General features: G+C 62.9%; 44 protein-coding genes and 16 pseudogenes (1 of these 60 cut by a window edge). 35 read left to right on the plus strand and 25 right to left on the minus strand.

Annotated elements, in window-relative coordinates; translation table 11 throughout:
* The 3 genes from SCLO_RS21370 (at position 1) to SCLO_RS21380 (ending at position 2,679) form a co-directional block, all read left to right on the plus strand.
* The gene (locus tag SCLO_RS21370; protein ID WP_007688084.1) at positions 1-1,203 is read left to right on the plus strand and encodes an AAA family ATPase; all 1,203 of its coding nucleotides are present in this window, start codon (positions 1-3) and stop codon (positions 1,201-1,203) included.
* Positions 1,204-1,250: 47 nt separating this feature from the next.
* Entirely contained in the window at positions 1,251-2,264 is a 1,014-nt protein-coding gene (locus SCLO_RS21375; protein ID WP_013849890.1) for a ParB/RepB/Spo0J family partition protein, read from the plus strand.
* A 64-nt stretch (positions 2,265-2,328) separates the two neighbouring features.
* Positions 2,329-2,679, plus strand: coding sequence for a hypothetical protein (locus SCLO_RS21380; protein WP_007688086.1), 351 nt, complete (start codon positions 2,329-2,331; stop codon positions 2,677-2,679).
* Positions 2,680-2,723: 44 nt separating this feature from the next.
* Here SCLO_RS21380 and SCLO_RS21385 read toward each other — a convergent pair whose 3' ends face one another.
* The 3 genes from SCLO_RS21385 to SCLO_RS21395 form a co-directional block, all read right to left on the minus strand.
* Positions 2,724-3,407, minus strand: coding sequence for an RES family NAD+ phosphorylase (locus SCLO_RS21385; RefSeq protein WP_013041559.1), 684 nt, complete (start codon positions 3,405-3,407; stop codon positions 2,724-2,726).
* On the minus strand, positions 3,407-3,805 hold the full coding sequence (locus tag SCLO_RS21390) for an MbcA/ParS/Xre antitoxin family protein (RefSeq protein WP_007686501.1): 399 nt from the start codon (positions 3,803-3,805) through the stop codon (positions 3,407-3,409). The genes SCLO_RS21385 and SCLO_RS21390 overlap by 1 nt, the downstream gene beginning before the upstream one ends.
* Positions 3,806-3,901: 96 nt before the next feature.
* Complete coding sequence (locus tag SCLO_RS21395) at positions 3,902-5,068, minus strand: hypothetical protein (protein WP_007686500.1); 1,167 nt, start codon at positions 5,066-5,068, stop codon at positions 3,902-3,904.
* A gap of 212 nt (positions 5,069-5,280) precedes the next feature.
* Here SCLO_RS21395 and SCLO_RS21400 point away from each other — a divergent pair, with 212 nt between their 5' ends.
* The 3 genes and pseudogenes from SCLO_RS21400 to SCLO_RS21415 all read left to right on the plus strand — a co-directional run.
* The gene (locus SCLO_RS21400) at positions 5,281-6,045 is read left to right on the plus strand and encodes an IS6-like element IS6100 family transposase (protein ID WP_001389365.1); all 765 of its coding nucleotides are present in this window, start codon (positions 5,281-5,283) and stop codon (positions 6,043-6,045) included.
* Positions 6,046-6,102: 57 nt separating this feature from the next.
* Positions 6,103-6,615: pseudogene (locus SCLO_RS21410) on the plus strand (hypothetical protein); the annotation flags it as partial.
* 60 nt (positions 6,616-6,675) lie between these two features.
* Positions 6,676-7,568: pseudogene (locus tag SCLO_RS21415) on the plus strand (type IV secretory system conjugative DNA transfer family protein); the annotation flags it as partial.
* A 571-nt stretch (positions 7,569-8,139) separates the two neighbouring features.
* Here the strand turns inward: SCLO_RS21415 and SCLO_RS21420 are convergent.
* The 5 genes from SCLO_RS21420 to SCLO_RS21440 all read right to left on the minus strand — a co-directional run bounded on the left by SCLO_RS21420 (position 8,140) and on the right by SCLO_RS21440 (position 14,132).
* Positions 8,140-9,093 (minus strand): replication initiator protein A, encoded by a 954-nt coding sequence (locus tag SCLO_RS21420; protein ID WP_061939919.1) that lies wholly within the window; start codon positions 9,091-9,093, stop codon positions 8,140-8,142.
* Positions 9,090-9,416 (minus strand): hypothetical protein, encoded by a 327-nt coding sequence (locus SCLO_RS21425; RefSeq protein ID WP_231923468.1) that lies wholly within the window; start codon positions 9,414-9,416, stop codon positions 9,090-9,092. The genes SCLO_RS21420 and SCLO_RS21425 overlap by 4 nt, the downstream gene beginning before the upstream one ends.
* The gene (locus SCLO_RS21430; protein ID WP_061939917.1) at positions 9,413-10,066 is read right to left on the minus strand and encodes a ParA family protein; all 654 of its coding nucleotides are present in this window, start codon (positions 10,064-10,066) and stop codon (positions 9,413-9,415) included. Before SCLO_RS21430 ends, SCLO_RS21425 begins: the two co-directional genes overlap by 4 nt.
* A 72-nt stretch (positions 10,067-10,138) precedes the next feature.
* The gene (locus SCLO_RS21435; RefSeq protein ID WP_066522052.1) at positions 10,139-10,771 is read right to left on the minus strand and encodes a SprT family zinc-dependent metalloprotease; all 633 of its coding nucleotides are present in this window, start codon (positions 10,769-10,771) and stop codon (positions 10,139-10,141) included.
* A 403-nt stretch (positions 10,772-11,174) separates the two neighbouring features.
* A complete protein-coding gene (locus SCLO_RS21440) occupies positions 11,175-14,132 on the minus strand; it encodes a Tn3 family transposase (protein WP_066522050.1) in 2,958 nt (985 codons plus the stop codon).
* Between the two features lie 138 nt (positions 14,133-14,270).
* Between SCLO_RS21440 and SCLO_RS21445 the strand changes: the two genes are divergently transcribed.
* The 4 genes and pseudogenes from SCLO_RS21445 to SCLO_RS21465 form a co-directional block, all read left to right on the plus strand.
* The gene (locus SCLO_RS21445) at positions 14,271-14,864 is read left to right on the plus strand and encodes a recombinase family protein (protein ID WP_066522055.1); all 594 of its coding nucleotides are present in this window, start codon (positions 14,271-14,273) and stop codon (positions 14,862-14,864) included.
* A 35-nt stretch (positions 14,865-14,899) separates the two neighbouring features.
* A pseudogene (locus SCLO_RS21450) lies at positions 14,900-15,517 on the plus strand (type IV secretion system protein); the annotation flags it as partial.
* A gap of 336 nt (positions 15,518-15,853) precedes the next feature.
* Positions 15,854-16,552, plus strand: coding sequence for a virB8 family protein (locus tag SCLO_RS21460; RefSeq protein WP_007683408.1), 699 nt, complete (start codon positions 15,854-15,856; stop codon positions 16,550-16,552).
* Positions 16,549-17,313: pseudogene (locus tag SCLO_RS21465) on the plus strand (TrbG/VirB9 family P-type conjugative transfer protein); the annotation flags it as partial. The gene SCLO_RS21460 and the pseudogene SCLO_RS21465, both read left to right, overlap by 4 nt.
* 53 nt (positions 17,314-17,366) lie before the next feature.
* Here the strand turns inward: SCLO_RS21465 and SCLO_RS21470 are convergent.
* Complete coding sequence (locus tag SCLO_RS21470) at positions 17,367-18,131, minus strand: IS6-like element IS6100 family transposase (protein ID WP_001389365.1); 765 nt, start codon at positions 18,129-18,131, stop codon at positions 17,367-17,369.
* A 62-nt stretch (positions 18,132-18,193) separates the two neighbouring features.
* On the opposite strand from SCLO_RS21470, the pseudogene SCLO_RS21475 reads away from it, so the two are divergent.
* Positions 18,194-18,625 (plus strand): annotated as a pseudogene (locus tag SCLO_RS21475) (transposase); the annotation flags it as partial.
* Positions 18,626-18,780: 155 nt separating this feature from the next.
* On the opposite strand, the pseudogene SCLO_RS24085 reads toward SCLO_RS21475, so the two are convergent.
* Together SCLO_RS24085 and SCLO_RS21485 are read right to left on the minus strand one after the other, a co-directional pair.
* A pseudogene (locus SCLO_RS24085) lies at positions 18,781-19,074 on the minus strand (hypothetical protein); the annotation flags it as partial.
* Positions 19,075-19,090: 16 nt separating this feature from the next.
* Positions 19,091-19,477, minus strand: a pseudogene (locus SCLO_RS21485) (transposase); the annotation flags it as partial.
* A 436-nt stretch (positions 19,478-19,913) separates the two neighbouring features.
* Between SCLO_RS21485 and SCLO_RS21490 the strand changes: the two are divergent.
* The 11 genes and pseudogenes from SCLO_RS21490 to SCLO_RS21540 form a co-directional block, all read left to right on the plus strand.
* Entirely contained in the window at positions 19,914-21,446 is a 1,533-nt protein-coding gene (locus SCLO_RS21490) for a zinc-binding dehydrogenase (protein WP_096362260.1), read from the plus strand.
* A gap of 536 nt (positions 21,447-21,982) precedes the next feature.
* Complete coding sequence (locus SCLO_RS21495; protein WP_096362261.1) at positions 21,983-23,578, plus strand: FAD-dependent monooxygenase; 1,596 nt, start codon at positions 21,983-21,985, stop codon at positions 23,576-23,578.
* A 376-nt stretch (positions 23,579-23,954) separates the two neighbouring features.
* Positions 23,955-24,215, plus strand: a pseudogene (locus tag SCLO_RS21500) (helix-turn-helix domain-containing protein); the annotation flags it as partial.
* 81 nt (positions 24,216-24,296) lie between these two features.
* The gene (locus SCLO_RS21505) at positions 24,297-24,716 is read left to right on the plus strand and encodes a transposase (RefSeq protein WP_082734689.1); all 420 of its coding nucleotides are present in this window, start codon (positions 24,297-24,299) and stop codon (positions 24,714-24,716) included.
* Positions 24,713-25,084, plus strand: coding sequence for an IS66 family insertion sequence element accessory protein TnpB (tnpB, locus tag SCLO_RS21510; RefSeq protein WP_062346440.1), 372 nt, complete (start codon positions 24,713-24,715; stop codon positions 25,082-25,084). Before SCLO_RS21505 ends, tnpB (SCLO_RS21510) begins: the two co-directional genes overlap by 4 nt.
* Positions 25,085-25,378: 294 nt before the next feature.
* The gene (gene tnpC / locus SCLO_RS21515; protein ID WP_066522435.1) at positions 25,379-26,872 is read left to right on the plus strand and encodes an IS66 family transposase; all 1,494 of its coding nucleotides are present in this window, start codon (positions 25,379-25,381) and stop codon (positions 26,870-26,872) included.
* Between the two features lie 47 nt (positions 26,873-26,919).
* Positions 26,920-27,120, plus strand: a pseudogene (locus SCLO_RS21520) (DDE-type integrase/transposase/recombinase); the annotation flags it as partial.
* Between the two features lie 80 nt (positions 27,121-27,200).
* Positions 27,201-27,620 (plus strand): transposase, encoded by a 420-nt coding sequence (locus SCLO_RS21525; protein ID WP_082734689.1) that lies wholly within the window; start codon positions 27,201-27,203, stop codon positions 27,618-27,620.
* Positions 27,617-27,988: an IS66 family insertion sequence element accessory protein TnpB gene (gene tnpB / locus SCLO_RS21530; RefSeq protein ID WP_062346440.1), complete on the plus strand. Its 372-nt coding sequence runs from the start codon at positions 27,617-27,619 to the stop codon at positions 27,986-27,988. The genes SCLO_RS21525 and tnpB (SCLO_RS21530) overlap by 4 nt, the downstream gene beginning before the upstream one ends.
* Before the next feature lie 294 nt (positions 27,989-28,282).
* On the plus strand, positions 28,283-29,776 hold the full coding sequence (gene tnpC / locus SCLO_RS21535) for an IS66 family transposase (RefSeq protein WP_066522435.1): 1,494 nt from the start codon (positions 28,283-28,285) through the stop codon (positions 29,774-29,776).
* A 48-nt stretch (positions 29,777-29,824) separates the two neighbouring features.
* A pseudogene (locus SCLO_RS21540) lies at positions 29,825-30,104 on the plus strand (DDE-type integrase/transposase/recombinase); the annotation flags it as partial.
* Here the strand turns inward: SCLO_RS21540 and SCLO_RS23105 are convergent.
* A pseudogene (locus SCLO_RS23105) lies at positions 30,100-30,336 on the minus strand (hypothetical protein); the annotation flags it as partial. The pseudogenes SCLO_RS21540 and SCLO_RS23105 sit on opposite strands and share 5 nt — an antisense overlap.
* A gap of 121 nt (positions 30,337-30,457) precedes the next feature.
* Here SCLO_RS23105 and SCLO_RS21545 point away from each other — a divergent pair.
* Together SCLO_RS21545 and SCLO_RS21550 are read left to right on the plus strand one after the other, a co-directional pair.
* Entirely contained in the window at positions 30,458-33,367 is a 2,910-nt protein-coding gene (locus SCLO_RS21545; RefSeq protein ID WP_006961814.1) for a Tn3 family transposase, read from the plus strand.
* A gap of 142 nt (positions 33,368-33,509) precedes the next feature.
* Positions 33,510-34,376: a recombinase family protein gene (locus SCLO_RS21550; RefSeq protein WP_006961816.1), complete on the plus strand. Its 867-nt coding sequence runs from the start codon at positions 33,510-33,512 to the stop codon at positions 34,374-34,376.
* Positions 34,377-34,437: 61 nt separating this feature from the next.
* Here SCLO_RS21550 and SCLO_RS21555 read toward each other — a convergent pair.
* Positions 34,438-34,632, minus strand: a pseudogene (locus SCLO_RS21555) (replication initiation protein); the annotation flags it as partial.
* A gap of 1,003 nt (positions 34,633-35,635) precedes the next feature.
* Here SCLO_RS21555 and SCLO_RS21560 point away from each other — a divergent pair.
* Positions 35,636-35,782, plus strand: a pseudogene (locus SCLO_RS21560) (GrpB family protein); the annotation flags it as partial.
* Here SCLO_RS21560 and SCLO_RS21565 read toward each other — a convergent pair.
* Positions 35,767-36,564: pseudogene (locus SCLO_RS21565) on the minus strand (type IV secretory system conjugative DNA transfer family protein); the annotation flags it as partial. The pseudogenes SCLO_RS21560 and SCLO_RS21565 overlap by 16 nt on opposite strands.
* Positions 36,565-36,585: 21 nt before the next feature.
* A complete protein-coding gene (locus SCLO_RS21570; RefSeq protein ID WP_011950653.1) occupies positions 36,586-37,146 on the minus strand; it encodes a recombinase family protein in 561 nt (186 codons plus the stop codon).
* Between the two features lie 67 nt (positions 37,147-37,213).
* Here SCLO_RS21570 and SCLO_RS21575 point away from each other — a divergent pair, with 67 nt between their 5' ends.
* The gene (locus SCLO_RS21575; RefSeq protein ID WP_066522521.1) at positions 37,214-37,978 is read left to right on the plus strand and encodes an IS6 family transposase; all 765 of its coding nucleotides are present in this window, start codon (positions 37,214-37,216) and stop codon (positions 37,976-37,978) included.
* A gap of 188 nt (positions 37,979-38,166) precedes the next feature.
* Here the strand turns inward: SCLO_RS21575 and SCLO_RS21580 are convergent, their stop codons facing one another.
* A complete protein-coding gene (locus SCLO_RS21580; protein ID WP_123905556.1) occupies positions 38,167-39,159 on the minus strand; it encodes a metallophosphoesterase family protein in 993 nt (330 codons plus the stop codon).
* 295 nt (positions 39,160-39,454) lie between these two features.
* On the opposite strand from SCLO_RS21580, the gene SCLO_RS21585 reads away from it, so the two are divergent.
* The gene (locus SCLO_RS21585; RefSeq protein WP_066522521.1) at positions 39,455-40,219 is read left to right on the plus strand and encodes an IS6 family transposase; all 765 of its coding nucleotides are present in this window, start codon (positions 39,455-39,457) and stop codon (positions 40,217-40,219) included.
* 45 nt (positions 40,220-40,264) lie between these two features.
* Positions 40,265-42,709, plus strand: a pseudogene (locus SCLO_RS21590) (Tn3 family transposase); the annotation flags it as partial.
* Here the strand turns inward: SCLO_RS21590 and SCLO_RS21595 are convergent.
* From SCLO_RS21595 to SCLO_RS21610, 4 genes are all read right to left on the minus strand, one after another.
* Positions 42,706-42,972 (minus strand): XRE family transcriptional regulator, encoded by a 267-nt coding sequence (locus SCLO_RS21595; protein WP_083949265.1) that lies wholly within the window; start codon positions 42,970-42,972, stop codon positions 42,706-42,708. The pseudogene SCLO_RS21590 and the gene SCLO_RS21595 overlap by 4 nt on opposite strands.
* A 47-nt stretch (positions 42,973-43,019) precedes the next feature.
* Complete coding sequence (locus tag SCLO_RS21600) at positions 43,020-43,313, minus strand: type II toxin-antitoxin system RelE/ParE family toxin (RefSeq protein ID WP_066522399.1); 294 nt, start codon at positions 43,311-43,313, stop codon at positions 43,020-43,022.
* Positions 43,301-43,579 carry a CopG family ribbon-helix-helix protein gene (locus tag SCLO_RS21605; protein WP_066522401.1) on the minus strand — a complete coding sequence of 93 codons (279 nt, stop codon included), beginning with the start codon at positions 43,577-43,579 and terminating at the stop codon, positions 43,301-43,303. The genes SCLO_RS21600 and SCLO_RS21605 overlap by 13 nt, the downstream gene beginning before the upstream one ends.
* 164 nt (positions 43,580-43,743) lie before the next feature.
* Positions 43,744-46,635 (minus strand): Tn3 family transposase, encoded by a 2,892-nt coding sequence (locus SCLO_RS21610; RefSeq protein ID WP_016746447.1) that lies wholly within the window; start codon positions 46,633-46,635, stop codon positions 43,744-43,746.
* A 125-nt stretch (positions 46,636-46,760) separates the two neighbouring features.
* On the opposite strand from SCLO_RS21610, the gene SCLO_RS21615 reads away from it, so the two are divergent.
* Together SCLO_RS21615 and SCLO_RS21620 are read left to right on the plus strand one after the other, a co-directional pair.
* Positions 46,761-47,381, plus strand: a complete 621-nt coding sequence (locus SCLO_RS21615) for a recombinase family protein (RefSeq protein ID WP_008832583.1) — start codon at positions 46,761-46,763, stop codon at positions 47,379-47,381.
* Positions 47,378-47,908, plus strand: coding sequence for a GNAT family N-acetyltransferase (locus SCLO_RS21620; RefSeq protein ID WP_007686150.1), 531 nt, complete (start codon positions 47,378-47,380; stop codon positions 47,906-47,908). Before SCLO_RS21615 ends, SCLO_RS21620 begins: the two co-directional genes overlap by 4 nt.
* 240 nt (positions 47,909-48,148) lie before the next feature.
* Here the strand turns inward: SCLO_RS21620 and dnaE2 are convergent.
* Positions 48,149-48,490, minus strand: a pseudogene (gene dnaE2 / locus SCLO_RS21625) (error-prone DNA polymerase); the annotation flags it as partial.
* On the opposite strand from dnaE2, the gene SCLO_RS23520 reads away from it, so the two are divergent.
* From SCLO_RS23520 to SCLO_RS21645, 4 genes are all read left to right on the plus strand, one after another.
* Entirely contained in the window at positions 48,456-48,899 is a 444-nt protein-coding gene (locus SCLO_RS23520; protein WP_061939936.1) for a hypothetical protein, read from the plus strand. The pseudogene dnaE2 and the gene SCLO_RS23520 overlap by 35 nt on opposite strands.
* 213 nt (positions 48,900-49,112) lie before the next feature.
* A complete protein-coding gene (locus SCLO_RS21635) occupies positions 49,113-49,592 on the plus strand; it encodes a hypothetical protein (protein ID WP_076605816.1) in 480 nt (159 codons plus the stop codon).
* Between the two features lie 107 nt (positions 49,593-49,699).
* Positions 49,700-49,978 (plus strand): type II toxin-antitoxin system RelE/ParE family toxin, encoded by a 279-nt coding sequence (locus SCLO_RS21640; protein ID WP_061939934.1) that lies wholly within the window; start codon positions 49,700-49,702, stop codon positions 49,976-49,978.
* 10 nt (positions 49,979-49,988) lie between these two features.
* Positions 49,989-50,273 carry a HigA family addiction module antitoxin gene (locus tag SCLO_RS21645; protein WP_061939959.1) on the plus strand — a complete coding sequence of 95 codons (285 nt, stop codon included), beginning with the start codon at positions 49,989-49,991 and terminating at the stop codon, positions 50,271-50,273.
* 311 nt (positions 50,274-50,584) lie between these two features.
* Here the strand turns inward: SCLO_RS21645 and SCLO_RS21650 are convergent, their stop codons facing one another.
* Both SCLO_RS21650 and SCLO_RS21655 read right to left on the minus strand, forming a co-directional pair.
* Entirely contained in the window at positions 50,585-51,958 is a 1,374-nt protein-coding gene (locus SCLO_RS21650; RefSeq protein WP_061939932.1) for a hypothetical protein, read from the minus strand.
* The gene (locus SCLO_RS21655) at positions 51,959-52,528 is read right to left on the minus strand and encodes a recombinase family protein (protein ID WP_061939957.1); all 570 of its coding nucleotides are present in this window, start codon (positions 52,526-52,528) and stop codon (positions 51,959-51,961) included.
* A gap of 140 nt (positions 52,529-52,668) precedes the next feature.
* Here SCLO_RS21655 and SCLO_RS21660 point away from each other — a divergent pair, with 140 nt between their 5' ends.
* The gene (locus tag SCLO_RS21660) at positions 52,669-55,638 is read left to right on the plus strand and encodes a Tn3 family transposase (protein WP_048575129.1); all 2,970 of its coding nucleotides are present in this window, start codon (positions 52,669-52,671) and stop codon (positions 55,636-55,638) included.
* Between the two features lie 57 nt (positions 55,639-55,695).
* Here the strand turns inward: SCLO_RS21660 and SCLO_RS24235 are convergent, their stop codons facing one another.
* The gene (locus SCLO_RS24235; protein ID WP_255210279.1) at positions 55,696-55,830 is read right to left on the minus strand and encodes a hypothetical protein; all 135 of its coding nucleotides are present in this window, start codon (positions 55,828-55,830) and stop codon (positions 55,696-55,698) included.
* Positions 55,831-55,863: 33 nt separating this feature from the next.
* Positions 55,864-57,526, minus strand: partial view of a Ti-type conjugative transfer relaxase TraA gene (traA, locus tag SCLO_RS21665; protein WP_061939930.1) — the 3' portion only. Its footprint extends 1,253 nt past the window's final position; 1,663 of the gene's 2,916 nt are visible here — the last part of the coding sequence; its start codon lies beyond the right edge, outside the window — the gene reads right to left on this strand; its stop codon occupies positions 55,864-55,866.

Below are 57,526 nucleotides of genomic sequence, written 5' to 3' on the forward strand. Positions count from 1 at the left end.
TTGGCTGCATCACTCGACATTGAGGGCACGCAGGACCTGCTGTCCGTCTCGACGCTCGCACAACGGACCAGCTCTGTCCTCGAGCGGCTCCGCGACTCCGCGCGGAGTGCCCGGGCGGACGAGCGGCGCGAGCCGACGTTCCCGATTGGCAAGGCCGCGGAACTGGTCGGCCGAACCGCGGCGGCCATTCGCGAGGCCGAGAAGGACGGCCGCTTGCCGCCGCCTCCGCGAACCGAGAATAATCGGCGTGTCGGCTATACCCTGGCGCAGCTCAACGACATGCGCGGACTGTTCGGCACCCGGCCCTGGCGGGCCGCAACCGATCCCTGCTGCGTTATCGCGGTGCAGAACTTCAAGGGCGGGGTGGGGAAATCGACTCTTTCGGTGCACCTGGCCCAATATCTCGCGATCAAGGGCTACCGGGTGGCTCTCATCGATTGCGACAGCCAAGCGTCGGCAACCACGCTATTCGGCTATGTGCCCGACCTCGACCTGACCGAGGAGGACACGCTCTATCCATTCCTGCGGCACGACGACATGGAGTCGCTCGACTATGCCCTGCGCAAGACCCACTTCGACGGCCTCGAGCTTGTTCCGGCCAATCTGCGGCTGTTCCAGTCGGAATATGAAATCGCAGCGCGCATGGCGCGGGGGCAGGGGAACCTGATCGACCGCATGGCGCAAGGCATCGCGAGCATTGCCGATCGGTTCGATGTGGTGGTTCTCGATCCGCCTCCGGCGCTCGGCGCGATCTCGCTTTCGGTGCTGCGCGCGGCCAATGCGCTGGTGGTGCCGGTTCCGCCGACGGTGATGGACTTCTCGTCGACGGCGGCCTTCCTCGCCATGCTCGATGAGACCATAGAGACGCTGGCCGATCGCGGCTTGGCGCCGTCGCTTCAGTTCCTGCGCTTTGTGGCGTCCAAGGTCGATGAGAATAAGTCGATGCAGAAGGAACTGCTGAACCTGATGCGGACCCTTTTCGGTCACGCGATCGTCCGTACGCCGCTCAAGGATTCGGCCGAAATCGACAATGCAACGGCGCGGCTGATGACCGTCTACGAGCTGGACGGCCCGGTCACCAGTTCGACGGTGCGCAACCGCTGCCTTGCCTATCTTGATGGCGTGAACAGTGAAATTGAGGTCGACATTCGGTCGATGTGGCCGAGCCATTTGACGCGGCTTCGCAAGGAGGGACTCGCCTGATGCGAGCAAAATTGCACCGGTGCAATTCCGGGTAGAAGGGGTGGATGATGAGCAAGAAGAACGCCAACTTCGCGGCTGATCTGGTCGCCGGAATCGACCCGGGGGCGCAAGCCCCAGCGGCGCGGCGCCCTGGCATCGGTGCGAGCGTGCTGGCGGGCCGGGAAAGCCGGCTTGCCGAATTGGCGACGGGCAGCGTCGTCTCGCGCACCCATGAGCTTGTCGATCCCGCGCGCTGCCGAATGTGGGCGGGGCATAACCGCGAATATGCGCTCCTCAATGAGGAGCGGTGCGCCGACCTCATCGAGAGCATCAAGGCGCAGGGCAAGCAAGAAATGCCCGCCATCGTTCGCCGCGTGAAGGACGATCCTGCCTTCGATTTCGAGGTGATTTGCGGCGCGCGCCGGCATTGGACGATCAGTTGGCTGCGCGCCCACAACTATCCGGATTTCCGCTTTCTCGTCGATATCCGTAGCCTTACCGACGAGGAGGCCTTCCGTCTCGCTGACCTCGAGAATCGGGCGCGCGACGATCTCACCGATCTGGAGCGCGCGCGCGACTATCTGCGCGCGCTCGACGCCTATTATGAGGGGCGCCAGAAGGTGATGGCCGAGCGGATCAATGTCACGGAAAGCTGGCTCAGCCGCTATCTCGACCTTGCCCGGCTGCCGGCGGAACTGATGGCGGCCTTCGCCCTTCCGCAGGATCTCAGGATCAAGCATGTCACCGCGATCAAGCCTCTCTTGAAACCGGAGGATCGGCGGCAGCGTGTGTTCGCCGAGGCGGGACGTCTCGCTCAGGTGCAGTCCGATCGCGCAGCACCGATGCCGGTCCCCGATATCATACGCGCGCTCGCTCTGGCCGCCGATCCCCCCAAGAGGTCAGGATCCCCCAAGAAGTCAGGAAAGCCGGAAACGATCGTGTCCGAAGGGGGGAAACCATTGCTGAAAGTGGAGGCGGTGGATCGTAAGGGTCTCAAACTTACCTTGCTCCCGCATGCCGGTGGTACGCGGGCTGAAGCGGAGGCCGCGTTGAAAGCGCTGCTCGATCAGCATTGGAGCTAGGACAATCTTCAGCGGTTCTGAGACGTGAGAGTTTTGTCTTCACATGTTGAATATGGACTGCCCTATGACTGCAGCCTTCCAGGATGACATTCGCGAGAATGAGATCATCTCGCCCCGTCGTCTGGCGGAGCGCCTGCGCTTCTCCATGGCGCATTTGGCTCGCGTTGCTCGCCTGGATCCTAAGGCCATGACTCTGTATCCCTCCGCCCCGACCGTGCAGATTAAACTGGAGGAAATAGCCCGAGTTATAACGCGAGCGGCAGAACTTGCAGGCGAAGAAGGCAAGGCGGTTATCTGGTTCAAGCATCAACCCATTTCTGGAGTTGGGAAAACGGCCGCGGAATTGGTTGCGAATGGCGATATCGATATCGTCATGGAAGATCTCGATCGTATGGCTGCCGGGGTCTATTCCTGACAGGCGTCACTCAAGGCCGAAAGGTTAGCTTGTCCGCAGGACCTTTAGGCGAATGTCTTCTTCTCGTAGACGGTGACAATCGCCCGGCCATCCCAAACGTAGCACAGGTGCCGCTCCTGTCGGCTGTTGGCGAGTAGGCGAGGGCGGAACACCGCGGCGCACTCGCCGTCGGCGTCGCGCACGCTTTGGTACACGATGCCATCCGAACCTTGCTCACGCAGGTGCCGGCCAAGCGCCTGGCCGGCGGCATAGCTGTCCGGGGCGTAGAGGGCAGGGCGTTCATCGCGCAGGCCGCGAATATCGTGGAGCATGGCGTCCAGGTCGACCGCGTAGACGCGCATGTCGAGTTCCTGCGCCGGTTCGTGGGTGTACGCCATGAAGCGGGTTCGGTGATGGCGCGTCTCGGCAACCGCAGTCTCGATGGTGCTGGCAGCGTAGAACAGCCCGAAACTGCCGTCACAGAACCGGCTGCCATCGGGATTTAGGTGGGTGAACGCTGCCATGATCGCCGATGTTCCGGGTCCCGATACGCGGTCCTCCGGTGGGACGAGGGCGAGGTCCCCGACCTCGTCGCGAAGCCGGTCGTTGGTCATCGCCTCGATCGCATAGACCGCTTCCAGGTCGGCCGGATCCGCGACATCCTCAAACAGCGATATGGGCGGGAACCGGCTTGCGACGATCCGGTAGCACGGTTGCCACCGCACTTGCGTCGTCGCAATGGCATCCATCAGCCGCGCTGCGCGTCGATATATTGACGCACCACGTAGAGATCGGCGACATTGCCCGAGGCCATCCGCTCGATCGCCGGGCGTCCGGCGAACAGCGGCGCCTCATTGGGTTTGCGTACCCATTCGTTGGCGGTACGGGGCAGGAGCATCTTCAGCCCCTTGTAGATCCCCATGACATAGGAGATGCGCTCCAGCGCATCCTTGGGAATCGCCGCGACCGCGCCGCGCTTCCAGGTCTGGAAGGTCGAGCGGCTGTCGAGCCCGAGAAGCTTCATCTGCTCGGCTTCCTTGAGGTCCCAGGCGTCGGCAATGCGGAAAAAGGTGCGCAGCGCCGGACCGCTCAGATCCTTGCGGCTGGGCGCTTTGGCGGGGACGCCGGAATGGGCAGTTGTGGCCATTGGCCATCTCCTTCTTTCTCTGTCTATGTATGATATCTGTACATAACGTCAAGAAGAGATCAGTTTTCATACACGCCGAATGCGCGCGATGCCGCGTCAGGGATGGCCAGAACTGCCGGCGAGCAGCCGGTCGATCTCACCCATCGCCGCGTCGAACTCGGCAAGAGCCGCATGGGGGAGGGCGGTAGCCTGGTCCAAAGACGCCGGCTGCCCATCCCTTCCCGGTTCTTCGACGACCAGCAGGGCCTTCCCCTTGACCGTCTCCCGCCGTGCCATGCGCGCCGCCACAAGGGCGTCGCCGATCGCATAGGTGCCGCGCCGACTGATCCCGAACGCCCAGGTGATCTGATCGAGCCCGAGTGGCGCAAAACCAGCGAGCAGGATCCACACCTGCGGTGCCCGCGCGCTCGAGCGCAGGTGCCCCAACTGCTCGCGCATCAGCACCGCGCGCCGCCGCGCTTGCGCGACCAGCTCGGCAAGCCGGGTCACGCTGCGCTGGAGGCTGCGGGCCGCCAGCATGGCGCGTTCGCCCGGCCAGAGCTGCGGCTGCAGCGTTTGCGCCGTCACCGCGCCGGGGCAGGGGAGGGCGCGGGCCCACGCGCCGGACGCGGTCAGCAGCCGCCCCAGCGCGGCATCGACCGCCCAGAGCGGGGTGCGCGTGGCGGCCTGCTCGATCGCCACCGCGCGGTTCCCAAACGAACGGATTTGCACCGCGCGCTCCAGCGGCGCGAACCGCGGATCGGCGCGCAGCAGCGCGTGCAGGCGGGCCAGACCCGCGAAGGGCAGGGGGGTCTCGTCATCCGCGCCGGCCTGTTTCATTAGCGTGATCGCCCTGCCGATCGCTTCCTCCGCCAGCGCGTCTTCGGCTTGCATCGGGCGGTCGGCCCCGAAGCGAGCGGCCAGAGCGATGGTCTGCGCGGCATCGGCGAGCGGTTCCCACGGATGACGGCTGAGTTCGCCGAGCAGGGCGCGGACCACGGCATAGGCGGAGCAGCCGGTGAGGGGTGTCTCTTGGGGGCCGCGGTCGAGCCCGGCGAACCAGGCGTTGAACCGGTGTTCGGCGTCCGCAAATCCCGCTTGCGCCAGGGATGAAAGCAACACCTCCCGCAGCAGCCCTACGCAGAACAGCCGTTTTTCGATATCGGTGAGGCTGGCGAGGAGCCCGTCGAGCCGGCCGAGCGCCAGCGCGCATTCGCCTTGCGCGAGGGCGAGCTCCTCGGGTGGGACGTCGGTGTCGGCGGCGAGGGGATGGAAGCGCTCCATGCCGGATGTGTAGTGAATGCCAAAACACTGCACAACTACTCAGGTGGTTGGTGAACGAACATGTGATAATTGCAGTTATCACATAAGCAGATTTGACCGTTCTTTATAAGGTGGGCTACAAGCGCGGCTGAGGAGCGAGGCGCGTCGTGAGGGCTCTGTTGCAAAAATCGTGAAGCTTGAGCATGCTTGGCGGAGATTGGACGGACGGAACGATGACGGATTTCAAGTGGCGCCATTTCCAGGGTGATGTGATCCTGTGGGCGGTGCGCTGGTATTGTCGCTATCCGATCAGCTATCGCGACCTTGAGGAAATGCTGGCGGAACGCGGCATTTCGGTCGACCATACGACGATCTATCGCTGGGTCCAGTGCTACGCCCCGGAGATGGAGAAGCGGCTGCGCTGGTTCTGGCGGCGTGGCTTTGATCCGAGCTGGCGCCTGGATGAAACCTACGTCAAGGTGCGGGGCAAGTGGACCTACCTGTACCGGGCAGTCGACAAGCGGGGCGACACGATCGATTTCTACCTGTCGCCGACCCGCAGCGCCAAGGCAGCGAAGCGGTTCCTGGGCAAGGCCCTGCGAGGCCTGAAGCACTGGGAAAAGCCTGCCACGCTCAATACCGACAAAGCGCCGAGCTATGGTGCAGCGATCACCGAATTGAAGCGCGAAGGAAAGCTGGACCGGGAGACGGCCCACCGGCAGGTGAAGTATCTCAATAACGTGATCGAGGCCGATCACGGAAAGCTCAAGATACTGATCAAGCCGGTGCGCGGTTTCAAATCGATCCCCACGGCCTATGCCACGATCAAGGGATTCGAAGTCATGCGAGCCCTGCGCAAAGGACAGGCTCGCCCCTGGTGCCTGCAGCCCGGCATCAGGGGCGAGGTGCGCCTTGTGGAGAGAGCTTTTGGCATTGGGCCCTCGGCGCTGACGGAGGCCATGGGCATGCTCAACCACCATTTCGCAGCAGCCGCCTGATCGGCGCAGAGCGACAGCCTACCTCTGACTGCCGCCAATCTTTGCAACAGAGCCGCGAGAAGCACTGGCCGTATGGCGTGGGGTGTGACGATGGCGAACGGCACCCCGGTGCTCGGCAATGTCGAATTGAAAGGCCGGGCTCTGGTTCTCGCCGTCACCTCGGCCGAGCGGGCGAAACGCGGTACCGCGCTCATCACCGATGCGCTCGCCGGGTTGGTCGGCTCGCCGCTGACCACGATCGAGACGATCGAACAGGCCATGGCCGCGCGGGCCGAGGGACTGACAACATCCGAACCGGCACCGGCCATTGCGCCAGAGGTGGCAACCCCGCTCGTTCATGCCATGCTCGACCGCCAGTACCGCGCGACGCTCGATGAACCCGTTGGAATGCTTGGGGACATCAGCCCACGTGCGGCCGTTCGAACGGCCGCAGGCCGTTATCGAGTAGCTGGGTGGCTCAAGCATCTCGAAAACCGTAGCAGCGCTCACCCCGAACCGAACGACCCGATGGCAACCTACGATTTCACCTGGATGTGGCGCGAACTCGGCATCGAAGACCTGCGGAAATAGTCCCCTTCCACTGACGCTGACGCCTACCGTGAATCTGTGTCCGATTAATGCATAAGGGCCATCCTGCACACCGTCGTCCATGAGCCCGTGTCCCAAGCGACGCTCGCCACGGTGCGCGACAAGCTCACCCGCGATCCCGCCGGCTTCGCCGCACTGCTGGCGGACATGCAGGCCAGCACCGGCGCGCATGGCCTGATCGCGCGCGCCGCCAACCGCCAGCTCGGCAAGTCCGATCGCGAGGCCGCCGGCGTGCTGTCGTCGGCGCAGCGTCACACTCACTTTCTCGACAGCCCACGCCTGGTCGAAAGCACGTCGGCGTCCGATTTCCGGTTCGCGGACCTGAAGGAGCGGCCCGGCACCGTGTTCCTGTGCCTGCCGCCCGACCGGCTCTATACCTATGCGCGCTGGCTGCGGCTGCTGGTCGCGCAAGCCGTCACTGACATGGCGCGCTCCCCTGCCCGCCCGGAACGCCCCGTGCTGTTCCTGCTCGATGAGTTCGCCGCCCTCGGCCGACTGGAGCCGGTGGAGCGCGCGATGGGGCTGATGGCCGGCTATGGCCTCCAGCTCTGGCCGATCCTCCAGGACATGCACCAGCTCCGCGCTCTCTATGGCGAGCGCGCCGGCACCTTCCTGTCCAATGCCGGCGTGATCCAGACGTTCGGGGTCAATGACCACGCTACCGCTGACATGCTCTCCCGCACGATCGGCGACACGACGCTGGAATATGCGACCCTCAGCACGTCGCGCGCACTGGCTGGGGTGACAATCGCGCCGGCCCCTCGGAAAGCGTCAGCACGCATGTCACGGCGCGGCGGCTCGTCACGCCCGACGAAATCATGCGGATGCCGGCCGACACCCTCCTGCTGCTGCGCCAGGGCGAACGCCCGCTCTGGGCCAGCAAGGTCCGCTACTATGACCAGCGCGAGTTCGCCGGTCTGTTCGATCCGGCATGATCGGACTGACCCGTTCCCGGGAGATCGAACGGTGAGCTTTGAAGTAGCGCCTTACCGCCCTCTCCGCTGGCGAAACGCTGAAAGGCACACACCGCCGGTTTCGCTTGGCTTCTCTCGGAAGCCCTGCGGCCGATAGGCCGCTCTGGTGACGGCGTTAGCCGGCACGGATTGAAGGCGCATTGGCCGATAGGCCAATTCCGCATTGCCCCTTTCGGTTGCGTCGGGATGAGCTTCGCCGGTTAAGAGATTCTGTTAAATAGGAATCGTTAAACAAGTTAAGCCGCTCAAAAAGCGTAATCTTGCTTTGTTTATCAACTGCTTGCCGGACCGCCCGGTGGGTGAAACCCCGTGATTCGGTGTGTGATACCCCGATAGTGTGGTGGGTGATACCCCGACGCCAAGGTGGGTGAAACCCCGAGACTCTGGAGACGGAAAGGTGCTTCCTGCGCCAGTTATCCACAGCCTGCCTGCCGCTCCACCATCGACCGGACCATGTCAGGGTTCAGGCGGCATCGCTGGCCGGTGGGTGAAACCCCGATAGCTAGGCCTGCGGTGGGTGATACCCCGATAGTCAGCGTCGGCCGGCAAGCCGGTCCATATGCGCATCGACTTCCTCGGCCCGCTTGCGCTCGGCGTCGAAACGGGCGCGCCGCTCCTCCTCGGCGCGCATCCTCTCGGCGAGTGCCAGTGCCTCGGCCTCGCCACGGAGCCTGAACAGCACGGCAGGGCTTTTGTCCGTCGTCTCGGTCAGCTCCATCGCATAGTCGGGGAGCTGGTCGGCCTCGATCACCCGCCGGAGCATCCGGTTGAACTCCTTGGGCTGGGCATCGCTGCCGGTCTTGTCCCGGAGCACCTCTACCCGGCACGTCCACCCACCGCGTTGCGTACCGGCGTGCTTGCGCGCGATGCGGTAGAGCGCCCGCTCCAGCCCTCCGGAAAGCAGGAAATAGTCGGGGTGCATGGTGAGCAGCGACTTCTCGTTGACGATGCCCTCATAGACCCAATCCGAGAGGGTCAGCGTCATGCCGCGCGGCTGCTCCGTCTCGGCGTCGGTGTCGAAGGTCCAGCTGTCGAGCCAGTTGAAGCCGGCCTTCTGCCGGCGCTTCGTCGCGCGGATCGAAGTCGTGATCGAAGTCGTCTGTAACCGGAGAAGCGCGGCTTGCAGCTCCTGGTAGTCCCTGCCCCCTGTGCTCCGCTTGATCGCCCGCAGCAGGTCGTAGGGCGTGGTTGTCAGCGTGCGGGGCAGATCGTTCAGCCCCTGCTGCTTCATGCGATTGAGCGTGGACGCGGCCCATATCAGGATATCGGCATCCCAGATCGTGGCCATGCCGTAATCGGGAATGGCTTGGACGCGCACCCAGGCATCGCCGTCCGGGCTGCGATACTCGATCGGCTTCAGCCGCTTGCGCTTCTGGAGCGAGAAGAACGGGCGCTCCATGACCTCCCGCTGATCCTTGAGCGGAAGATCGCCGAGCGCCGGAATGAACAGGTCGAACTCGGGATTGGGATCACGCCGCTTGCTCACGGCGCGAACCTGGTGTGTCCCCGCTGGACCAGATACTGGCGCAGCAACCGCTCGGTGATGACGGTAAGGGGCTCCCCACCCTCCTCGACGCTGAGCTGGCGCAGCGTGCGGTGCATGTCTTCGGGAATGTGGATCAGCACCGGCTTCTTGCCGGGATGGCTGCTGCGCCGCGCAGGTGCTGCCGGGGCCGGCGTGTCGGCCGCACGCCGCGACCGGCGCGGGGCGGCAGGCTGCGGCGCGGGAGTTGTGTCGGCAACCGGTGCCGGTGCATCGGGCTCGTCATCGAAAATGCCGGCGAGCGCGGAAGTTTTCTTCGCCATCATCCAACCTCGCTTACTTGCTTAGTCGTAAAGCCGCTTAGTCGCTTAGCCTCGTCATAGGCGGCACGCAACTCGGCTGCTGCCTTGCTGTCCGGGTCCGTCTCGGCCGCTGTTCTGCCGAGTGGCGTCGCCTTGTAGAAATCCTTGCGGAAGTGGAGGCGGCTGTCGAACATCGTCACGCCCTTCGCCGCGAAGCCGGCATGGGCCTCCTGGCCCTCCCCGCCCTGATGCGGAACCTGCGTCAGTATGACGGCGAACGGCGTGCCTGCCTGCTGCACCTGCTTGACGGTCTGCAACACCGAATGGACGTCCAGCCCTCGCGGCGCGACAGGGATGATGACGAAATCCGCCTGCTCGGCTGCGAGCATAGCAATGTCCTTGGAGTTCGCCGGCGTGTCGATGATGATGAGGTCGATCTTGCCGCTGCTGCGCCCGCGCGAGACGTGGAGCGGCAGGCCGGCGACGCTGCTGTCCTTCACCATCACGTCGTCGTCGTCGCGGCGTTCGGACCAGTAGAGCGCCGATCCCTGGCGATCGTCGGCATCGAGGATGACGACGGATGCCCCCTCCCGCGCCGCCTCGACGGCAAATCCGGTTGTAAGGGTGGTTTTGGATTGCCCGCCCTTTTGCGCGATGACGGCCCATACTTGCATAGCTGCTGCTCCTACTAAGCGGCTAAGCTACTTATGGAGCTTAGCCGCTTAGTCGTAAAGGGTCTTAGTCGCTTAGCCGAGTTCGTCCTCACTTCCGTTGCTGATCGGATCGTGGCGCATCGGGCCGTGCCTCTCAACCGGGCACAAGGGTGCGCCCGCTGTCTCCAGCCATTTGCGCGCGGTCCTGACAGTATAGCCGCACGTCGCGCACTCGCATTTCAGCATCCGCGCCGCCTGCTTCCTCGGCCGGGTGGTCGCGCTGCCCGTATCAAGCCGGGCATGGGGGAGGGGACCGACCGCAGCGAGGATCGGTGCAATGGCGGAAAGGAAGGCGTCCCCGGGGGTGGTGGCGCGCATCGGCCCGACCAGCCCCAGCCCGATTGCGATCCGTTTAAACGCTCTCCCGTGTCCGGCCGCGATCCCGACCGCCGCGTGGACCAGCTCGTGCGCGAGGATCGCGGCGATCTGCGCCGGCATCGCATCAGGGGCGTGGGCGAGGTCGGGCCGGATGAATATCTCGAAATGCCCGTCGCCGCTGCGCCGGTTGTCCCAGCACTCGCCGATCGCCTTGCCCTTGGCTCCCCTGCTGGTGAAGCCGATCGCCACCCGCACGCGAGAGGGAAGGGGGGCGTCCAGCGCCTTGAATAGCGGCCCCATGCCGATCGCCACCCGGTTCAGCCAGCTTTCGCGATTATCCTGCTCCATGTCCTGCTCCCTTCAAATCGCCCTCGGGGCGATGGCCAAGGCCATCGGCTCTGCCTCGTGGCGAACAGCGGGGGGGTGAGGGGGCAGCGGGAATCTGCCGGGGTGGTGCGGGCGCAGGCGTAGCCGAGCCACGGCCCGGCTGATTGCCGTTGCAGGGAGAGGGGGGCAGCGCCCCACTTTCCCTGTCCTGACGGGGAGCTTCGCCGGCATCGCCGGCGACCATCTGGCGGGGAAGCAGCCCCCGCCTACGCGAGCGATCGTCACCCGGCAGGGACGAGACGCCGGTGTGGCGGCTCGGTCGGAGCGCAAGCGGAGATAGAGCGCGGTCCCGCAGGGCTGACTACACGAAAGTGCGTTTTACGTACGCTAGGGGGGAACCTTTGGCGAACGCGGGTGAATGGCATCATGCGGCCAGGAGCGAGGAAGGCGTGCGCAACGGGCGGAGCTGGCCGGGATCGGGGCGGCTTTCGACATTCCAGCGATAGTCGCCGGTGAGCGAGATATGCTCCCATCCCAGCGGGGCGATATGGCGCGCAACGTCCTCCGGGATCGCCAGCGCCCCGACCGCCCGTTCGAGATAGCGGGTGTTCCACAGGATGATGGCGGCCACGAGGAGATTGAGGCCGGAGGCGCGATAGGTCTGGTTCTCGAACCGCCGGTCGCGCAGCTCGCCGAGCTGGTTGAAGAAGAGCGCGCGGGCGAGCGCGTTGCGGGCCTCGCCCTTGTTGAGACCGGCCTGGGTGCGCCGGCGCAGGTCGAGATCGCGCAGCCAGTCGAGCATGAAGATCGAGCGCTCTATCCGCCCGACCTCGCGCAAGGCCAGCGCGAGTCCGTTCTGGCGTGGGTAAGCGGACAATCTGCGCAGCATCGCCGAAGCGGTGGCGGTGCCGCTGCGGATCGAAGTGGTGAGGCGCAGCAGTTCGTCCCAATGGGCGGCGACATGCCCGATGGCTACCGGATCGCCGGTCATACCGGCCAGCAGCGGCCCCGCTTCCTGGCCCGGCAGTAGATGCAGGCGCCGGTCCTTCAGGTCGCGCAGGCGCGGCGCGAAGCGGTAGCCGAAGAAGGGCATGAGGCCGAACACATGGTCGGATGCGCCGCCGGTATCGGTGTAATGCTCTTCGATCGACAGGCCGGTGGCATGGTATAGCAGCCCGTCGAGAACATAGGGAGCCTCGCCGGCGGTCGCCGCGATCACGCGGCTCGAGAACGGATCATATTGGTCCGAGACGTGGGTGTAGAAGCTGACGCCGGGTTCATTGCCGTTGCGCGCATTGATGTCGCCGATCGCGGCGCCGCGCCCGCCCGCATGGAAGAGCTGGCCGTCACTGGAAGAGGTGGTGCCGTCGCCCCACAGCGCGGACAACGGCACGGTGCGGTGAACGTCGATCAACCGCCCCAGCGCCTCGCTATAAGCGGCTTCGCTGATATGCCAGTCGTGCAGATGGGCGAGCTGACGCAGGGTCGCGCCCTGACAGGTCTCGGCCATGCGCGTCAGCCCGAGATTGATGCCATCGGCCAGGATCACGGTCAGGAGCGCGTTACGATCGTCCGCCACGCGACCGGAGCGGCGATGGGTGAAGCACTCGGAAAAGCCGGTCCAGCTATCGACCTCCAAAAGGAGATCGGTGATCTTCACGCGTGGCAGCCGATCATAGGCGACGCGGCGCATATTCTCTGCATCCGGCGGCGTGATCGCCTTGAGCGGGGATACGACAAGGCCATTGTCGTCAAGGCGCACCTGGGGCAGTTCTCCCTGTCGAGCGAGGATCGTCACCCGCTCGATCGCGGTGTCGAGACTGGCGCGGCGGCCGGCGACGAAGCTGTCGAAATCAGTATCGATCGCCAGTGGCAGCGGTCCTCGCGCGCGCATCGCATCGAAGGTTGCAGGCGGCAGGAGATAGCTGTCGAAGGCGCGATAATGACGGCTCGCCGCCACCCATATGTCGCCGGCGCGCAGCCGGTCGCGCAGTTGGGTGAGCACGCACAGCTCATAGGCGGCGCGGACGACCACGCCATCGCGCAGCACGAACGGCCGCCATGACGGCGGCACGAAGCGGAGCGGTGGGTTATCGGGCAGGCGCCGTCGTCCGGTGCGATAAATGTCGGCGATCAGCCGAACCGCATCGAGCAAGCCCTGCACCGCACCACCCCCGCGAAACTCAAAGGCGTTGAGGAACGGCCCGATCACGGAGCGCAGCGAGCGCTGCCGTTCGATCAGTTCCGCCGTGCGGTCGATTGTTTCCGGCGCGATCAGTAGCTCGGCGTCCACGACCGCCGTTCCCAACCTTTCCCAGTCGATCGAACTGATGGCGGCAAGAGAATCGACGCCTCGCGCCCGCGCGTCGAGCAATGTCCGGCATGAGCCGGTGAGCAGGCGAAGCTGCGCCTGCAATGACCGGATCGTGCCGATCGCCTTGTCCTTGGTCCGATTCTCGGCCCGTCGCATCATGCTCCCCAGGAGCTTGTCCATCATCGTCAGCACCGCATCGGTCAGGCTTTCCTCAAGCCGGATGCCGGCAGCGACAAGGATCGCATGACGGCGTAGGTCGGGCAGTTCCGCCAGATGCTGCGGCGTGATGCGCGCCGCCTCGTCGGCGATCCGGTCGAATGCCGCCTGCGGGATGGTCGCGGCGCGCGAGGCCGCCAGGCCCAGCGCGCGAACTTGGTCGAGCCGTTCGATCAGTCGCAGGATATTGCGCGGGGCCGGCGATAGGGGCGGGTTGCGCAGCCATGAGAGCCAGGTCGCGCTTTTGTCGTCGCGCCGCGACAGGAGGGCGTCGAGCGTCGCGCGTTCGGGTTCGCCGAGATCTCCGGCGAGCACGTCATGGACCAGATCCCCGGCCTGCTGCCGCGCCCGTCGCACTATCGCCTCAATCACCGTCACGGGCGGCAGCAGCAATCGCCGGCGTCGCATCTCGTCGATGACGATGCCCGCAAGCCGCGAGGACTGGGTGACGGTCTGCGCGATCGGCATGGCGAACGCGACCAGCGCGTGGAAATCCGCACGACTGAAAACGAGATGACCGAAGCGCCGCGACAGGTCGGCGAGGTGCGACCGCCGCGTTTCGTCGCGGCGGGCATAGTCGCGCCATGATGCGGGCGACACATCCAACTGATGGGCCACGAACGCGAGGATCGGCATGGGCGGCGCTTCGCCGGCTTCCAGCACGCGCCCCGGCCAGCGCAGATACAGCATCAGCATCGCATAGCCGAGACGGGTGACGTCGCCACGCCGGGATGCGATCAGTTCGAGGTCGTCACGGGTCAAGGTGAAGTGACGCGCGATCTCGCGTTCATCGAGCGACGGATCATAATGGCCCGCAAGCATCTCGCGGGTTAGCAGGTGTCTTCTGGCCAAGGTCGAACCCCTCCATGTCGCTGTCCGTCAGACGTCCGTTGAACGGCCAGCGGGAATGTGTCCGTCAACTCTGGACCTGCGATGGCGATTCGGACAAGGTCGCGCGATGATGGGAAAACGGACACGATGGGACCTCCCGTGGCACTGATCGGCTATGCGCGCGTCTCCACCCCCGACCAGAAGCTCTCGCTCCAGCACGACGCATTGAACGCCGCCGGCTGCGACCGGATATTCGACGATCACGCCTCTGGCGCCAAAGCCGATCGGCCTGGCCTGACCGAGGCGCTCGCCTACCTGCGCAGCGGCGACACGCTCGTTGTCTGGAAGCTCGATCGGCTCGGCCGCTCGATGAGCCATCTGATCGAGAAAGTCGGCGAGTTGGCGACGCGCGGCATCGGGTTCCGCTCGCTCACCGAGAACATCGACACCACCACTTCGGGCGGGATGCTCGTGTTCAACATCTTCGGTTCGCTCGCCCAGTTCGAGCGCGATCTGATCCGCGAGCGCACCCATGCCGGCCTCAAGGCTGCTCGCGAACGAGGCCGCGCCGGCGGGCGGCGGCCAGTGGTCACGCCCGACAAGCTCCGCAAAGCGCGCGATCATATCGCTTCCGGCCTCACCGTGCGCGAAGCCGCTGCGCGCCTCAAGATCGGAAAGACCGCCCTCTACAAAGCCCTTGAAAGCATGGACAGGGACACAAAGCCCACGCGTTCCCGCTCCGTTCGTCCTTAGCGTGCAGATCCGTCACTTTCGTGTAGTCACCCCCAGTAGGAGAGGCCTTCGACGACTATTACACTCAAAGTGATGCTATAGTTGCACGGATAGAGACTGAAGCCGCAACGTACAGCGACATTAACCCATATAAACTGGTCCTCTATGCGCTGAGCCTGGGGCTGAAGGCATTAGCTGGGCTCTCGGCAGCGGTTGGATTTGCTATTACTATATTTGCCAAAGTTGCGTTGGCGATCATTATCGCACTTGGCCCCATCTTCATCGCTCTAGCTCTCTTCGAGCCAACGAGGCGTTTTTTCCACGGCTGGCTGGGGCAAGTATTCAACTATATCGTTCTCCTTGCTGTAATCATAGCCATCACGACCCTGATCACAGACCTCGGAGCGGCTGCAACAGCAGCATCTGAAGGCGTCGTGGATACGGCTTTCGGTGCTGTCCTGTTTGCAGCGTACATATTTTTGGGCACGATCTTCTTCTTCCAGGCTCCAGCCATTGCAACGGGAATAGCCGGGGGAGCCGCTGCCGGCGTGGGTGCCTTCGCCGGAACGGCCTGGGGCACGATGGCATCTCCCTTCCGACAGCGTCGCGTCATGCGCAACAGCCGCAACTTGGAGCGCGCCGCTCACCGCGGCGGCACCATCGAAGCGGCGTAGCGAGGCATCTCATGGCTTTTTCTTCACCAATATTCGCGCCTAGCTTCCGCCGTAGCGTCACCTGCCTGGGCGTTGTTCTGGCTGCGCTCGGCGTCGTCGGCTGTGCATCCGGTCCAAAGAAGCTCGCGGTTTGCAATGGCCATCACCTGCGCGACGTGAACATCTATGGAAGCGTCTTACCGGGCTCACCTGTGCCTGCGACCACGGCGCCGAGAGCTGCGCCGCCCATACCGCCGCTATCGCATCCAAGAGACGGCGATCCACCCCCACCGCCCGCCGTGCCTTCCGCGTCATCTTCCGGAGACAAAGTATCGTTCGCACCAAGGGGACCGCATTATGCGAGCTGCTGATGACCGCTCGGAGGCGGTGCCGGCATCGGGGCTGCAGCGCTATTTCCGGGACGCACGAAGCTGGGATCAGGACAGGATCCGGAACGCGCTGCGCTCGACCCGCATCGCTTGGAGCATCGCGGCCATCGCCTCACTCCTGGCCGCGGCCTCGATCTTCGCAGTTGCGGCTCTGACGCCTCTCAAGACTGTCGTGCCCTATGTTATTCGCGTCAACCAGACCACCGGCGCGGTGGATGTCCAGACCGCGCTCACGCAGCGGCCGATGCGCTACGATGAGGCGGTCACCAAATACTTCCTCGCCCAGTATGTGAGAACCCGCGAAAGCTGGATCCCGGCAGCGGCCGAAGAAAATTTTCGGTTCGTGACGATCCTCTCGCAGCCGACCGAACAGCAGCGCTGGGCGCGCTTCTACAGTAGCAACAATGGTGCCAGTCCCCAAAATGTCTGGGGCAAGAACGCAGTTGTGCAGGCGCGCGTGCGCAACATCGCCTTCATCAACGATCGCGTCGCCAATGTCCGGTTCACGCGGACAGTCCAGACCGAGACCGACATCCAGAACAGCGATTGGATCGCCACGATCACGTTCGCCTACGCCAACGCGCCCATGGCGGAAGGCGATCGCTACCGGAACCCGCTGGGATTCCAGGTCGAAAACTATCGTGCCGATCCGGAGGTGATCCGATGAGGGCGCTCTCCGCCGCCATCATTTGCGCGCTGGTGCCTGTAACGGCGGCGCACGCGGTCGAAGTTCCGCGAGGTGGTCCGTCCGACCCGCGCGTCAAGTTCGTCGAATATGAAGAGACCGAGGTCTATCGGATCGTCGGCACGTTCCGGACCGCAACACAGATTGTCCTGAGCGACGATGAGACGATCCAGCACGTCGCGCTGGGCGACACCGTATCTTGGGAGGTCGCCGTCGCCGGGCACATCCTGTTCCTCAAGCCGCGTGAGCGTGCCGGACCGACCAATCTCATCGTCACCACGTCGCGCGGAGGCGAATTGCGCAGCTATGCGTTCGAGTTGACCGCTCGCAGCGGTCCGATCACGGGCCGCAACGGCCAAGCCTATTTTCAGGTGCGGTTCCGATATCCCAGGGACGATGCAGACCGCGCCGCGCGTCTCAGGGCCGCGCAGATTGCCATGCAGGCGGCTGCCCTGGAGAGCCGGGCCGTTCGCGGCGCTCTCGATCATGGGGTCGTCGAAGGGCCTCGCAACATGAACTACAAGGTGCAGGGCTCCAGCGAGCTTCAGCCGTCGGAGGTCTCCGATAACGGGCAGTTCACGGTGTTGCGTTTCCCAGCGAACCGCGAGGTGCCGGCTATATATCTGGTGCGACCAGACGGGTCTGAGACGCTGGTTCCCTTCGACGTCCGTGACGAATTCGTCGTCGTCCATCTGGTGGCGCGTCAGCTGCGCCTTCGGCGGGGCGGCGAGGTGCTGTGCATGGCTCTGTTGCAAAGATTGGCGGCAGTCAGAGGTAGGCTGTCGCTCTGCGCCGATCAGGCGGCTGCTGCGAAATGGTGGTTGAGCATGCCCATGGCCTCCGTCAGCGCCGAGGGCCCAATGCCAAAAGCTCTCTCCACAAGGCGCACCTCGCCCCTGATGCCGGGCTGCAGGCACCAGGGGCGAGCCTGTCCTTTGCGCAGGGCTCGCATGACTTCGAATCCCTTGATCGTGGCATAGGCCGTGGGGATCGATTTGAAACCGCGCACCGGCTTGATCAGTATCTTGAGCTTTCCGTGATCGGCCTCGATCACGTTATTGAGATACTTCACCTGCCGGTGGGCCGTCTCCCGGTCCAGCTTTCCTTCGCGCTTCAATTCGGTGATCGCTGCACCATAGCTCGGCGCTTTGTCGGTATTGAGCGTGGCAGGCTTTTCCCAGTGCTTCAGGCCTCGCAGGGCCTTGCCCAGGAACCGCTTCGCTGCCTTGGCGCTGCGGGTCGGCGACAGGTAGAAATCGATCGTGTCGCCCCGCTTGTCGACTGCCCGGTACAGGTAGGTCCACTTGCCCCGCACCTTGACGTAGGTTTCATCCAGGCGCCAGCTCGGATCAAAGCCACGCCGCCAGAACCAGCGCAGCCGCTTCTCCATCTCCGGGGCGTAGCACTGGACCCAGCGATAGATCGTCGTATGGTCGACCGAAATGCCGCGTTCCGCCAGCATTTCCTCAAGGTCGCGATAGCTGATCGGATAGCGACAATACCAGCGCACCGCCCACAGGATCACATCACCCTGGAAATGGCGCCACTTGAAATCCGTCATCGTTCCGTCCGTCCAATCTCCGCCAAGCATGCTCAAGCTTCACGATTTTTGCAACAGAGCCATTGCTGGCAACCGGGCGGCAAAGCAAGGCAGCGCAACTGCTGATGACAATCCCGGGGATCGGCGCTGTCACAGCTCTCTCCTTTTCTGCAGCGATCGAAGACCCGGGCAACTTCCACAGGTCGCGTTTGGTCGGCGCCTGGCCGGGGCTGACCACCAGACGCTACCAGTCAGGAGAGCTCGACTATGACGGCCACATCTCACGACGGGGAGACAAGCATCTCCGAAGCCTTCTCTACGAGGCAGCGATGGTGATGCTGACGCGGACCAGCTCCCGAAATGACAGCAGCCTCAAAGATTGGGGGCTCAAGCTGTGGGAGCGCCTCGGCACCAAGCGCGCTGCGGTCGCCGTCGCCCGCAAGCTGGCGGTCATCATGCACAGCATGCTCAAGACGGGAGAAGCATTCAACAAGTCGACTGGCGTCCCCGCATAAGCGGGGGCTCGCAAGTCTGCCCATCTCAGCGCGTCATCATCTGACGTGCAGAGGCGTCCCTGCCGCGGACGTCGGTCTGGCCATTCCGTTAAGACTGGATGCAGTTCCTTGGAGACTGCGTGTTGAACATAGGAAGGCCATTCCTGCGAAGACCATTATGCGGCGGCTGGTGCCGACCGCGGAAACAACCCCGCTCCCGGCATACGGCTACCCTCTCGCATAGATATGGCCACTGAGGACAGCCCATGCCGCCGGATACCTCGTGCCACAATCCTGGGGCGCGCCGGGCGGTGTGTTGCCGAACCGGCCTTGACAGGCGTGAAGCGATTAAACAACCAAGCGACCCATTCGAGCGTGGCGAACTCGACGGCCTCGAATGAGCGCCAGGGGCCACGGCGGTGGATGACCTCGGCCTTGTAGAGGCCATTGATCGTCTCGGCGAGGGCGTTGATGCTCCTATGTTGGTCAAGCGGCATTTCCTTCGGCGCTGGCCGGTGGTTTCCTCATGCAGAGATGGGCGAAGATCTCACGGGCGATGTAGCGTTTGAGGCAGCGGCGGATCTCGCGCGGTGACTTCCCTTCAGCTGTTCGGCGCTCGACATAGGCGCGGGTCGGTGGATGCCGCTGCATGCGAACAAGCGCCACCCGGTAGAGGGCAGCATTTGCTCGCCGGTTGCCGCCGCGGTTGAGACGGTGGCGGCTGGTCTTGCCGCTCGACGCTGGAATGGGACAGACGCCGCACAGGCTGGCAAAGGCGGCCTCGGAGCGGATGCGTTCCGGATTGTCGCCAAGGACGACAAGCATGTCGGCAATGGTGCCGGTCGAGATGCCCATCGCGGCCATCAAGGTCGGCGCCTGCTCGCGGACGCGCGGGACGAGTGGGGCTTACCCTGTTGCCTGATCGGGAGATGCGATCGGGGCGGCTGCGTCCTTTGATCCGGCGGGGGTTGTTGTCACCGTCGCCAGAGGTGCTCGCTGGCGATCCGACCCGCTGACCTTTTGGTCCAGGCCTGTCAGCCTCTTTGGCCTGTTCTACGATCACGGACTGCCGATGGACGTTTGCTTGCGCTCAGCCTTCCGATCAAGGCGTGTGCTCGTACAATTGCGTCCGCCGTCACTCGACACTCGACTATGTCAGCCCAGCTCAGTTCGAACGGCTGGCCGCATAGCTGCAAAACCGCTCTCCGTTTTTCCGAAGCAAGTCCACTGACGCCTTGCCCCTTCGGATTCCGTCACAACCACTCTACTTTCTATAAATGCTAGCCCATTCCTACTTGCATGCAAGTAAGTGTCGAGCTACCGTCGCACGACGATAAGGGCGGTCGGCAAAGCGAGATTGGGAGGAACGGTTTTGGAACACCAGTGCAAGCAGGATGGGCATTCGCATGGTGAAGCGTCAGCTGGGGAGCAGCAGGGCGTTCCGCGCCGTGCGGCATTGAAGGCGGGCGCCGCATTGGCGACTGGTGGTGCGGACGGGCTGCTGGCTGGGGCGGCGGTCGCCGAGCAGCGGGCGCCGGCTGTGCTAACGGGCAAGCAAGCGGGGCGGAAGTTTCGCGCGTGGGTGCAAGAGGGGCTGTGGGTTGGCGGCAAGGCCGGTGTCGAAGAACTGCGCCTCAAGGAACTCCAGTCGCGGCAGGTGGTGGTACGCACGGAGGCGTCGGCGCCATGCTATTCACTGGTCCAGCGCGGCATCGGTGGCAGACCTGCGGTCAAGCCGGCCCCCAAGTACGCGCCCGACACCGTTCCGCAGATCTCGAACCACACCGCTGTCGGCATCGTCGAGGCCGTGGCGACCGATGTGCGACGGGTAAAGCCGGGCGATCGCGTCATCATCGGCGTGGTTTCGCAGTGCGGCAATTGTTACATGTGCCTGCGCGGGCGCGCCGATCATTGTCAGTGGGCGTTCGCTGTGCCCGCGGGGTTCCCACCCGAAATCGCCACGCGTGCGGATGGCTCCGGGCTCATCGCCCAGATTGGAATCGGAGGGCTGGCCGAACTGAATGTCTGCTATGAAGAGTATCTGTGTCCCATTTTTACCGACCTGCCTGCAGACCAGCTCTCACTTCTGGGTGACACGGCCGCGACGGGCTTCGGCGGCGCAATGGGTGTCATGAAGGTCGAGATGGGGTCCAATGTTGTGGTGCTGGGCGCGGGACCAGTCGGTCTCTCCGCCGTCATGGCCGCTCGGGTCGCCGGCGCTGCACAGATCATCGTCAGCGAGCCAGTCAAGCATCGTCGCGAGGCTGCAAAGCGGTTCGGCGCCACTACTGTGCTCGACCCGAACGCAGAAGGGGAGGGTCTCGTTGAGACCATTCGCGAGTTGTGTAAGGGGCCGACCGGCCGCATCACGTCGGGCGGCCGCGGATGGGTGTCGCAGGCTGATTCCGACTTTGTCAACGCAACCTTCGGAGCGGTGCGGGATAACCGCGGGCCCGATTTCACCATCGAGGCGGCAGGCCCCACCGGAGATGTTCCCAAGGTTGAGACACCGCCGGATCCAACGGGCATTCTGCCGATGCAGCAGGCCTGGGAGATGACGCGCCGCGGCGGCGAGATCGTTTACCTTGGCTTTGGCCAGATTGGGGATGTCTCGTATCCGGCAGCTGCATTCGCCAACGCCGGGCGCACCGTTCACGCCGGACAACAGGGCGGCCTCAACTTCATGCGGGATATCCCGAAGATCGTGTCTCTCATGGAGCAGGGCAAGTATGACCTGCGGCCGATGGTCACGTCCCGGTGGCGTCTTGAGGAAACGAACAAGGCGTTCCAGGTGGCGTCGGATCGCACCGAACTGGCGCCTGTCGTAGTCTTCGATAGCTAGGCCCTGTCGACGGATTTGATCATGTTGCGCCAGAACGAAATGAGCCGGTCACGAGTTCTGCTGCGGCAAGCAAGTGTTCATACACTAGATGCGGTAATACGCGGATGCACCCCAGCCAGCTGACTGGGGTGCTGTCCCTCACATTGATGGTGTTCAGCCCGGTTAAGAATCAGGCGACAAGCACCATCGAAGAACAGCCATAGACTATTACGCCAGGACCGATGTTTGGCTGCAAGACAACAACACCTGTGTCACCGATGCTTCCGGCAGGATCGTCAGAGGTGAGGGTAGCAAGCGATTCGAACGCGTTCGTCGGCTTCGCGGCCGAACCCGATGATGTCGAGCAAAAACTTACTTCTGAACAAGTAAGTACGTCATGAATGGTTTCCGACCGAGGGCACTACGAGGTTGCCCGACCCTCGAACCGTCAAATAAACAACTTACCCGCTACATAAGAAAAAAGTAAATCCAACGCGAACAACTTCGTGCACGCAGAAGAGCACAAGACAAGCAGAATAGCCAAAAAGGAAGAGCATATGACCGCCGAGCTAACCAATCAAGCTGCGCAATTTGACGTGGCTATTGTCGGATGTGGGCCCGTTGGTGCTTTGCTAGCTAATTTCCTGAAGCAATATGGGCACAAGGTTGCCATTCTTGATCGCGAGCTCGACGTCTTCTACGCCCCGCGCGGAATGGGATTTGACGATGAGTCAACGCGAATTATGCAATCAGTTGGCATCTTGGATCGCCTTAAAGCGGAGGGCCATATCTATCAGGCAGACCTTGAGTTGATCGATCGGAATGGCAAACGCTTAGGGGGCTTTGACCGTCGTAGCGTCGGAGAAGATTTGCTGTCGGGACTCCATGGGCACCGCCACTTGACGCTGTTCCACCAGCCGAGTCTCGAGGCGATCCTGCGCGAAGAATTTTCAGTAGGTGAGAACGCGGCGAGTTCTTTTTTTTATCATGAAGTTACTGAGATAAACGATCTTGGCGAGCAAGTTGAACTGAGGTGCAAGAATCGGGCTACTAACGAAGATTTCACCATCTCAGCCAGCTATGTCGTTGGCTGTGATGGCGCCAGAAGCATTGTTCGGAAAACGATGAGCGTTCCGAGGGTAGACCTAAAATACACCGAACGGTATCTTGTAGTCGACGCGATTGTAGATGACCCAGTATATTTCAGAACAAGAATTCCACAGGGTGGATATATTCTTCATGACGGAAAGGAAGCTGGTGTTTTGGCCAAAGGTCTACATGGCCATGTACGCTTTGATTTCCTCCAACATTCCGAAATCGTCGGCGCTGAACTAAAAAATGAGAAAGACTACCAAGATGCGGCGAGAGCGCTCATTGAATCCCGGGGATTTGAGCCCGAGAATTTCCGGGTGATCCGCAGTGTGTCATACACGTTCTATGCGGGGATGCCGAGCAGATGGCGCGTAGGCCGGTTATTGGTCGCTGGTGACGCAGCCCATCTTACGCCCCCTTGGTCTGGGCAGGGTTTGAACATGGGCATACGCGACGCGGCCAACCTGTCGTTTAAGCTGAGTCTTGTGCTTAATAAAAAAACATCCGATCGCATACTGGACACTTACGATGATGAGCGTCGACCACAGAGCCTTGAGACCATTCAAGCCGCCGTCGATATGGGCATAAGAATGCAAAGTACCAGTCCATTACAAATCGGGTTACGCAACTTTGTCTACGCCCTATCCCGCAGCAGCAAGTTTGTTAATCGTCTGCTGTTCAGAAATTGGATAAGAAAGCCGGGATTCAAGAGCGGGCTTATAGGGCTGCAGCATCGTTTGTCTGGTACGCCGATGTTTCAGCCTTGGGTGCAAACGCCGGACGGCGAACGTAGGCGGATGGATGACCTGATTGGTCTTAGATTCGCGCTCATTTCCACAGATAGTCCAACGGGACCTGAAGTAACAGATTTCGTGAGGAGTCTCGGCGGAGTTGTGCTCAAGCTAGACTGCGATTTCTTTGATCCGGGTGAAACTGTGTGTAAGTGGTATGACAAGAACCGTATCAACGCGGTACTTCTCCGTCCGGATCGTGTGATTTACGACGCAGGTCGCGACGGTCGAGCGCTCTGTCGGTCTTTACTCTCTGAGCTCAGGAAGTAGGCGCGCTAGCCATAATGATCCGGGTGAATTGATTGTACGTCGTGGAAGTCAGGACCAACTTGCACACCGCGTTCGGATAAGTGTAACAGCGTCTTATGAAACCAGTGCGCGGGTGGAGTCATTTGCGTCTCTGGTGACACGCATGCTGCCGAGCAGGGCGGCATTTGCGCTGTATCGGGTCATTTTCATTACTTTGCGAGTTCGGCGGGCACACGTTGCCTGCGGACCAAGCACAGGCGGGTGTGGGCAGCCGCCAGGCAGGCACTGTCAACTTAGCGCGGGGACGGCTTGCTGTGGCCGATCGTGATCGGTAGCCGCCCGCCATGACCCGACTTGAACAGGGTGCATGGTACATTCTATCGATCGTCCGGTCATGATGCCTCTCCGCGAGAGTTTGCTCGGATTGGCGCAGATCGGCATCCCACGGGCGACCTTCTACCAGTGGTGCGAGCTCCATGCGAGCGATGGGCCGGGGGCGCTGGAGGACCGCCCCTCGCGTCCGGGGCGGGTGTGGAACCGCATTCCGGACGATATTCGCATGCGCATCGACGCGCCCGAGCTCTCCCCGCGCGAGCTGGCCGTCCGCTTCACCGACGAGCAGGGCTATTTCGTCTCCGAAGCGTCAGTCTACCGTATCCGTCATCCCAGACCCACGTGGCGTAGATGGCCATGAGCTTTGAGTGTCCCGCGTGCATATCGCGTAATTTGATTCGGCGGGGTGACTGTGGAGCAAGAGATCGACGGCAGTGGCGGCGTGGAGAACGGGCGCCGACGGCGCTGGACGCTGGAAGAGAAGCGCGCGGTGGTGGAGCTGTCGCTCGATCCGGCGTGCAGCATGGCGGAGGTGGCCGCGTGTTTCGATGTCCTTCCGGCCCAGATATATGCCTGGCGCCGCGAGTTGCGCGAGATGGCGGAGGACGCGGCGCGCGAGGACAGGGCGATGTTCCTGCCGGCGGTCATCGAGCCGACATCGGTGCCGGCGGTGCTGCTCGAACCGGAGGCCGCGAACGCGCGGCTGCTGCCGGACGCGGTGGTGCAGGTCGCAATGGAAGTGCGCGGCGTGCCAGTGATGGTCGCCCACGGCGCAAGTTCGACGCTGGTCGCCTCGGTAATCGCAGCGCTGCTGAGGGCGCGATGATCGGGCCGGGCAGCGACGCCAAGGTGCTGATCTACACCAAGCCGATCGATTTCCGCTGCGGCATCGACACGCTGGTGGCCAAGGTCCAGCACGAGTTGAGCCAGGATCCGTGGCGCGGAGTCGCCTATATTTTTCGTTCCAAGAGGAAGGACAGGCTGAAGATTCTGTGGTTCGACGGCACCGGCATCTGGCTGATGACCAAGCGCGCCGAGGCCGCCGAAGGATTCGCCTGGCCGCCGGCGGTCGATGGCAGTTTTTCGATCACGGCGGCGCAGATGGCAGCACTCACCTCGGGCATGGACTGGCGTCGGCACCGCGCGCCAAGGCGCGTAAATCCGCCTAAAATCGAGGGTTTCGCTGATGCGTGAGATAGTCGCGACAGGCCGAGTCAACTGCGCTGGACGCGTCGTTACGCATGTGATTCGATGCCTGCCATGGACCCGCTGACGGCCTCCTGCAAAGACCCAGTTGCGCTGCTCGCGACCATCGCGAAGCTGACCGCCGAGGCGGCCGAACGCGACCAGCAGATCGTTCGCATCAACGCCGAGAACGAGGCGCTCGCCCGCGCTGCGGCCCAAGCTGAGGCGCGCGAGATCATCGCGCTCGCCACCGCGAAAGCGGCCGAACACGCCGCCGTCATCGCCGAGGCGAAGGCCGCCGAGATGGAGGACGCGCTCGCGGCCGCCCGCGATGAGGTCAAGCGCCTCAACGACATTCTCGACCAGTTCAAGCGCCACCGTTTCGGCCAGAGCGCCGAGCGGCTCGATCCCGACCAGTACCAGCTCGTGCTCGAAGAGCTCGAAGCTGCCTTGTCGCGCGCCGAGGCCGGGCTCGAAGCGCTGATCGACCAGGCTGACGCGACCGGCGAGACAAAGCGCCGCCGCCGCAACAACCGTGGAGCGCTGCCCGCCCATCTCGAGCGTATCGAGCAGGTCGTCGACATCGAAGACAAGCAGTGTGCCTGCTGCGGCAACGATCTTCATGTCATCGGCGAGGACGTCACCGAGCGCCTCGACGTCGTGCCCACCATCTTCCGCGTGCTGGTCACCCGCCGTCCGCGCTATGGCTGCCGCGGCTGCGACGAGGGCGGCGTCACCCAGGCGCCGGCGCCAAGCTTCATCGTCGATCAGGGCCTGCCCACCGACGCGCTCGTCGCCCAGGTCATCGTCGCGCGCTACGCCGATCACCTTCCGCTTTACCGGCAAGCCCAGATCTACGCCCGCCAGGGGATCGATCTCGACCGGGCAACGCTCGCCGACTGGGTCGGGCGCGTCGGATGGTGGCTGACTCCGCTCAGGCAGCATCTGCTCGCCGAGCTGCGAAGTTCGGTGAAGCTGTTCGCCGACGAGACGCGCATGCCCGTGCTGGCGCCCGGGACCGGCAAGACCAAGAGCGGCCAGCTGTGGGCCTATGCCCGCGACGATCGGCCATGGGGCGGACTCGCGCCGCCCGCCGTCGTCTACATGTACGCCGCCGGCCGCGGCGGCATGCATCCGATCGACCATCTCGGCGACTTCGCCGGGGTGCTCCAGGTGGACGGCTATGCCGGCTACAATGAGATCAAGCGCCGCAATGGCGTCACCCTCGCATTCTGCCTGCTTCACGCGCGGCGCAAGTTCTACGATTTCCGCGAAAAGGAGCCCGTTGCCGACGAGGTGCTCCGTCGCTTCTCGGCGATCTACAAGATCGAGGCGACGCTCAGGGACACCTCGCCCGAGGCGCGGTTCGAAGGGCGGCAGCTGATACTGAAGCCGCTGTTCGATAACCTGCGCGACTATCTCTCGAAGAACCTCGGCCGGTTCAGCGCCAAGGGCAAGATGGCCGAAGCGATCAACTATATGCTCAACCACTGGCAGCAGCTCACCTATTGCCTGCTCGACGGCCGCGTCGAGCTCGATACCAACACGGTCGAAAGAAGCATCCGCCCGATTGCCCTGTCGCGCCGCAACTCGTTGTTCGCCGGCAGCGATGCCGGGGCAGACAATTGGGCGGTGCTCGCCAGCCTTCTCGAAACGTGCAAACTCTCGGACGTCGATCCGCTCGCCTGGCTCACCGCCACCCTCACCAAGCTTGCCAACGGTCATAGCAACAAGGACCTCGATTCCCTCATGCCCTGGCACTTCCCCAAGATCGCCGGGCGCAACGCCCCCTCTTAAGACGCTTGACCGGCACGTTTCCGCCACGTGGGTCTGGGATGACGGATACAGTCTACCGCTTGCTCAAAGCACATGACCTAATCACCAGCCCTGCCTTCATCGTCGTCAAGGCCGCGGACACGTTCCACACCAAGACAACTGCGCCCAATCAGCTCTGGCAGACGGACTTCACCTATCTGAAGGTGATCGGCTGGGGCTGGATGTACCTGTCGACCGTGCTCGACGACTTTTCCCGCTACATCGTATCCGTCATCCCAGACCCACGTGGCGTAGATGGCCATGAGCTTTGAGTGTCCCGCGTGCATATCGCGTAATTTGATTCGGCGGGGTGACTGTGGAGCAAGAGATCGACGGCAGTGGCGGCGTGGAGAACGGGCGCCGACGGCGCTGGACGCTGGAAGAGAAGCGCGCGGTGGTGGAGCTGTCGCTCGATCCGGCGTGCAGCATGGCGGAGGTGGCCGCGTGTTTCGATGTCCTTCCGGCCCAGATATATGCCTGGCGCCGCGAGTTGCGCGAGATGGCGGAGGACGCGGCGCGCGAGGACAGGGCGATGTTCCTGCCGGCGGTCATCGAGCCGACATCGGTGCCGGCGGTGCTGCTCGAACCGGAGGCCGCGAACGCGCGGCTGCTGCCGGACGCGGTGGTGCAGGTCGCAATGGAAGTGCGCGGCGTGCCAGTGATGGTCGCCCACGGCGCAAGTTCGACGCTGGTCGCCTCGGTAATCGCAGCGCTGCTGAGGGCGCGATGATCGGGCCGGGCAGCGACGCCAAGGTGCTGATCTACACCAAGCCGATCGATTTCCGCTGCGGCATCGACACGCTGGTGGCCAAGGTCCAGCACGAGTTGAGCCAGGATCCGTGGCGCGGAGTCGCCTATATTTTTCGTTCCAAGAGGAAGGACAGGCTGAAGATTCTGTGGTTCGACGGCACCGGCATCTGGCTGATGACCAAGCGCGCCGAGGCCGCCGAAGGATTCGCCTGGCCGCCGGCGGTCGATGGCAGTTTTTCGATCACGGCGGCGCAGATGGCAGCACTCACCTCGGGCATGGACTGGCGTCGGCACCGCGCGCCAAGGCGCGTAAATCCGCCTAAAATCGAGGGTTTCGCTGATGCGTGAGATAGTCGCGACAGGCCGAGTCAACTGCGCTGGACGCGTCGTTACGCATGTGATTCGATGCCTGCCATGGACCCGCTGACGGCCTCCTGCAAAGACCCAGTTGCGCTGCTCGCGACCATCGCGAAGCTGACCGCCGAGGCGGCCGAACGCGACCAGCAGATCGTTCGCATCAACGCCGAGAACGAGGCGCTCGCCCGCGCTGCGGCCCAAGCTGAGGCGCGCGAGATCATCGCGCTCGCCACCGCGAAAGCGGCCGAACACGCCGCCGTCATCGCCGAGGCGAAGGCCGCCGAGATGGAGGACGCGCTCGCGGCCGCCCGCGATGAGGTCAAGCGCCTCAACGACATTCTCGACCAGTTCAAGCGCCACCGTTTCGGCCAGAGCGCCGAGCGGCTCGATCCCGACCAGTACCAGCTCGTGCTCGAAGAGCTCGAAGCTGCCTTGTCGCGCGCCGAGGCCGGGCTCGAAGCGCTGATCGACCAGGCTGACGCGACCGGCGAGACAAAGCGCCGCCGCCGCAACAACCGTGGAGCGCTGCCCGCCCATCTCGAGCGTATCGAGCAGGTCGTCGACATCGAAGACAAGCAGTGTGCCTGCTGCGGCAACGATCTTCATGTCATCGGCGAGGACGTCACCGAGCGCCTCGACGTCGTGCCCACCATCTTCCGCGTGCTGGTCACCCGCCGTCCGCGCTATGGCTGCCGCGGCTGCGACGAGGGCGGCGTCACCCAGGCGCCGGCGCCAAGCTTCATCGTCGATCAGGGCCTGCCCACCGACGCGCTCGTCGCCCAGGTCATCGTCGCGCGCTACGCCGATCACCTTCCGCTTTACCGGCAAGCCCAGATCTACGCCCGCCAGGGGATCGATCTCGACCGGGCAACGCTCGCCGACTGGGTCGGGCGCGTCGGATGGTGGCTGACTCCGCTCAGGCAGCATCTGCTCGCCGAGCTGCGAAGTTCGGTGAAGCTGTTCGCCGACGAGACGCGCATGCCCGTGCTGGCGCCCGGGACCGGCAAGACCAAGAGCGGCCAGCTGTGGGCCTATGCCCGCGACGATCGGCCATGGGGCGGACTCGCGCCGCCCGCCGTCGTCTACATGTACGCCGCCGGCCGCGGCGGCATGCATCCGATCGACCATCTCGGCGACTTCGCCGGGGTGCTCCAGGTGGACGGCTATGCCGGCTACAATGAGATCAAGCGCCGCAATGGCGTCACCCTCGCATTCTGCCTGCTTCACGCGCGGCGCAAGTTCTACGATTTCCGCGAAAAGGAGCCCGTTGCCGACGAGGTGCTCCGTCGCTTCTCGGCGATCTACAAGATCGAGGCGACGCTCAGGGACACCTCGCCCGAGGCGCGGTTCGAAGGGCGGCAGCTGATACTGAAGCCGCTGTTCGATAACCTGCGCGACTATCTCTCGAAGAACCTCGGCCGGTTCAGCGCCAAGGGCAAGATGGCCGAAGCGATCAACTATATGCTCAACCACTGGCAGCAGCTCACCTATTGCCTGCTCGACGGCCGCGTCGAGCTCGATACCAACACGGTCGAAAGAAGCATCCGCCCGATTGCCCTGTCGCGCCGCAACTCGTTGTTCGCCGGCAGCGATGCCGGGGCAGACAATTGGGCGGTGCTCGCCAGCCTTCTCGAAACGTGCAAACTCTCGGACGTCGATCCGCTCGCCTGGCTCACCGCCACCCTCACCAAGCTTGCCAACGGTCATAGCAACAAGGACCTCGATTCCCTCATGCCCTGGCACTTCCCCAAGATCGCCGGGCGCAACGCCCCCTCTTAAGACGCTTGACCGGCACGTTTCCGCCACGTGGGTCTGGGATGACGGATACGCTACATCATCGCCTGGAAGCTCTGCACCACCATGACGGCTGGCGATGTCACCGAGACGCTCGAGGCAGCGCTCAAAGCCTCGGGCTGCGATCAGGCGCGCGTCCAGCACCGGCCGCGGCTGCTCTTTCGACAATGGCCCGAGCTACATCGCCAGCGATCTCGCCGACTGGCTCGAGGATAGGAAGATCAAGCATATTCGAGGAGCTCCATGCCGGCCCTTATGCATTAATCGGACACAGATTCACGGTAGGCGTCAGCGTCAGTGGAAGGGGACTATTTCCGCAGGTCTTCGATGCCGAGTTCGCGCCACATCCAGGTGAAATCGTAGGTTGCCATCGGGTCGTTCGGTTCGGGGTGAGCGCTGCTACGGTTTTCGAGATGCTTGAGCCACCCAGCTACTCGATAACGGCCTGCGGCCGTTCGAACGGCCGCACGTGGGCTGATGTCCCCAAGCATTCCAACGGGTTCATCGAGCGTCGCGCGGTACTGGCGGTCGAGCATGGCATGAAGGCCCAGTCGGCCCGAAGCTGCGATTTTGGTCATCTTGGAGAACACGTCGGGAACGGGCTGGTTGTTGTTGACGATCGCCCATGCGAGGAACGACGTTCCGCTCCGATAAGGGAGCGGCGTTATGAGCCTTGGCGTTTCGAGTGGGGATCTGATCGGCTCCTGGAGCCTGAGTTTTTCGGACATCGCGTTCGTGACCGGCAAAGCGGAGACGGCACGACTGGGATTGGCGGTTCAGCTTAGATTTTTCGCCGGGCATGGCTTCTTTGTGCCGGATCATGCGTCGATACCCTCCGACGGTGTCTTGTATCTGGCGGAGCAACTTGGTCTCGATGCCAAATCCGTGAACCACTATGATTTTTCCGGGCGCACCGCCCGCCGGCATTGCGCGGAGATTTTGCGGCATCTCGGGTTCCGCCGTATGACGCAGACGGATCGCAGGGCGTTGTCGAGGTGGATTTCCGACGATCTTTGTGCGGGCGGGCAGCCGATCAATGCCATGCTCGAGCATGTTTTCCTGTGGTGCCGCGACCGCCGTATCTATGGGCCGTCGCGCAAGGAGCTGGAACGCCTCGTCCGTTCGCAACGACACCTCTATCTGGAGGCCCTGTTGGCCCGAGTCCGCGATCGGCTTGCGCCGGATGCGGTCGCCTTGCTGGAAGCCTCGCTCGCCGATCCCGATGGCCCGACCGGCTTCAACACGATGAAGGGGGATGCAGGTCAGGCGACGCTCGAAAACATTCTTGGCGTGACCGCCAAACTCGCCTTTATCCAACGGCTTGCTCTTCCCCGAGATTTCCTATCGGTCACGGGCAAGGCATGGGTCGATCAGATCGTTCGCCGGGTTGCCGGCGAGAAAGCCTCGGAGATGCGCCGGCATGTACCGGCGCGCCAGCTCGGGCTCTATGCCGTTTATCTGATGGCGCGGGAAGCTCAGCTTACGGATGCGATGGTCGACCTGCTGATCGAGACGGTCCATAAGATCGGATCGCGCTCGAAACGCAAGGTGGTGGGCGATATCGCGAAAGACATCGAGCGGGTCTATGGCAAGGAGCGACTCCTGGTCGAGATTGCCAGCGCTTCGATCGACGATCCATCCGGGCGCATCTGCGATGTCATTTTCCCAATCGCCGGCAAGGACAAACTGGCGGCGATCATCAAGGAAAGCCAGGCAAAGGGCGCCTTGGATCGGCGGATCTACAAGGTGATGCGGAGGTCATGGGCCAATCATTATCGCCGTATGCTGCCAAGCCTGCTTTCGGCACTGGAGTTCCGGTCGAACAACGCCGTGTGGCGTCCGGTGCTGGCGGCCCTGGACTGGATCAGAAGCAAAGTGGATGATGGATGCCGCTACGTGCCGCCGCACGCAGTGCCGGTCGACGAGGTCATTCCGGCGAGATGGCGCAGTTCCGTCATTGATGAAGAGGGGCGCGTAAACCGGATCAGTTATGAGCTTTGTGTCCTCGCGCAACTGCGCGATCGCATCCGTTCTAAGGAAATCTGGGTTGTCGGGGCGGACCGATACCGCAATCCCGATGACGATCTTCCCAAGGACTTCGATGCGCGGCGAGAAGCATATTACACAGGATTGAACCTGACGGCGGATGCGCGTGCATTTTCAAGCGCCATCCGGGAAGAGCTTGCTCAGGAACTGTTGCTCCTCAATGCCAATATTCCCCGGAACGACAAGGTTCGGCTGCTGTGGCGCGGCGAGAACCGTATATCTCTCACCCCGTTCAAACCCTTGCCCGAACCCAGGGGTCTCGCCTCGATCAAGACCGAGATCGGCCAACGCTGGCCGATGACCGGGCTGCTCGACGTACTGAAGGAGGCTGCCCTTGATACGGGACTTCTCGAAGCGTTCGAAACATCGGCCTCGCGTGTTGCACTGCCGAAAACCGCGCTGGATCAACGTCTCCTGCTATGCCTCTACGGCCTGGGAACGAATGCCGGGCTCAAGCGGATCGCCGGCGCCACCCCCGATGTCAGCTATGAAGAGCTGCTGCATGTCCATCGCCGCTTCGTTCATGCCGCGGCGCTCAAGGAGGCGTGTGCCAGGGTTGCGAATGCGACCCTGGCAATCCGCAATGCTGCAGTCTGGGGGGACGCCGGCACGGCCTGTGCGTCAGATTCCACAAAGTTCGGAGCCTGGGATCGCAACCTGATGACGGAATGGCATGCGCGTTATGGTGGACGGGGCGTCATGATCTACTGGCATGTCGAACGACGCGCGACATGCGTCTATTCCCAGCTCAAGCGCTGCTCTTCCTCCGAGGTCGCCTCCATGATCGAGGGCGTGCTGCGCCATTGCACCGACATGGAAATCCAGCGACAATATGTTGATAGTCATGGCCAAAGCGCGGTTGGCTTTGCATTTTGCCGGCTTCTCGGATTTGAGCTTGCACCCCGCCTGAAAGCGATCGCTCGCCAGAAGCTGGCTCTTCCCGATGTCGGCATGCGAACGCGGCTTCCCCACTTGCAGCCGATCCTCTCCAGTCCGATCAACTGGGATGAGATCGAGCAGCAATATGACGAGATGGTCAAATATGCAGCCGCGATGCAGACAAAAACCGCCGACCCGGAGGCGATCCTGCGCCGGTTTAGCCGCTCCGAGGTGATGCACCCGACCTACAAGGCGTTGAGTGAGCTGGGCCGCGCGGTCAAGACGATCTTCCTGTGCCGGTATCTGCGCGAGGAGTCCTTCCGCCGCGAAATTCATGAAGGCCTGAATGTCGTTGAAAACTGGAACAGTGCCAATGGGTTCGTTTTCTTCGGCAAGGGCGGCGAGATCGCCACTAACCGCATCGATGAGCAGCAGCTCTCGGTCCTGGCGCTACATTTGCTGCAAGCGTCGCTTGTCTATGTGAACACCCGAATGCTTCAGAGCGTGCTGGTGGAACCGAAATGGACGGGCCGGATGACGCCGGATGATTATCGCGGCCTCACACCGCTGATTTACAGCCACGTCAATCCTTATGGCCGCTTCGACCTCGATCTGAATAGCCGGATCGATTTTGGGCGGCTTGCTGCCTGACCGGGGCCTTTCCGCTCGCACCATTTGGGTGCACCCGAACGTGACGATCGGAAGTGACATATACGACATGTCACAAAAGGGTGGTTCCGTCACCAATGTTACTGTACGAGGGCAAAGCCACCCTAATGTGACGGATTTGCCCATGACCCGCGTCGGCTACGCCCGCGTCAGCACCATCGACCAGGATCTCGACATCCAGGTTGCCCGGTTGAAGGCAGCGGGCTGTGAAATCCTCCGCTCCGAAACAGGCTCGGGCGCATCGCGCACTGGACGCACGGAGCTTGAGACGATCATGCAGTTCCTGCGCGCCGATGACGAACTCGTCGTCCTGCGTCTCGATCGGCTCGGTCGCTCCACACGCGATGTTCTCAATCTGGTTCATGAACTCGACCAGAAGGGAGCCTCATTGCGGGTGCTTGAGCCGGAGGTGACGACGGCCGGAAGCATGGGGCGGATGGTGATCACCATTCTGGGCATGGTCGCGGACATGGAACTGACGTTCATCAAGGACCGGCAGCGCGCCGGGATCGAGGCGGCGCGCGCCGAAGGCGTCTACAAAGGCCGGAAGAAAAACATCGATGACGATGAAATCCGACGCCGGATCACCGCCGGCGCGAGCAAGGCCAGCGTCGCGCGCGACCTCAAGATCTCAAGAATGACCGTCTATCGGGCGCTTGACGTCATTCCTTCAAGGATCGGGCTGCCGGAAAAGCCGCCTTCTGTCACCATCGCCCTGCATCTGACCATCGAGAACTTCAACAAGCATGGTCGTGGCAGAAAGCCCGCTCGCGAGCGCATTGAGGCGATGCTGGAGCGGGATTACCAGATGCAAAAGACCGGGAACTGCGATTACACGCTGACCGTCGCCTATGATCAGGGTGCCGATGGCGTCAGCCTCGATGATGAGATCGCATCTCTCCAGACAGAGATGTTCAACATCGCAGAGAGCTACAGGTGCTCGATCGAGACCGATGTTTACGAGATTGGAGGACAAGAGCGAGCCTGGTAGATCGCCATGTTCAATCTTTGTTCTTCAACATGGCCAAAATCGCAGCTTCGGGCCGACTGGGCCAGATTCGGCGATCGGCGAGGGTGAGGGGGGACAGCTCGACAATATCGACCAGCTCGCCGGGTTTGACGATTTCCCCGTAATTGGCGGGATCGAACGGGTTTCCACGCCCCTTTTGCGCGAGGGTGAGGGCGGTATCGTCGCCCAGGGCAACCTTTGCCTTTCCGTTGTTTACAGGTGAGCTTGCACGATTCATGCCCTCACTTTAGCAGCAGCGGTGAGCTAGGCAATTCCTAAAGCTCCCCGATCGGGATCGGGGAGGGGATACCCCAAAACTCACCGTCGATTTGGTGGCTACCCCAAAGCTCACCGGACTCGACCCCAACACTCACTTTTACCGACCCCAAAACTCACCGAAGGCTACCCCAAAACTCACGCGACTCGACCCCAACACTCACTTTTTGAGGCCATTTTCCCAAGTTTTCTGCGGGTTTGAGGCACCCCGAATCTTGAATCTAAGAAGAATCTTTGAATCAGAACGCGAACAGTGAGTTTTAGGGTAGCCCCGCCTGTGGATAACTTTACCCAACTAGCGGGGTTTCACACACCGAGAAAAGAAAAGCGCCGCCTCTTGGGGCTTCGCCCCGCCGGCTCGCGGCCTTCGGCCGCCCCGGATGGCTAAAGCCATCCTCCCACCCGGCATCCCCATAATGAGCCGGCTACGCCGGCACGCTTTTGTTGGATTGGCACCCAGCTCCACCGTTGCGCTTAACCATCCAGCACACCACCAAGCCCAACCATCCAATTGGCTTTCCAGAAAAGCCATGCGGATAGCGCGGCGACCAACATGAGAGGGCAGGGAAGGCGGAAACGTCCCCACAGGCGCGATTTCCGCCCCGCCCAGCCCCTTTTCAGGCGTCAGGCACAGGTTGAGAGGGTCGAACGTCGACGGCGCTCTACGGGCTTCCCTAGCGGTCGATTTCCCGAAGCTAGACCCTCGTGGTTTCACACACCCCGCTCGATCGGCCGGCGCTGGCGTCGATCGCCAACGGTGAGGACCTACCCCAAAACTCACCTTTCGCACGCCAGAGCGCGGTTTTCCGCGCTTCCAGACGATTTCGTCGCGGCGCGCCATGTAGCAGAACGCCATAGCTCCGCTATATAAATGATATCGTAATGATTGCGGATTGGCGGGTGGAGCCGTTAAACGCCCTCACGCCGATCCTGCCTTGCGATCGTGTCCCATGCTATCAGGTGGAATGTCGAAGGATTTCAATTTGCCGGCGTCCACCCCCGTTCGGCTCACGCCCTATGACCCAAGCTGGACTGTCCGCGCCGCCGACGAAGCGGCGCGCCTTCAACGGCGCGTCGCCGCGATCCTGGCGGTCCATCACATCGGTTCGACGTCGATTCCCGACATCGCCGCCAAACCCGTTCTCGACCTGATGCCGGTCGTTTCCAGCTTGCCCGCATCGGGCGTGAGCAAGGGCCGCGCGACATGCTGCGACCCGAACGATATGCCGGTTTCATCGCTGTCGATCGCGCGGCTCATGGTCTCGAACACGACCGTCTCCTGGCCGAGCAGATCGGAAACGAGCTTGGCGCTGTCGTGATCGTTGACCCCGAACACTTGCAGCACGCCGGCGTTGGACAGGAAGGTGCCGGCGCGGCGCTCGTAGAGCGCGCGGAGCTGATGAACGTCTTGCAGGATCGGCCAGAGCTGGATGCCGTAGCCGGCCATCAGGCCCATCGCGCGCTCGACGGGTTCGAGACGGCCGAGCGCCGCAAATTCATCGAGCAGGAACAGGACAGGGCGGGCAGAGGAGGCCGGCGCGCGGGCGAAATCGGTCAGCCCTTGCGCCAGCATCAGGCGCAGCCAGCGGGCATAGGTGGCGAGCCGATCGGGCGGCAGCACCAGATAGATCGTCGTGGGCCGCGCCTTCACATCGGCGAAGGAGAAATCCGAGCGCCCCAGCACGGCCGACATGCGGGGGCTATCGAGGAAATGAGTATGGCGCTGCGCGGCCGACAGCACGCCGGCGGCTTCGCGATCGGACTTGCCCAGGTGGCGGTTGGCGGCGCGGGCGATCAGGCCGCGCGCCTGCGTGCTGCCCGACATTTCCCGCAGCATCCTTTGGAAATTGTCAGGCGCGAAGGTCAGGCAGTCGCGCAGGGCTTGGGTCGTGCGGCTGAGCGGAACAGGAAAGTGTCATAAGGCACTGTTTGGCTCGATACAGCGATAGATGGTGGCCGGGTGAACGTTGAAGGTCCTTGCGACGGCGCTAATGGACTTACCCTCGAGAACGAGTTGGCGAGCGAGCTCCGCCTGATCTGGGCGCATTTTCTTTGGGCGTCCGAAGCTCACACCGCGCGCCATCGCCGCCTTTCGCCCCTCCTCGGTTCGGCTCAATATGAGAGTCCGCTCGAACTGGGCGATCCCAGCGAATACGGTCATGATCATCACGCCAGACGGGGACGTGGTATCGGCCCAAGGTTCATCAAGCGATTGTAATCCTGCCTGCTTTTCCTTGATGCGTTCCGCGATGTGCAGGAGTTCGATGGTGGATCGCGCCAAACGATCGAGGCGGGCGACGACGAGAACATCGTCTTTGCGCAGGTGACCCATCAGCTTTTCAAGCTCGGGCCGGCCACGAGCGGCCCCCGATATTTTCTCTTCGAACATCATTTCACAGCCCGCCTCCGAGAGCCGACCGCGCTGGATTTCCAAGTTCTGATCCTCGGTGGAAACGCGCGCGTAGCCGAGCTTCATGCGGCTCTGTTGCAAACTCTGATGCGGTTGCCAAGGTTGGGCCCTTGGATTGGTAAGGTCGGTTGTGATGGACGATTTCAAAGGGCGGCATTTTACCGGAGAAGTCATCCTATGGGCGGTCCGCTGGTACTGCCGGTACGGCATCAGCTACCGTGATCTCGAGGAAATGCTGGCGGATCGTGGCATCGATGTCGATCACACGACCATCTATCGCTGGGTGCAGCGCTATGCGCCGGAGATGGAGAAGCGGTTGCGCTGGTTCTGGCGGCGGGGCTTTGATCCGAGTTGGCGTCTGGATGAGACCTACGTCAGGGTTCGGGGCAAATGGACCTACCTGTACCGGGCGGTCGACAAACGGGGCGACACGATCGACTTCTTCCTTTCGTCGACCCGCAGCGCCAAAGCCGCGAAGCGCTTTCTGGGCAAAGCCCTTCGCGGATTGAAGGACTGGGAGAAGCCAACGAAACTCAACACCGACAAGGCACCAAGCTACGGCGCCGCAATCGCCGAGTTGAAACGAGAAGGGAAGCTCGCCGAGGAAACCGAACACCGGCAGGTAAAATATCTGAACAACGTGATCGAGGCCGATCATGGCAAGCTCAAGATGCTGATCAAGCCCGTGCGTGGTTTCAAATCGATGCCGACAGCCTATGCCACGATCAAGGGCTTCGAGGTCATGCGCGCCCTGCGCAAAGGGCAGGCCCGGGCATGGTGCCTGCAGCCAGGGATCAGGGGAGAGGTGCGTCTGATCGAAAGATCATTTGGCATTGGCCCCTCGGTCATGACCGAGGCCATGGACGTGCTCAATCAGCATTTCGCCAATGCTGCCTGATCCCCCAACAGGGTGACGCCGCTCGGCAGTCCCCCATGTTTGCAACAGAGCCCCCCGGGCTGCCGACGTGATTGGGCGACAGCCGGGAAGCCGACTGCGTTGCGGTGAAATTGGGCGGAACGATCGTACAGTTTGCGGTGACCGCGCTAGGATCGAGCGCTCCGGTTCACCGATCCGATCGCACCAGCTTACGGGTCAGCTGCGGCGCCCGGCGGCCCGAAGCGCTGTCGAAAATCTTCCAGATCGAAGGCTATATCGTCGAGGCGCAGGAATTCCTCAGCGGGCATGCCGGGATGCTCTTTCCCATACCATTCGGCGTAGCGCGGCAGATCGGGTGCAAAACCCTTATAGTGGGTCGAATAAGCCCGAAGGTACAAGGTCGGCATGGCCGCAGCGAGATCGAACCGCAACAGCCGCAGCCACCCGTCGCCGATGCCGTCGATCACTCTCGCGGAAGAGCCGGTATCCTTGAGCGACTGCTTGCGGCCCTGATAATTGACCAGGAATTGGTAAACCTTGTGCCCGTGCTGGTTGAGGTCGATCCGGTGTCTCACGCCGTGGAAATGGCCATTGAGGGTCATCAGGATCTGGTCATGCCGCGAGATGAAGCGCTCCCACAGCCGCGCCGGACCAAAACGTCGGCTGTCCCGCAGCGTCATGTCCAAATAGACGATGGACGCGCGCTCGCCTTCTTCATTGAGAAACTCGTGGATGGAGACGATCGTCGGAAGGCCGGGGTAAGCATTGATGACGCCGTCAGCCCAGGCAAGCGTCTCCTCATTCGGGCACATTTCCAGGCCCAGATGAAGGAAGCGATAGCCGCCCGCGCTGAAGATCTGCGCCGAGCTGCATCCCTCGTCATGGAATGACACGTACCAGGCCTTTCCATCGAAGAACGGCGATGAGGCGCCGAATATGTTCGTCCAGTTCGCGAGCCCCGAGACCTGAAGGCCGCCAATCCCTTCGACCTTGTTGCCCTTGATACCTCCGCCAATTTCCGCCGGAAACTCGTGGTCCGTCCACAGATGATCATAATCGTGATTTCCCGGGATCACGCAGAACGGCAAACGATCGGCGATGATGTTCCAGGCAGCGCGAGCGGCGGGCATCTCGATCGAGAGCAACTGTTCAGGCGATGCAGGGAGCAAATCCTCGATCACCGGATTGCCGATCGCCCTCATGCCTCGGTCGAGACTGAGCTGGTCGGGCTCCGCAATGCTCGGATGCTGCCAATTGTCGCCAAGACCTGACACGAAGGCGATCTCGCCGCCCGCGCTCCGGGCATTGCGCGCAAGATAGGCCATCACATCGTACAGCATCTCGCGCGTGTCGAAGGGGAAGCCGCCTTCGCGCTGGTTGCGATGACTCACATAATTTTGCGTGTCGGACACGACCGCGATGGAGAAGGGCGGGCTCTGTTGCAAACTCTGATGCGGTTGCCAAGGTTGGGCCCTTGGATTGGTAAGGTCGGTTGTGATGGACGATTTCAAAGGGCGGCATTTTACCGGAGAAGTCATCCTATGGGCGGTCCGCTGGTACTGCCGGTACGGCATCAGCTACCGTGATCTCGAGGAAATGCTGGCGGATCGTGGCATCGATGTCGATCACACGACCATCTATCGCTGGGTGCAGCGCTATGCGCCGGAGATGGAGAAGCGGTTGCGCTGGTTCTGGCGGCGGGGCTTTGATCCGAGTTGGCGTCTGGATGAGACCTACGTCAGGGTTCGGGGCAAATGGACCTACCTGTACCGGGCGGTCGACAAACGGGGCGACACGATCGACTTCTTCCTTTCGTCGACCCGCAGCGCCAAAGCCGCGAAGCGCTTTCTGGGCAAAGCCCTTCGCGGATTGAAGGACTGGGAGAAGCCAACGAAACTCAACACCGACAAGGCACCAAGCTACGGCGCCGCAATCGCCGAGTTGAAACGAGAAGGGAAGCTCGCCGAGGAAACCGAACACCGGCAGGTAAAATATCTGAACAACGTGATCGAGGCCGATCATGGCAAGCTCAAGATGCTGATCAAGCCCGTGCGTGGTTTCAAATCGATGCCGACAGCCTATGCCACGATCAAGGGCTTCGAGGTCATGCGCGCCCTGCGCAAAGGGCAGGCCCGGGCATGGTGCCTGCAGCCAGGGATCAGGGGAGAGGTGCGTCTGATCGAAAGATCATTTGGCATTGGCCCCTCGGTCATGACCGAGGCCATGGACGTGCTCAATCAGCATTTCGCCAATGCTGCCTGATCCCCCAACAGGGTGACGCCGCTCGGCAGTCCCCCATGTTTGCAACAGAGCCCCATGACCATCCTGCCAGCGATCACGACAATCGAGCGGTTGTGCGCGGACGCGCTCGTCGCCGCCGAACGCCAGATCGAGAAGCGGATCGCAGCCCGTCTCGATCCCGTCGCCTGTGATGGGCTCGACCGACTGACTACCGAGATGCTGCCGGGGGCGATCAGCCGCTTCATCTGGCTGCGCCGGATTGAGCCGGGCAACAACTCCGCCGCGGCGAACCGGCTGCTCGACCGGCTCGAGTTCCTGCGCGCGATGAACCTCAATGATGGTTTACTTGCCGGTGTTCCACCGCATCGCGTCGCCCGGCTACGCCGGCAGGGCGAGCGCTACTTCGCCGATGGCCTGCGCGATCTCGGCGCCGATCGGCGCCGCGCTATCATGGCGGTTTGCGTCATTGAATGGGCCACTGCGACGGCGGATGCGGTGATCGAAACACATGACCGGATCGTTGGCCGCACCTGGCGCGACGCGAAGCAACTGCATGACGCGCGGGTCGTAGAAACCAGAGGCGCTACCACTGCGACTTTGAACGGCTTCACTGCACTCGGTCAATCATTGCTCGAAGCGCATGGCGACGGCGCGTCGCTGGAAGATGCGGTCGCGCGCGGGGCGGGATGGGAACGGCTCACCAGTCTCGTCGCTACGGCCAAGACGTTGACGGACACCTTGGGCGACGATCCGCTGGCCTATGTTGATCAGGGGTATCACCGCTTCCGTCGGTATGCCCCGCGCATGCTGCGATGCCTCGACCTCAAAGCTGCGGCGGTTGCACGGCCTTTGCTGGACGCGGCTACCGCCATCGCTACCAGGGGCGCAGTTCCGGCGGCCGACGATTTCTTGCGCCCGCATTCCAAATGGCGGCGACAGTTGCGGGCGAAGGGCGATGATGATGCCCGCCTCCGGGAAGTCGCGGTCATGTTCCACCTGCGCGACGCGCTGCGCTCGGGCGACATCTGGTTCGACCGCTCGCATCGGTATGGTGACCTGCGCCACGTCCTCGTGCCGATGGCGGTCGCGCATGCCGCGAAGCTAGCGGTCCCGTCCGACCCGCATGTCTGGCTGGCTGACCGCAAGGTGCGTCTCGCCGATGGCCTTGCCCGGCTCGGTCGCGCCGCGCGCAGCGGTACAATTCCGAAAGGCAGCATCGAAGACGGCACGCTGCGCATTGATCGCCTCACCGCCGACGCGCCGGATGGGATCGAGGATCTGATGCTCGATCTGTATCGCCGCCTGCCGCCCGTCCGCATCACCGATCTGCTGCTCGAAGTCGATACCGCGCTGGGTTTCACCGATGCCTTCACGCATCTGCGCACCGGCGTGCCGTGCGGCGACCGAATTGGTCTGCTCAACGTCCTGCTCGCCGAGGGCCTGAATTTGGGCCTGCGTAAGATGGCAGAGGCTTCCAACACCCACGACTATTGGCAACTCTCCCGTCTCGCGCGCTGGCACGTCGAAAGCGAGGCGATCGACCAGGCGCTGGCCAACGTGGTCGCGGCGCAAGGGGCGCTGCCGATGGCCCAGGTGTGGGGTATGGGTAGAGCCGCATCGGCCGATGGCCAGTTCTTCCCCGCAGCACGGCAGGGCGAGGCGATGAACACGATCAACGCCCGCTACAGCAACGATCCCGGAATCAAGGCCTATACTCACGTCAACGACCGCTTCGCGCCGTTTGCATCGCGGACTATTCCAGCCACAGTCAGCGAAGCACCTTACCTGCTCGACGGGCTGACGATGAATGAGGCAGGGCGACGGATCGAAGAGCAATACGCCGACACTGGCGGGTTCACCGATCATCTGTTCGGGATCAGCGCCATGCTCGGCTACCGCCTTGTGCTGCGCATCCGCGACCTCCCATCCAAACGACTGTACGTATTCGACCCTGCCACCACGCCGAGCGAGCTGCGCCCGCTGGTGGGCGGCAAGGTTCGTGAGGCGCTGATCGTTTCCAACTGGCCCGACCTGTTCCGCTGCGCCGCCACCATGAGCGCGGGGCAGGTCGCGCCGAGCAGCATCTTGCGCAAGCTCGCCGCCTATCCGCGCCAGAACGATCTTGCAGCCGCGCTGCGCGAGGTGGGCCGGATCGAGCGGACGCTATTCATCGTCGAATGGATTCTCGACGCCGGTATGCAGCGCCGTGCACAGGTGGGCCTCAACAAAGGTGAGGCACATCATGCGTTGAAAAATGCCCTGCGCATTGGCCGTCAGGGCGAAATCCGCGACCGCACGACGGAGGGTCAGCATTACCGGATCGCTGGCCTCAACCTACTGACCGCCATCATCGTCTACTGGAACACCCTGCATCTCGGCCATGCCGTCGAAGCTCGCCGCCGCGAAGGGCTCGATACCCCCGACCATCTTCTCGCCCATATCTCGCCGCTCGGGTGGGCCCACATCCTTCTCACTGGTGAGTACCTTTGGCCCAAGGACTCCGCCGCTTAGGGTGTCATTCCGCCCTCAGCCAGAACTGACCCCATCCCGCGCAGATCGTCCCACGAGCTTTTGCGCGCGGCGGGCGGCTCGACGCCCGCCGCCGTCGCGATGGTCATCAGATCATCCAGCGAGAATCCGTTGAACTTCCCGCGCAGGAGGTCGTTGAGGCGCAGCCGTGTCAGCCCGAGCCTTTTGGCGACTTGGCCTTGCGGCACGTCCCACGACTTCACCCGCGCGGTGATACGCGCGCGCACGAAAGCGGTAGCGGCCATTGGAGCCTCCCTGGTCAGCTTGCTAAGCTATTCGCCATTCTCGTTTCCTATGAATAGCCCGCCTCCTTTTGGTGGCGAACGGCCAGCAACGCCACCGTCTCGCCGTCGAGGCGATACAGGACGACATAGCCGCTATCTCCAAAGTCGATCAGCTTTTCCCGATATTCAGGGTCCATATCTTCCGCAGGTCGGCCGACGCGCGGCGATTGCGCCAGAATCTTGACCCCTGCCCGGATCGCCGCGACCGCACGGCTCGCCGCGTCGGCGTCCTTGGGCTTCAACCAGCGATGGAGCCGGTCAACATCGGCCAGTGCTTCCGGCGTCCAGATCAGACGTGGCACTTAGGCAGCTCCGCATCCTCGCCCGCTTCCAGCTTCGCCAACCAGGCGTCCGCTTCCTCAAGCGTCAGATGCAAGCCCGTCCGCTGATATTCCTCCCATGCCCGTATCGCGTCCTGCTTGAACGCCTCGCGCTTTTCCTCGCGCTCGACATACTGCGCGATGGCTTCGCGCATGATCCAATGCGAGCTGCGACGGCGCGCGTCGGCCAAGTGCTGCACGCGCCCTTTCAGGGTATCGTCCAGCTTGATAGATGTTGCCGCTGCCATATTGCGACCTCCTTAGCGCAAGGTATTGCCTCGCGCTAAGATACGCTATCCCTGCCCCGCCGTCCATCCCTTCCCTTGGTGTGCGCTGGGGCGCTTTCGTCATTTCACATACAGAAGCCGTGCTATCGTCATTTCAGGGGGCGTTTGCGGGAGGGGGCGGAATCCTACGCTAAGGATTTGGGCCAGCGATATTCCCCGGTTAGATTGATGTGTTCCCATCCCAACGGCGAGACGTGGGCGAGTAGATCAGGCGCGATATGGGTACCGCTGGCGGCCCGGGTATTGACGACCTCGCCGAGCTTCATGGTGTTCCAGAATATGATGATGGCGGCGAGCAGGTTCATTCCGGCGATGCGATAGTGCTGGCCTTCGCCGGATCGATCCCGGATTTCACCTCGGCGGTGGAAGCTGATGGCGCGCTTTAGGGCGTGGTGGGCCTCACCCTTGTTGAGGCCGATCTGAGCCTGGCGCTGGAGGCCGGCATCAAGAATCCAGTCGATCATGAACAGGGTTCGCTCGATGCGGCCCACCTCTCGCAATGCGAGGGCCAGCTCATTCTGGCGCGGGTAAGAGGCGAGCTTGCGAAGAATCTGGCTGGGGGCGACGATCCCCGCTGCGATCGTCGCCATGATGCGCAGGATGTCGGGCCAGTTGCGCTCGATGAGCGGTTCATTGATCTTACCTCCGACCAGCGCTCGCACATTGGCCGGCGTCGCGTTGGGCGTGAAGGCATAGAGTCTTTTCTGAGGGAGATCGCGGATACGGGGGGCGAACCTGTAGCCGAGCAAGGCGCAGGCGGCGAACACATGATCGGTGAAGCCGCCCGTGTCGGCAAAATGCTGGCGAACGCGGCGGCCCGCGTCATTCATGAGCAGCCCGTCCAGGATATAGGGAGCCTCGCTGACCGTTGCCGGGATCACCTGGGTTGCGAACGGCGCATATTGATCGGACACATGGCTGTATCCCTTGAGGCCCGGGACGTTGCCATATTTCGCGTTGATCAGATTCATCGCCTCGCCCTGCTCGGTAGCAAGGAAGAACTGCCCGTCGCTGGATGCCGATTGCCCTTGTCCCCAGAAGGCGGCCATGGGCAGGGCGGCGTGGGCCTCCACGATCATGGCGAGCGCCCGATCATAGGCGCTGCCTTCGACATGCCAGCGCGCGATCCGCAGCAATTCCCAGAAGCTGTGCGTGTTGGTCGCCGCCGCCATCTTGCGCAAACCGAGATTGACGCCTTCCGCCAGCAACACGTTCATCAGGCCGATCCGGTCGCTGCAGGGCGCGCCGGTGCGCAGATGCGTGAACGCCTCGGAAAATCCGGTTCGCTCATCGACTTCCAGCAACAGATCGGTGATCCTCGCGGGCGGGAGCTGTTGATAGAGATCGAGCACGAGATCCTCGGCCCCTTCGGGCGTGTCGGCCCTCAGCTTGTCGATGTGCAGCTTGCCGTTCTCGATGATGCCGCCTGGGATCGTGCCGGTTCGCGCCGCGCGGCCAAACTCCTTCAGCCGTGTATCCAGTCGAGCCCTGCGCTCGGCCAGCCATTCGCCGGGTCGCAGCGGCACGGCGAGCCGCGCGGTCTGCTCTATCGCCTGTGGCGGGACCAGAAGCTGCTTGAGGTCGCCATAGCGGCGCGATCCCGCCAACCATATGTCACCGGACCGGAAGGCGTCGCGGATGTGGAACAGCACCGCGATTTCCCAAAGCCGGTGGTCGCCGCTGGGCTCAGCGCGAAGATGACGATGCCATTTCGAGTTGGGACGTAGAAAATCCACCGGCGGATCGACCTTGATCCCGTTACGCAGCATCGCAACGGCCGCCAGAAGAGGCGTGGCGATCGGCGCCGCCTGCATGTCGAGCAGGCGCAGCATCCTGGGCGCGTAGAGGCGGAAACGGTGATAGCCGTCCAGCACACGGCTGAGCGGGTCGGCCGCGAGCACGTTGGTCAGCGCGGAGGCCGTGGCGACAAGGGTTCTGAACCGTTCCCAGCCAGGCCCGGTGGCGATTATCCCGTCCAGGGCCGTGCCATCGTCCTGCGCTCCAAGCAAAGCACCACCGATTTCGGCAAAGGACTTCAGCGTGTCCCGAACGGCCGCCTTTTCGTCGGCGATCCTGGTGTTGCAAAGGCGTTCGGAGGCCCGATAGAGACGGCCTACGATGCGATCGTGGGTCTCCACGATGACATCGGCCAGCGATGACCGCCATTCCAGGGTGCAGACAGCGAGGATCGCAAGCCGCCTGTCTTCGGGCAGATCACGCATGCCGTCGGCGTAATAGCGCTCGCCCTGCCGGCGAAGCCGGGTCACACGATGCGCCGGCACGCCGTCCAGCAAATCCGCCGGAAGATCGAACCTTTGAAGATATTCCAGTCGATCCATCAGCCGGTTAGCGGCTGCTGAATTTGCGCCAACCTCGAACTGTCGCAGCCATACGAAGCGCGTGACGCGACCATCCACCGTATCCTCCAACAGGTGAGCCAAATTCTCGCTCAGGGTTGGCGTGATGCGATGGGCGATAAGATCCTCGATCCGGCGCTCGGCCTCAACCAGCGCATCGGCGCAAAGGCGCTCGATCGTCGAGGAGCCGGGAAGGATCGTGCGGGTGCGGCGACACTCCGCAACGAAGCGACGGGCAAGATCCTCATTCGATGTCGCCGCCTCGGCTTCCCGAGCGATCCATTCGCGCAAATCCCGTGCGCCCCGCCCCGAAAAGGAGCGATAGCCGTAGATTCGGCGAAGGTCCGCCAGATGCTCGTGCCGGGTCTCCTCGCGCGCGGCATAGAGGAGTAGATCGTCGCTGGTCAGGCCGAGCTGGGCCGCGATGAAATCCGATACCTGCGCCGGGATCAACTCGCCAGGAGCGAGCACCCGGCCCGGGTAGCGCAGGACGCACAGTTGCAGCGCGAAGCCAAAACGATTGTGGGCGCGCCGGCGCTGGCGGATATGCCCGAGATCCTCATCGCTGAGGGTATAGTGCCGCAGCAGCTCACCTTGATCGACCGGCAAGTGAAGCAGCGCCTCGCGCTGTCGATCGGTCAGGGTCACGCGACGCGGCATACATGCTCCTTATTCTTTCCGAGCTACGGTTTGAGATAGCTTGATTGAGATGCTGGTTAAGATACACAATAGCCTAATCTTATGTGCTCATGTTCGTCACCGCCTCAAACCTTCGTTTGTGATCCATGCTGATCGGCTACGCCCGCGTGTCCAAAGCCGACGGCTCGCAGTCGCTCGACCTGCAGCACGATGCCCTTCGCGCTGCCGGTGTCGAGCCAGGCAATATCTATGATGATCGTGCATCCGGTAGCCGTGATGATCGCCCCGGTCTTGCCGCCTGCCTGAAATCGTTGCGCGACGGCGATGTCCTCATCGTTTGGAAGCTCGACCGGCTCGGCCGAACGCTCACCCACCTGGTCAGCACGGTGCAGAATCTGTCGGATCGCGGTATCGGTCTGCGGGTGCTCACCGGCAAGGGCGCGCAGATCGACACCACGACGCCATCGGGCCGGATGGTGTTCGGCATTTTTGCCACACTGGCGGAGTTTGAGCGGGATATGATCCGCGAGCGCACCATGGCTGGCCTGGCCGCTGCCCGCGCGCGGGGACGCAAGGGTGGCCGCAAGTTCGCCCTCTCCAAGGCCCAGGTGCGGCTCGCTCAGGCTGCTATGGCCCAACGCGACACGTCCGTTTCCGACCTCTGCAAGGAACTCGGGATCGAGCGCGTCACTCTCTACCGCTATGTCGGTCCCAACGGGGAACTCCGGGATTACGGTCAGCGCGTGCTTGCTGCCAAAACGCGATGATGATGACGGGAGCCCCGATCAAACTTACCCAAGCGGACGCCGCAGACGTTGCAGACCTGTACAACCGTTGCAGCGACTATTTCCTGTTGCAGGACGGGGCCGCGCCCACGCTGGACGATGCTCGCGAGCTTTTCTCCGATGTGCCGCCCGAAAAGAGCGCCCACAATCAAGCTGTCCTGGGATGGAAGGGGCCTGGCGGCCTATATGCAATCGCGGCCATCCTCCGCGATTATCCGCGTGATGGCACATGGTATCTCGGCTTCATGATCGTAGATGCCGCACAGCGTGGTCGTGGCGTCGGACGCTCAATTTACTCGACGGTCGAAAGCTGGGCCGCTGCGAGAGGTGCCACAGAGATTCGGTTGGCCGTGCTGGAAGCGAATGAAGCGGCAGAGCGATTTTGGCGTTCTCTCGGCTTCATTGAGTATCGGCGCGTTGGGCCAGACACCTTCAAAATGCGTAGCCATCGCCGGATAGAACTGAGCCGTCGCCTTTCTGGCGCGACCGTAGAAGGCAGCAACAAGTAAGATCTCGCGCCGGCTATCTGGGCGAGCTTGGCGTAGGATTCCGCCCCCTCCCGCAAACGCCCCCAATTACCCCGAGCCCTTCAAACTGTCGCTTTCGTCCACTGTCAGCGACAATTACCCAGCGCTGTAATGGACGATGCCCGGTTGCCCCTCGCAACCGCTCATGATAGCCCGAAGTCACCAACCGGCGCGGCCGCCTACCGGCCATCATAATTGACGCCGACCGGACTCCGTAATCGTCGCGCTACACACGATGGCGTGGACGGTCAGGAAGTAGGGCGCGTAGCTTAGGTCGGCGATGAGGCGCAGCTCATGCGCGATCTGGTCCCGGTAAGGTTTGGGTACGTCGCCGTCGAACATCCGCTCGACGGCATCGTTGGTCATCTGCTCGAGCGCTTCATGTGCGGTCAGCCCTTCGATCACGCGCTCGTGCGGGTACTGGTAGGCAAGCTCGCCAAGGTCGAAGGTGCACTCCGCTGCAATGTCGACGCTCGCGCGCAATGCGTCGGGATAGGCCGCAAATCGTCGGACCATCTCTGCAGGTGGCTTGAGCGCGCGGTCGGCGTTGACCTCGCGGCGGTACGAGCTGCAGGCGCCGACTTGCGACCATCGGCACCTTGCGGGCTTCGGCAATGATGGCGCAGGGCGTTCCATCGCGCACAGCATCCTCGATCACCGCCAGCAACATCTTGTCGTCACGCGGCTCGACGTGGATGACCTGATCTGCAGCCAGACCCGCCTGCTCGACGCCAGGAGCATAGAGGTCGCTGCGGCAGCTCACCCACAAAACCGGAGCCCCAGTCGCATGAGCTTCGCGTGCTGCGATCCCCGCAATGAAGAGCGTGGCTGCCGCGTCGTCGACAAGCGAGCAGCTGCTGGCGGCGATTTCATGGAGTGCCCCGGCGCGAAGGCCCTCCCCTGCAAGCCGCCGATCGAGCGGTTCAACGCCGAATGGCAAGCTGCGATGCGCAACCAGAGGCGACGCAAGTGACCGCAGCTCATCAAGGATCGGTTGTGTTTTCTCGTTGGCGACGGGCATGAAAAGCTGACTCAGGTGTTCCTCATATGTTCTGCTAATGCCGCTTGCGGGTCAAGGGTTCCTGACCAGAAGGGCACGTGCGGATGAGAACAGCGGTGGAACACTCGGGGGATAAAGAGGGTACAAAACGCTTTCAAACCAAGCGCGAATGATTCAGAGAGGGCCATGCCGATCCGCTCTGAGAACCGCTGGCTTTATCCGATCGACTGGCCGCAGTTGTCGAACGCAATTCGCTTCGGCCGCGCTCGATCACGGTGCGAACATTGCAAGCGCCCTCACATGCGCAAGATTCTTCACCTAGGCGATGGACGGTGGTGGGACGCGGATGCTCAGCGCTGGAGAACTGGCACCGGCAAGGTCATTGCGGTGCGTGGCGCGGATCTGCTGAGCGCCCGGAGCACCTACGTCGTTCTAGCCTGCGCGCATCTCGACCACGATCCAGGTAACAACGACCCCGCCAATCTGGCTGCCCTCTGCCAGCGATGCCACATGCTGCACGATGCTGCCGAGCATCGCTGGCAGCGTTGGTGGAACGTGTTTCGGCTCTGCGCTGCCCGGGATTTGTTCGAGGACCCGCGTAGCACTCGCCGGCGTATCGCTCAGTCAGCTTCGAATGCCCCGCCGTTTGAGGGGTCGTTCGGCTAAATTGGATAGCCCTACCCAATCGACCATCCCGGTCAGGACAGCGCTGGCTGTCTCAATCGCCGCCGTAGGCATTGCATCGTGTAACGCATCGCGATACAATGACCCCGATGATAATTGGATTCCGGCACAAGGGGCTTGAAGCCTTCTATCACAGTGGCACCACGCGGGGTGTTCAGGCTTCCCATGTGAAGAAGCTCCGGAATATTCTTGGGTTGCTGGAAGTCGCGGCAGGACCGGACGATATGAATCTGCCATCCTTCAAGCTGCACCCGCTGAAGGGCGACTTGCGAGGCCATTGGTCCGTTTGGGTCAACGGCAACTGGAGGATCACATTCCGTTTTGTCGGCACCGACGCTGAACTGGTCGACTATCAGGATTACCATTGAGGCTATGACGATGATGCACAACCCTCCCCACCCCGGCGAACTACTGCGCGATGAAGTCATTTCAGCGCTGGCCCTGTCTGTTACTGAGGCGGCCAACCGGCTTGCCATGTCACGGGTCGCACTTTCGCGGGTGTTGAACGGCAAGGCCGCAATCAGCCCCGACCTCGCGGTTCGTCTCGAGCAGGCAGGGGCTAGCACCGCCCGAGCTTGGCTCGCGATGCAGGCAAACTACGACCTCTGGTGTGCTATGCAGCATGAGCAGCCGCCCGTCCGGCGCTTACAGGACGCGGCGTGAGAGTTAGGGGTCGGTTCCGCCTGAGGGCCGGCTGACACCTTGAGCGGAAAGCTTGGCAGCTGCCAGGCGGTTACGCGCATTGCTTAGGACCTTCGGCAGTCACTTTGACGATCTTGGATGCAGCCCGCCCGCTTCGCGGATCTGCCTCAGCCAATCGACCTCTCAGATCGTAGGTCGCCGACCGTTGCGTGATGATCTCGGCAACTTGGCGTCGGGTACGCCCAACACCTCTCCATTATGAGGGCATCGCGTGGATGGTACGCCAGACAACGCTAAACCCGAACAATACCAGAACGGCGATGTGAGGGCGGTCAACGGCGGAAGTCAATCAGCCCCAGCTCTTGCCACATCCACGTAAAATCATAGGTGGCCATTGGCTCGCCAGTCCCGGATTTTGCCGCACCATTCTCTATATATTTTAGCCAGTCGGCAACTTTCGCCCGGCCTGCCTTTGTACGGGCCAAAGCCCGCGGTGTCTTGTTGCCGAGGGCGGGCACCGCTTCATCAAGCGTTTTGGTATATTCGCGTGTCAGCATCTCATGAACGATGCGCTCCCTTTCGTCCGACGGGATATCGAGCGGCTCTTCCTGCGGAGCGCGGGCGGCGTCATCGGCCATGAACTGGGCCATAGTCCGAATTTCGGTCATAGGTGTGCTCACGCAATCACCGAGCCATTCGCGCATATGCGTGATCGCTTGCTCCGCGCGGGCGGCGCTATTGACCTCAACGATCAGTTTGCGACCCACCAGTTCGACATTGGCAAAAACAGGTGTGCCGTCCTCCATGGTTGTCACAAAAGCCTGCCCGCCTTTGGTCGTTCGTGGTTTCCTGTTCTTCGTCACTGGCGCCAGCCAGTTCCAGAACGTATCGCTCGCAGGTTCCAGCCATTGCGCCGCGTTCAGCCTGCGAACCACGCTCTTGCCGATCACGCCCTTCGCCAGGGGGAACACGATACGGTGGAACACAAGATCATCGCCATCGGCATTGACCATTTCCGGCACGCTGCCGGGCATGGCCTTGCCCAAACTGTCCAGAAGCCAGATATTCGTGAAAATCGGGCCTGACGCTTTCAGGAGGCCGTCCCTTTCGGAAGGGGACAGTCTGCCAGTACCTGGCCCATCGTTTTCAAGTTGGGAAAAGGCCTCGATTACTCGCCCGGCGCCATCTGCGCTGAAGGGCAACAAGGCGCCGGAAATCCCATGGCGCCCGTTCACATCGACGACCCGTGCAGCGATCTTGTCCCAGTTAACAAGGGTCTGTGTGGCACTATGTTCACGCACCGTGACCGGCGCAATGTCACGCAGAAGATCCCGCAAGGTCATCGAGTGCCCTGGGATGACCTCGCTCACTTCATAGAGCGACATGACCGTATCGCGCAGTGCGCGCATGTAGGCCTTGTTCGGCGCTTTCTCGTTCCAGCCCCGGCGCTTGAGATAGTCATCGACGAGATTGAGACCTTCAGGCTCGAGTTCCTGTGTGAGCAAGTCTTCGAAAGCACAGCCCCACAGCTGGCCTTGCCAATGGTCGCCGATGACGTCGAAGATATCATCAGGCTCAAGATCCGTGGCCTCGCATGCCGGGCCAAGATGCGCGAACAGCATCTCGTCCATCATCTCGTCCCAGGGCGCACGTCCCATATACTTCATCAGTCCGGAGAGATCGTGAGCGGATTTCAATCTGGACATTCAGGCGGGCCTTTCCACGCCAAGGCGGCGCATTTCACGATAGATGGTCGATCGGCCGATGCCGAGTTGACGTGCTGCTTCGGTCGGTGAGATGTGGGCTTCCACCAGTTTTATGGCGGCATTCACTTTGGACATGTCGAGAGGCTGGCGCCCAGGTTGCTTGCCTTTGGCACGGGCAGCAGCGATGCCGTCTCGGGTTCGCTCGGATATGAGCCGCCTTTCGAAATGAGCGATGGCCCCGAACACATGGAAGATGAGTTCGCCAGCGGCCGAAGACGTGTCGATCTTTTCCTCAAGGCTCAGGAGCGCAATGCCCTGGCCGCGCAATGTCTCGACTGTGGCGAGCAGTTCGGCCAGCGAGCGCCCTAATCGATCGAGGCGGACCACCGCGAGGGTATCACCCTTGCGAGCATAGGCGATCAGGTCGGCCAGACCGGGGCGCTCCATGCTCTTGCCCGACATGACGTCGGTGAACACCTTGATGGCGCCAGCCTTCTCCAGTCGCATGGTCTGACCCGCCACGTCCTGATCGCCGGTGCTGACGCGGGCGTAGCCCAATATTCCGCCCATGCCGTGCGTCTCCCAAACGGTCGTTCTGTGGACGCTATGAAGCGCGACCGCTTCGCCCCATCCATATCCGTCCACATACTATGTCTCTTTACTCCCCACTGTCCATAGGCACAAATGACCTTTTGTGGACGGGAATCGGCATGGCGAAGCGCAAGCATCAACTCCTGACCGAGAGCGAACGCGATCAGATCCTCGCCATCCCGACCGATCGCGACCGTTTGGCCCGGCTCTATACCTTCGAGCCTGCGGACATCGAGATCATTGGCGCGCGACGGGAGCGACGGAATCAGTTGGGCGTGGCGCTGCAACTCGCGCTCCTGCGGCACCCGGGCGTCACGCTTGCGCAGTTGATACAGGACAGGGGAGCAATACCCCATGATCTCGCCGCTTTCGTCGCGGAGCAACTTGGTCTGCACGTAGCCGACCTGGCCAACTATGCGGCGCGGGTTCAGACAATGACGGATCATGCCCGTGAGCTGGCGGTGCGCTTGGGACTTCGGGGGGCGACCCGCGCCGATATTCCCTTCATGATCGAAGCGGCCGCGAAAGCGGCATGGGCGACCGACAAGGGGATGACGATTGCGATGGGCGTGGTCACCGTCTTGCGCGAGGCCCGAATTCTGCTGCCGTCCATCTCCACCATCGAACGCGCCAGCAGCGCGGGACGCGCGCGTGCCCGCAAGCAAGCTGCCTATGCTCTGATCGCCGATCTCAGCACCGAACAGGTCCAAGCCCTCGATCAGCTTTTTGACGACGCCGGCGGCATGAGCCAGCTCGCTTCGCTCAAGACCATCCCCATCGCGGCAAGGCCCGATCACATCCGCCAGATTCTCGACCGCCTGCGGCAAGTGCGGAAGATCGGCATCTCCCCGGACGTGGCTGGCCGCATCCACGCGGACCGATTCCGGCAATATGTCAGGGAAGGCCGTGCATCGCCTGCCTATATGATCGAGCGATACGTTCCTTCCCGGCGGCGTGCCACGCTGGTTGCCTTCCTGCTCGATCTTGAAGAACGACTAACCGACAACGCCCTGGAAATGGCGGACAAGCTGATCGGCAGCATCTTCACCCGTGCGAAAAACGCTCAGGCACGCAGCTATGCCACCACGTCGAAGAACGTGGCGCGGCTGATGCTGATCTTTGGCAGGACGATCGACGCGCTGACCGATGCGGTCGATACCGGCGAAGACCAGATGGAGGTCCTGGACGCCTCGGTAGGATGGCACACCCTCCTGAAGGCCAGACCGGAAGTGGCGACGATCGCGGAAACCGCCAATCTTGATCCGCTGACGGTCGCGGCCGACCGCTATGCGACGTTGCGCAAGTTCGCCCCTGATCTGCTTGAAGCGCTACAGTTCAGGGCCGGAAAGGGCAGCGCGAAAACGATTGCCGCCATTGAGATACTGCGCGACCTCAACAGGTCGGGCAAGCGCGATGTGCCTACCGACGCTCCGATGCCCTTCCGCAAGGAATGGCGGAAAATCGTCGTGGGCGACGACGGCAAGATCAATCGACGGCTCTGGGAGATCGCGACGATCGCGCATCTGCGCGACAAGCTCCGCTCCGGGGATGTCTGGGTGGAGCGATCGGCGGGATACCGCCGGTTCGACAGCTACCTGCTCAGCGAACCGAAGGCGAAGCCGATCGTATCAGCTCTTGGCTTGCCGCCGACAGCCAGCGAATGGCTCGAACAACGAGGACGCGAACTGGACTGGCGGCTGAAGAATTTCGCCCAGCGCCTGAAGCGCGACGCTCTCGAAGGTGTGCGGTTCCGCGACGGCCGTCTCCAGATATCCCCGGTTCGCACAATCGCAACGCCCGACGCCGAAGCCCTGGCCGACCGGCTCGATGCGATGATGCCCCGCATCCGTATCACCGAACTGCTACATGAGGTGGCGCAGGAAACTGGCTTTCTTTCGGCGTTCACCAACCTGCGCACCGGCGAGCCATGTCCCAATGAAAATGCGCTGCTCGCCACCATCCTCGCCGACGCCACCAATTTCGGCCTGTCGCGCATGGCCGCCGCGAGCCAGGGAGTCACGCGCGATCAACTCCTGTGGACCCATGACGCCTATATCCGCGACGAGAGCTACCGCGCGGCGCTCGCCGTCCTCATCAACGCGCACCACCGCCTGCCATTCTCGCGGGTATGGGGCGACGGCACAACGTCCAGTTCCGATGGTCAGTTCTTCAGGGGCGCGAAGCGCGGCGCATCGGGCGGCGACATCAACGCCCGCTATGGCGTCGATCATGGCTTCAGCTTCTACACCCATGTTTCCGATCAGCGCGGACCCTACCACGTCAATGTGATCTCGGCCGCCACGCATGAAGCGCCCTATGTCCTCGACGGCCTCACCAGCCATGGCACCGATCTCAGGATCGTCGAGCATTACACCGACACCGGCGGGGCGACCGACCATGTCTTCGCCCTGTGCGCGATGCTGGGATTTCGCTTCTACCCGCGCCTGCGCGACTTTCCGGACAGGCGGCTTGCGCCGATCGCGCCGGTTTCGGCCTATCCGTCCATCGCCCCGTTGTTGGGCAAGCGTATCCGCACCGACATCATCAATGAACAATGGGACGACGTACTGCGCCTCGTAGGGTCGATCAAGGCTGGCCACGTCGCGCCGTCGGTCATGCTGCGAAAGCTCGCCGCCTACGAACGGCAGAACCAGCTCGACGTCGCACTACAGGAAATCGGGAAGATCGAACGGACCCTGTTCATGCTGGACTGGCTCGAAAATCCCGATCTGCGCCGGCGATGCCATGCCGGCCTCAACAACAGCGAGCAGCGCCATGCCCTGACGCAGGCGATCTACACCTTCCGCCAGGGCCGCATCATCGACCGCAGCCACGAGGCACAGCAATATCGTGCATCCGGCCTTAATCTGGTCATCGCGGCGATCGTCTATTGGAACACGATCTACATGGCCGACGCCGCCCAGCATCTGCGATCGGCAGCGGCCCCGGTCCCCGATGATCTGCTTGTCCATACGTCGCCGGTTGGCTGGGAGCATATTGCCTTTTCCGGCGATTTCCTCTGGGATCGAGCCGCCGCTTCCGCTGGCCGCAAGGCCCTCAATCTTCCGCCGGACAGCCGCGCCGCCTAAGCGTTCCTCGGTTGTTCTCCCTTAGTGTTGTTTAGCGTACCTTCCACGCTATGCCCTCTAATCGGGCTGCTCGGGGAGTTCGGCGCGCTCGACCGCCAAGCGCTCGACGGCGCGGCGTAGCAGCGCCAGCTCACCCTCCACCCGTGCGAAGGCTTCCTGGGCTGTCTCGGGTTCGTGCTCGTCCTCGATCATCCTGTCTCCCCGTCGTCCCCGAAAGCACGAAGCCTATCGGCTCAATCCCCGGTCGCGCTCGCGGTCCGGCCCCAGCGATTTCGCCAGCGCGTCGCCGATCGCGCGGTCTTTCTCCAGTTTCAGCGCCAGCTCGGGCGCGCGGCGGCGCAGCGCGGATTCCAGCTGCGGGTCGCGCCCGATCGCGCCGGCCACCTTCGCCATGTTGCCGCGCATCCGCTCAGCGCCGGCGCGATCGCCCGCCCGCTCAAGGGCGGCACGGTCGCGCTGCATCGCTTTCCAGGCTTCCACGAAGCGGCCCGCGCGGGCCTCCGGGTCGAGCCGCACGCGCCGCTCCTCGGCCATCGCCCGCGCCGCGCCGCCAGTGTTGCCGCCAGCGGCCTGCTCGATGAGCTTCGGATCGCGCCGAAGCGCGGAAGCAAGGTCGCGGGCGGCATGGGGCCGGTTCGCGTCCAGCGCCTCCCCGGCCTTGCGCAACGCGCTCTCTTGATGGGGCAGCACCGGCAGACCCTTGGCTTGCATCCGGCCTATATCGGCCGTGGCGCGCGCATAGCGTTCGATCGCCTTGGCCTGGTCGGGCTTGCCCCCGATCGCCGGCTCCCGTTCAGGCGCGGATGCCTTCTCCGGTGCCGGCCTGGGCCGGAAACCGTCGAACATGCCACGCGCCTTGTCGCGCACCTTGGCGGCGATCTCCCGCGCGAGTTCCGGGAACCGGATCTCGCGCCGCTCGGCGAACGTGCGTGCACGGTCTTGGTCAGACGGCGCGGCATAGTCGCCGGCCATGTCCTTGGCGCGGTCGCGCGACAGCACGCGGGCGAGCTGACGCTGATCGGTGAAATCATCGCGGCCATAATGGAGCTGCACGCCCTCACGATGCCGGGACAAGGCGACATAGGCCCCGTGCCGGTCCATCCCGGGCGTCGCCAGCACATGCGCGCGATCGACGGTCACCCCCTGCGATTTGTGGATGGTGGCGGCATAGCCGTGATCGACATGGGCATAGTCCTTGAGGTCGAACGCGGCATGCCCGCCCCCATCGAGCCGCACCGCCATGCGCCCGCCTTCGATCCGCTCCAGCGTACCCAACGTGCCGTTCTTCACGCCAAGCGAGCGCTCGTTGCGCAGGAACATGATCCGGTCGCCGGATGCGAAGTCGCGCCGGCCTCGCTCGACGGTAACGCCCACGTCCTCGCCCAGCTCGCCCGATGCGCGCACCCGCTCCCGCGCATCCTCGTTGAGCGCGCGCACCTCGGCATTGGTGTGGGTGAGAATGATCCGGGTCTTGTCCGGCTCGGCCTGCCGCTGGCGATCCCAGCCCTCCACCAGCTCGGCCCGTGCCGTCTCGCGCGTGTCGGCCGCCTGCACCATGCCCCGGCTCTCATAGGCGTGGATCGCATCGGCCGTCCTGCCGGTAGCCAGCGCCCTGGTCGCGTCTTTCTGCCAGTCCTCGCGCTGCCGGCGAACCTCGGTGATCTCGGCCGCGCCATGCCGCTCGGCGAGCGACCGGAACGCCGCGCCGGCTTCGATCGCCTGCAACTGCTCGGGGTCGCCCACCAGCACCACCTTCGCGCCGGCATCGCGGGCATGGGACAGCACCCGCTCCATCTGGCGGGTGCCGATCATGCCCGCCTCGTCCACCACCAGCACATCGTTGCGGGAAAGCTGATCGCGCCCCTGCGCCCATGCATGTTCAAGGCTG

Source organism: Sphingobium cloacae, from assembly GCF_002355855.1.
In the GTDB taxonomy this organism is placed as follows: Bacteria; Pseudomonadota; Alphaproteobacteria; order Sphingomonadales; family Sphingomonadaceae; genus Sphingobium; species Sphingobium cloacae.

Bases quoted from the DNA above. Each gene is read 5' to 3' on its own strand.
- SCLO_RS21550 (WP_006961816.1), top strand. From the start codon at position 33,510: ATGACCCGCGTCGGCTACGCCCGCGTCAGCACCATCGACCAGGATCTC.
- SCLO_RS21605 (WP_066522401.1), bottom strand. From the start codon at position 43,579: ATGGCAGCGGCAACATCTATCAAGCTGGACGATACCCTGAAAGGGCGC.
- SCLO_RS21645 (WP_061939959.1), top strand. From the start codon at position 49,989: ATGATGCACAACCCTCCCCACCCCGGCGAACTACTGCGCGATGAAGTC.
- tnpB (WP_062346440.1), top strand. From the start codon at position 24,713: ATGATCGGGCCGGGCAGCGACGCCAAGGTGCTGATCTACACCAAGCCG.
- SCLO_RS21585 (WP_066522521.1), top strand. From the start codon at position 39,455: ATGGACGATTTCAAAGGGCGGCATTTTACCGGAGAAGTCATCCTATGG.
- SCLO_RS21570 (WP_011950653.1), bottom strand. From the start codon at position 37,146: ATGAAGCTCGGCTACGCGCGCGTTTCCACCGAGGATCAGAACTTGGAA.
- SCLO_RS21545 (WP_006961814.1), top strand. From the start codon at position 30,458: ATGAGCCTTGGCGTTTCGAGTGGGGATCTGATCGGCTCCTGGAGCCTG.
- SCLO_RS21395 (WP_007686500.1), bottom strand. From the start codon at position 5,068: ATGGAGCGCTTCCATCCCCTCGCCGCCGACACCGACGTCCCACCCGAG.
- SCLO_RS24235 (WP_255210279.1), bottom strand. From the start codon at position 55,830: ATGATCGAGGACGAGCACGAACCCGAGACAGCCCAGGAAGCCTTCGCA.
- SCLO_RS21375 (WP_013849890.1), top strand. From the start codon at position 1,251: ATGAGCAAGAAGAACGCCAACTTCGCGGCTGATCTGGTCGCCGGAATC.
- SCLO_RS21495 (WP_096362261.1), top strand. From the start codon at position 21,983: ATGACCGCCGAGCTAACCAATCAAGCTGCGCAATTTGACGTGGCTATT.
- SCLO_RS21470 (WP_001389365.1), bottom strand. From the start codon at position 18,131: ATGACGGATTTCAAGTGGCGCCATTTCCAGGGTGATGTGATCCTGTGG.
- SCLO_RS21575 (WP_066522521.1), top strand. From the start codon at position 37,214: ATGGACGATTTCAAAGGGCGGCATTTTACCGGAGAAGTCATCCTATGG.
- SCLO_RS21580 (WP_123905556.1), bottom strand. From the start codon at position 39,159: ATGAGGGCGATCGGCAATCCGGTGATCGAGGATTTGCTCCCTGCATCG.
- tnpC (WP_066522435.1), top strand. From the start codon at position 25,379: ATGGAGGACGCGCTCGCGGCCGCCCGCGATGAGGTCAAGCGCCTCAAC.
- SCLO_RS21595 (WP_083949265.1), bottom strand. From the start codon at position 42,972: ATGGCCGCTACCGCTTTCGTGCGCGCGCGTATCACCGCGCGGGTGAAG.
- SCLO_RS21650 (WP_061939932.1), bottom strand. From the start codon at position 51,958: ATGTCCAGATTGAAATCCGCTCACGATCTCTCCGGACTGATGAAGTAT.
- SCLO_RS21660 (WP_048575129.1), top strand. From the start codon at position 52,669: ATGGCGAAGCGCAAGCATCAACTCCTGACCGAGAGCGAACGCGATCAG.
- tnpB (WP_062346440.1), top strand. From the start codon at position 27,617: ATGATCGGGCCGGGCAGCGACGCCAAGGTGCTGATCTACACCAAGCCG.
- SCLO_RS21635 (WP_076605816.1), top strand. From the start codon at position 49,113: ATGCCGATCCGCTCTGAGAACCGCTGGCTTTATCCGATCGACTGGCCG.
- SCLO_RS21655 (WP_061939957.1), bottom strand. From the start codon at position 52,528: ATGGGCGGAATATTGGGCTACGCCCGCGTCAGCACCGGCGATCAGGAC.
- SCLO_RS21385 (WP_013041559.1), bottom strand. From the start codon at position 3,407: ATGGATGCCATTGCGACGACGCAAGTGCGGTGGCAACCGTGCTACCGG.
- SCLO_RS21615 (WP_008832583.1), top strand. From the start codon at position 46,761: ATGCTGATCGGCTACGCCCGCGTGTCCAAAGCCGACGGCTCGCAGTCG.
- SCLO_RS21430 (WP_061939917.1), bottom strand. From the start codon at position 10,066: ATGCAAGTATGGGCCGTCATCGCGCAAAAGGGCGGGCAATCCAAAACC.
- SCLO_RS21435 (WP_066522052.1), bottom strand. From the start codon at position 10,771: ATGGAGCAGGATAATCGCGAAAGCTGGCTGAACCGGGTGGCGATCGGC.
- SCLO_RS21400 (WP_001389365.1), top strand. From the start codon at position 5,281: ATGACGGATTTCAAGTGGCGCCATTTCCAGGGTGATGTGATCCTGTGG.
- tnpC (WP_066522435.1), top strand. From the start codon at position 28,283: ATGGAGGACGCGCTCGCGGCCGCCCGCGATGAGGTCAAGCGCCTCAAC.
- SCLO_RS21390 (WP_007686501.1), bottom strand. From the start codon at position 3,805: ATGGCCACAACTGCCCATTCCGGCGTCCCCGCCAAAGCGCCCAGCCGC.
- SCLO_RS21460 (WP_007683408.1), top strand. From the start codon at position 15,854: ATGCGAGCTGCTGATGACCGCTCGGAGGCGGTGCCGGCATCGGGGCTG.
- SCLO_RS21610 (WP_016746447.1), bottom strand. From the start codon at position 46,635: ATGCCGCGTCGCGTGACCCTGACCGATCGACAGCGCGAGGCGCTGCTT.
- SCLO_RS21425 (WP_231923468.1), bottom strand. From the start codon at position 9,416: ATGATGGCGAAGAAAACTTCCGCGCTCGCCGGCATTTTCGATGACGAG.
- SCLO_RS21620 (WP_007686150.1), top strand. From the start codon at position 47,378: ATGATGATGACGGGAGCCCCGATCAAACTTACCCAAGCGGACGCCGCA.
- SCLO_RS21380 (WP_007688086.1), top strand. From the start codon at position 2,329: ATGACTGCAGCCTTCCAGGATGACATTCGCGAGAATGAGATCATCTCG.
- SCLO_RS21640 (WP_061939934.1), top strand. From the start codon at position 49,700: ATGATAATTGGATTCCGGCACAAGGGGCTTGAAGCCTTCTATCACAGT.